The sequence below is a fragment of the Legionella yabuuchiae genome, assembly GCF_900640115.1.
GTDB classification, from domain to species: Bacteria; Pseudomonadota; Gammaproteobacteria; order Legionellales; family Legionellaceae; genus Legionella_A; species Legionella_A yabuuchiae.
Map to the genome: position 1 here is coordinate 1 of NZ_CAAAIW010000011.1, position 57671 is coordinate 57671.

Here is a 57671-nt window from a genome sequence, read left to right on the forward strand (position 1 = left end):
GGTTTATTATGAAATTCATTCTGATGTCTACGAAGCAATAACCAGAGAAAAACGCATCAAGAAGTGGAACCGACAATGGAAAATAAACCTTATCGAGCAAAACAACTCCCAGTGGCTTGATTTGGGCATCGGATTATTTTGATGGATGGTTGCCCGCCTGCGCGGGCATGACAGGTTTTTTGTCATGTACAGAGAAGCCTAATGCAAATAAACTCTTGCCCGTAATCGGCAACATCATTATACTTGATTTATGTTACTTAATTCATCCGTCTAATTTCATGAATAAACACGGTGGAGTCCGACCTGGTGCTGGTCGGCCTAAAGGACAGGGAAAATATGGCGAACCCACTAAATCAATGCGTGTGCCCATTTCACGAGTAGAGGAGGTGTTAGCTTTTTTAGATCAAGAAAGCGAAGCATTTGCATTGCCTTTATATGGCAGTACGGTAAGAGCAGGTTTCCCCTCCCCTGCGGATGACTATATTGAACGTAAGCTGGATTTAAATACCCATTTAATTAAACACCCCGCCGCTACCTTTTTTGTAAAAGCAGCAGGAGAGTCAATGATTAATGCCGGCATTCAATCTGGCGATATTTTAGTCGTTGATCGCAGCTTAGAAGCTAGCCATAACAAAATTGTGATCGCTGCCATCGATGGCGAGCTTACCGTTAAACGTCTTTCCCGTAAGGCGGGTAAAGTACGATTGGTGGCCGAAAATCCGGAGTTTGAACCCATTGACATTACTGAAGAGCAAGAGTTAGTGATTTGGGGTGTTGTAACCCACGTGATTCATCAAGTGATCTAAAGAACAGTAAATGTCTACTTTTCCAAACGCCACAAACAGTTGCCGGATTCTTTTGTAGAATTCTCCGAAAAGCCTTATTTGGTATATCTTTATAGCAAATAATTCTAAACAATGCTCACAAAAGAAACCATCTATGCTACGCTATTTTTTCTTAGATAATTCAACACATTGTTGATTAAAGGCGTGAGTAAATTGCTTTAACTCATCCGGCTGTAATTTGCCATTAAATTGTTTATGATACGTTTGTAACAACTTATCAAAGCAGCCTTGATATTTCGGGCCAAAGTTGCTTTCCCCATCATCCACATCTTGTTGAGCGTTCAGGTTAATATTTAACAACGTCTCTTTATCAAATTCAGGACCAATGCTTCGTTCATAAACTGCGGTTGCGACACAACAGGCAGCACAAGCGGATAGCTCATCGTACGCCTTAACTTGATGCGGGTTATCGTTCGCCAAAGTAAGGAAATCATAAGGTGTCAAATTAATGCTATACACTAAATGAGCACCAGTTTCATTTTCAACGCGCTTAACCTCATCAATTCCATTATTACACCGGTCACCACTGTGAAAAGGTGTGATTTTAAGTTGATTGCTATCGCGAGTGACAAGACTAATTGAAGAAAACGCTCCCGTTCCGCCACTATTATTTAACGTTTCTACAATGACAGACTGACCAAGCATTCCTAGGGGCTTGTAATAACTATACCCCTGACTCGTAAATGCTTGATTCATGTTCCAAGCATAATCATATCCGAAGTATCCTTTATCGGTTAAATGAGTATTCTTTCCGGTGATGCTGCGGCCTGGTTCAGAGTGTAATCCACAAGTCGCTAAATCGACCATTCCACCCGTATCTTCTGACTCATAAAAGCAAAGAGGATCAATGGGTTTTCCATTGAACAGTAATGCTTGTGAAAAACGAACCTCTGAGGCAAATGAAACAGAGGCTAGAAACAAGGAAATAAGCAGCATACTAACTTTAAAAATGTAATTCATAGCTTCCTCACATTATTATGACGGTTAGGGAAGCTCCCTAACCAGCTTTGAAACAAGGCCAGGGCCTTCATAAATCAACCCCGTATAAACCTGCAACAAATTGGCCCCAGCAGCTAGTTTTTCCTGTGCAGTATTAGAATTATCAATTCCACCGGAAGCAATTAAACAAACTTGATTTCCAACGACGCTTTTTATTAAACGTAAACAGTGAGTAGCGCGACTGGCTAATGGTTTCCCACTCAGACCACCGGCCTCTTTTCCATGAGAAAATTGCTCCACTTTTTCTCGCGCCGCGGTAGTATTCGTTGCGATAATACCGTCAATCCCTTGATTGACAATAATCTCAGCCATTCTTTTTAAATCATCATCTTCTTCATCTGGTGAAACTTTGACGACGAGAGGAACATAACGTTGGTGTTGGTCTGAAAGCTGTAGCTGTTCATCGCGCAATTCACTGATTAAATCAATAAAAAAGTCGCCCTGTTGTAGTTGCCGTAACCCTGGGGTATTTGGAGATGAGATGTTAATAGTGACATAAGAAGCGTAAGGATAAACCGCTTTAAAACAGGTTATATAATCTTCTGACGCTTCTTGCAAAGGAGTGTCTTTATTTTTTCCAATATTGATCCCTAAAATCCCTTGGTAACGAGCGTTTTGAACATTATTTATCAGCTCATTTACACCATGGTTATTAAAGCCCATACGGTTAATTAGCGCTTTGGCTTCAGGCAAACGAAATAAACGAGGCTTATTGTTTCCTAGTTGGGGACGAGGCGTTACTGTTCCGACTTCGATAAAGCCAAATCCAAGTTTAGATAACGCATCCAAATGCAAGGCATTTTTATCTAACCCTGCGGCCAGGCCAACTGGATTAGGAAATTCATACCCCATTGCTTTTACTGGCTTTTTCGCGGGTGAGGAAAAACAGAACTTAGGAACAACGTGCAATGCTTTAAGTGATAGATTATGGGCTTTTTCAGCGTCTAGTTTAAATAAAAGAGGACGAAGGAGTGAATACATAAATTATTCACTCACATCACATTGCTGGGCCCATACTCTGAGCATCGCATTACCTTGTTGTTGCAAAGCATATTGAACCTCTCTTACCTCAGTGCCATAATTTTCCTGTTGCAAGCCTAATAAAACCGGCCCTAGAAACGGGGAAGGTTGACCGTCGCGATCGATTAAAGGAAAAATACGAACTTCTTTAGCGACTCTGGCCAATTCTTTGATAACCTTTAGATGGAATGAAACATCCTGGTCATCAAGATCTGCAAAAAGATAATGCGAACTTAAAGCAACATCAAACGAAAAGTCAGCAAAGGGTAACGTAATGTCTTTCACTGGAACATAACGGCTTTCTACGCGCCCTTGTTCATAATCGGCAAAAAATTCCTGAATGCCTTGGCGACGCTTAGCAATAAGACTTTCCAAACCATTATACCGGCTAAAGTCAAATTTATCTTGATCCTGCTTAACGTTGGCCACCATGTCATCAAAAATTAACGAGACTTTGGTAAAGAGCGTGGATTTATCTAAAGTAAATAAAGGGTCGCAACTCACCACATGATTTGTTGATTCATTTAATTCTGAATTAATCGCACTGGGCCCACACCCATATTCTAGAATTCTTTTATCAAAATCAGACCAGGATAAATCAAACATCTCGCGATATTCTTCAACATGGTGGCCCCAAAGTACCAATTCACGCATGGCCTTACTCCTTCATACTTTATACCCATTCCATCTGAAAATCCCAATATCTTCAGGTGGAATGGGTATATAATAAATAACTCCGCAAGCTTCACAACTTGAATTATGAGAGGTATAGTCTATCGTATTTGAATTAGCAACAGGAAGTCTCTTATGCACCATGGTCTAAAACATCCTCTTGGCGAGACCTATGATCTTTTACGAGACAGCGTCCATCAATTCGCATCGCGCGAAATTGTTCCTATTGCCGCTGAAATTGATGCCAAAAATGCTTTTCCTAATCATCTTTGGCAAATGTTAGGAGATTTAGGCGTACTAGGTATCACCGTGAGTGAAGAGTACGGCGGGGCTAATATGGGTTATTTAGCTCATGCCATTGCCATGGAGGAAATTTCTCGCGCATCTGCCTCTGTTGGCTTAAGTTATGGCGCCCATTCAAATTTGTGCGTTAATCAAATTTATCTGAATGGCACAGAGCGCCAAAAACAAACCTATTTGCCCAAACTAGTCAGCGGTGAATACATTGGTGCTTTAGCGATGAGTGAATCCAACGCGGGTTCGGATGTGGTCAGCATGCAATTAAGCGCTCAAAACAAGGGCGACTATTATCAGCTAAATGGCACCAAAATGTGGATCACCAATGGTCCTGATGCGGATGTATTGGTGGTCTATGCTAAAACCAATAAGGAAGCTAAAAGTCGGGGCATCACCGCCTTTATTATCGAACAGGGGTTTAAAGGATTTAGGACAGCTCAAAAGCTCGATAAACTTGGTATGCGTGGCTCTAACACCTGCGAGCTCGTTTTTGAAGATTGCGAAGTACCTAAAGAAAATATTTTAGGCGAACTTAATGAAGGCGTGAACGTCTTAATGAGTGGGCTTGACTATGAACGAACCATATTAGCCGCAGGCCCTGTAGGAATTATGCAGGCTTGTCTGGATGTGGTTTTGCCCTATATCCATGAGCGTCAACAGTTCAATCAATCTATCGGAGAATTTCAATTTATTCAGGGTAAAGTTGCCGATATGTATACTGAACTGAATGCTTCTCGGGCTTATCTTTATGCCGTGGCAAATGCCTGTGACCAAGGTTTAGTTAGCCGGAAAGACGCAGCCAGTGTTATTCTATATACAGCTGAAAAAGCGACCCAAATGGCGCTACAAGCCATTCAGATTCTGGGAGGAAATGGGTATATTAATGAGTATCCCACAGGAAGACTGCTTCGAGACGCTAAGCTCTATGAAATTGGTGCCGGAACATCAGAGATTCGACGAATGCTGATTGGCCGAGAACTTTTTAAAGAAACAGGCGCTTAGGTCTCTAACCACCACTATCGATTAAAAAAGGAATGCATATGAACCAGGACGATATCGTCATTGTTGCCGCCAAACGCACCCCAACGGGCAACATGTTGGGAAATTTATCTTCACTATCAGCTCCAGAATTGGGTGCCGTTGCCCATAAAGCTGCAATAGCTCAAGCAGGTATTGATCCTTCCGATATTGATGAAGTCATTAGCGGTTGTGTGTTACAAGCCGGTATTGGCCAAGCCCCTGCTCGACAAGCGGCAAAATTTGCAGGACTACCAGATCATACCCCAGCCAGCACCGTCAATAAAATGTGTGGCTCAGGCATGAAAACCGTAATGCTTGGACATGACTTAATTAAATCGGGTTCCGCAAAGGTTGTATTAGCCAGCGGTATGGAAAGCATGAGTAATGCGCCCTATTTACTATCAAAAGCCAGAAGCGGTTATCGTTTAGGTCATGGTGAATTAAAAGATCACATGTTTTTAGATGGTCTCGAAGACGCTTATGATCGTGGGAAATTAATGGGTGTTTTTGCTGAAAAAACGGCCGAGCGTTATAATTTTAGCCGTGAAGAACAAGATGAATTTGCTAAACGATCCATGTCCCGAGCAATTAAAGCGGAGCAAGCTGGTCAATTTAAGCTAGAAATTGCACCCGTAACCGTTAAAACCAAATCCGAAGAGATTATCATTGACCGCGATGAAGGCCCTGATGAGAAAAAATTAGCCAAAATTTCCCAGCTACGACCAGCCTTTAAACCCGATGGCACCGTAACTGCTGCTAATTCCAGTTCGATATCCGATGGTGCTGCCAGTCTCATTTTAATGACGGCAGAAGAGGCTGAAAAGCGAGGAATCAAGCCCTTAGCAAGAATTGTCGCACACGCAGGTCACGCCCAAGCACCTGAGTGGTTTACAACAGCGCCAGTCACTGCAATAAAAAAAGTATTGGAAAAGGCTGGCTGGAAGCCAGATGATGTTGATTTGTATGAAATCAATGAAGCCTTTGCTGTAGTCACAATGGCCGCCATAAACGATCTTGAACTGGATATTGAGCAGGTCAATATCCATGGTGGCGCTTGTTCTCTAGGCCACCCCATTGGTGCATCAGGCGCTCGCATCATCGTCACCTTGCTTTATGCATTAAAAGAACAACATAAACAACGTGGCGTCGCAGCGTTATGTATTGGTGGAGGAGAAGCGACAGCCATCGCGCTTGAACTTCTATAATTTATCACTCAGCGGATGACATGATGGTACGAAATACAATATTAAAACAGGGATTCATTTATCTATTGCTGAGCATCATTATTGTGGTCTTTGCTGAGTACGCTCAGATGATCATTGTATATCTCGACATGCTCTATACGTTTGTAAATCTCAAACTCGCTCCGGTCTTTAGCCAGAGCGAGTTAGGAATTATGATAAGACGTGTCTTTTCTTTGGTAATCATTCCAATCCTCATTGCCGCCATACCTGCCTTAATTTATCGACTAATTAAAGGGAAAAACATGCCCTATTTTATTCAAATTACCTGGCTTTTGTGGTTGGTGATTGTCCTAAGTAAAATATTGATTGGATAAGGTTCAATGACAAAAATTATTAGCAAACTAAACCCAGCGAGCTCTGAATTCAAGGAAAACGAAGCCTCCATGCTGGCTCTAGTCGAGACGTTACAAAACACCGTGGCCGATATCGCGCTAGGTGGCGGTGAAACAGCACGAGAACGTCATCTAAAACATGGAAAATTATTACCACGGGAGCGATTACAACAATTAATCGATCCGGGCAGTCCTTTTTTGGAATTGTCCCAGTTAGCCGCTTATAACGTGTATGAAGATAAAGTCCCTGCCGCGGGTTTAATTACTGGCATTGGTCAAATTCATAGTCAAGAATGTGTCATTGTGGTTAATGACGCAACCGTTAAAGGCGGAACTTACTACCCACTTACGGTCAAAAAACATTTACGCGCGCAAGACATTGCCGAGGCGAATCATTTGCCCTGCGTTTATCTGGTTGATTCTGGCGGAGCTTTCTTGCCCTTGCAGGACGAAGTCTTCCCAGATCGTGATCATTTCGGTCGTATTTTTTTTAATCAAGCCAATCTTTCAGCCAAAAACATCCCTCAAATTGCAGTGGTGATGGGGTCGTGTACTGCTGGAGGGGCTTACGTACCAGCGATGGCTGATGAATCCATTATGGTTCAAAATCAAGCCACCATTTTTCTTGGTGGGCCGCCTTTAGTGAAAGCCGCCACAGGGGAAGTCATTAGTGCGGAAGAATTAGGTGGGGCAGAAGTACATTGTCGAGAATCAGGGGTCGCTGACCATTATGCTGAAAATGACGAACACGCGTTGCACCTTGCGCGTCGCTGCATTAAAAATCTGAATCGCATCAAGCCAATATCAACGGTAAGAATTGAATCGAAAGATCCAGCATACGCTGAATCGGAACTTAATGGCATCATCCCAACCGATCCGCGCAAACCCTTTGATATTCGCGAAATCATCGCCCGAATTGTCGATGGCTCAGAGTTCGATGAATTTAAAGCCTTATATGGGACGACCCTGGTTTGCGGCTTTGCCCATCTTTATGGCTATCCGGTTGGAATTGTAGCGAATAATGGTATTTTATTTGGCGAGAGCGCATTAAAAGGAACTCATTTTATTGAATTATGCTGCCAACGTAAAATTCCTTTGATATTTTTACAAAACATCACGGGGTTTATGGTTGGCAGTAAATATGAAGCAAGCGGGATTGCGAAGCATGGTGCCAAAATGGTGACGGCGGTCGCCAACGCAAATGTTCCCAAGTTCACTGTGATCGTAGGCGGCAGCTTTGGCGCTGGAAATTATGCCATGTGTGGTCGAGCCTATTCACCAAGGTTCTTATGGTCTTGGCCAAATTCACGTATTTCAGTTATGGGTGGAGAACAAGCAGCAAATGTTCTCGCTCAAATCAACCGCGAAAAACACAACAAGCAAGGCAGCACATGGCCTGAATCAGAGGAAGAGGCCTTCAAAGCGAAATTACGCGCGCAATATGAGGCCCAGGGAAATCCTTACTACGCCAGTGCTAGGCTTTGGGATGATGGCGTAATCGCTCCAAAAGATACTCGGCGAGTGTTGGGATTAAGTTTATCTGCGGCCATGAATGCCCCCATTGAAGACACTCCTTTTGGTGTTTTTAGAATGTAGGAAATCCAACGATTATGAGTGACGTCCTGTATGAATTGCACGATCAAGTGTTTAAGATCACTTTAAACCGCATCGATAAGAACAATGCATTTGATGATAAGCTTTTAGCTGAATTATTGCGTTTACTTGAACAAGCAGAAACCAATGAAACCATTCGTTGTGTGGTATTGAACGCCAATGGCAAGCACTTTTCAGCGGGCGCTGACTTAGCCTGGATGAAGCGCATGGCTGAATTCAGCGAGCAAGAAAATGTGGCTGACGCCACCGTATTGGCCAACGTGATGCACGCGCTTAACCGTAGTTCTAAACCGACCATTGCTGTAGTGCAAGGCTCAGCATATGGCGGAGGGGCAGGCTTAGCGGCGGCTTGTGATGTCGCCATTGCCTCAGAAAACGCTAAGTTTTGTTTTTCTGAAGTAAAATTAGGGTTAATACCTGCTGTAATCAGTCCCTATGTTGTCCATGCACTAGGAGCAAGAGTCGCTTCCTGGCTCTTTATGAGCGCCGAAGTCATTGATGCAAAGCGAGCCTATGAGCTTGGATTAGTTCATTACTGTGTACCTCAAGAGACCTTGCAATCGTTTTCGACGACATTTGCCGAAACTCTGACTAAAAACGCGCCAGAAGCGGTCAAAGAATCCAAAAAACTGGTTCAGTTCGTACAGAATAAACCTATAACCGCAGCATTAATTAATGAAACGGCGTTGCTCATTGCTAAAAAGCGTGTCTCTGAAGAAGGTCAACGTGGATTAAATGCTTTTTTGAATAAAGAAACTCCAGCTTGGGATTAGAAAATATCGCTTAGGTCTAGTGAGGCTATCATGTTTACAAAAATTTTAATTGCTAACCGCGGTGAAATTGCTTGCCGGATTATACGCACCGCTAAACGCTTAGGAGTAAAAACGGTAGCGGTCTACTCTTTTGCAGATAGCGATGCCCTTCATGTCAAAGCTGCAGACGAAGCCTTCTATATCGGCAATGCACCAAGCTCAGAAAGCTACCTAAATATTGAATCCATTATTCAAGCAGCGGTTGCTTCAGGAGCCGAAGCCATTCATCCTGGCTATGGATTTTTATCCGAAAATCCGACGTTCGCTAAAGCCTGTAAAGCCGCTCAACTGGTGTTTATTGGGCCTTCCGTCTCCGCTATGCAAGCTATGGCTTCTAAGCAATTAGCGAAACAGCTTTTGGACAATACCGACGTTCCCTTAACCCCTGGGTATCATGGAAAAGATCAATCCGATGACACTTTGCTTTGTGAAGCAAAGAAAATTGGTTTTCCGATTTTGTTAAAAGCCGCAGCAGGCGGTGGTGGCAAAGGCATGCGAGCCGTTCTTGCTGAAAAGGAATTTTCAGAATCACTTGCTGGCGCAAGAAGAGAAGCAAAATCAAGTTTTGGTGATGATACGATGATCATTGAGAAACTCATCGTCAATCCTCGCCATGTTGAACTCCAAATAATGGCCGATAATTTTGGCCATGTGGTGCATTTGTTTGATAGAGACTGTTCCATTCAACGCCGTCATCAAAAAATCATTGAGGAAGCCCCTGCTCCAAATTTATCTCAATCCTTACGGGAGAACATGGCGAAAGCTGCCATTACCGTGGCTCAAAAAATTGATTATCGAGGTGCAGGAACCATTGAATTCCTAGTTGGCCACGATGAACAGTTTTATTTTATGGAAATGAACACTCGTCTTCAGGTCGAGCATCCTATAACCGAATGCATCACTGGGATTGATTTGGTTGAATGGCAGCTTTGCATTGCTGCAAATGAACCGTTACCGTTAAGTCAAGACAACATAACCCACCAGGGGCATGCCATAGAATGTCGCGTATATGCAGAAGATCCCAGCCATGAATTTATGCCTTCCATCGGTCAATTGACATTTCTTAAAGAGCCCCAAGGAGAAGGCATTCGAATTGATTCAGGGGTAACCTTCGGCTCTAAGATTACTATGTATTATGACCCGATGATTGCAAAACTCATTACCTATGGAGAGTCCCGCTCTTTAGCGTTGAAACGTATGCAGCACGCATTGACGAATTATCATATCGGTGGCGTAAAAACCAATCTTTCTTTTTTACAAGCCATCGTCACTCACCCCAAATTTGCGGACGCCAAACTCAGTACGGACTTTTTAACGCGCGAAAAAATCCGCTTATCTGCCCCTGATGTTGAGCTAGCCATTGTTTTAGCAGCCGCCCTTGATTACTGGGATTTACAACCTGGATTAAACTCGGAATTAGTTAAAGACACGTTTGCTTGGCAAATGCATTTGTCCAGTCAATGGCGCAAACGTTATCTTATTGAACAAGAATCCTATGACGTTTTAATTCATCCCATCTCTTCTACAGAAGTCAAAATTGAACTAAAGGATAAATCCCTAACCTTATGCATTAACGTTGAAAATAATTTATTGCGTTATGATGATGGTCAACAAGCCCGAAGCGTGTGGGTTCAACATGATGCTGACAAATTCGTTATCTATCTAGACAATGGTCCGGTAACCGTTTCTCGTTTTAATTGGGAAAAAACAAGGGCTAGTGATGCTCTGGATGCACAATTAACCGCCCCGATGCCTTCAACCGTTGTTGCCATTCTTAAGAAAAAAGGCGAAAACGTTAACATGGGCGACACTTTAATGGTGCTTGAGGCGATGAAAATGGAGCATGCCATCGTTGCCCCCCAAAGCGGTCTGATAACCGATGTTTATTACGAGGTAGGGAGCCAAGTTAAAGAAGGTGTGCAGCTGGTAGAGTTAAAGAGTGCGGATGCTGAAGAACCTCAGCCGTCTTAGGCATAACATCTTTCTTTTTCATAACGTTAGCACCATAATAGAATCATTGGTGTGTATCCATACGTAAATGGAGATCTTAACTTAAACAGGACTGCAATGAATCTTCCTTCCCAAGTGACGATTATTGAAGTAGGCCCTCGTGATGGGTTACAGAATGAGCCGTCATTTGTTGATACCCAAGCTAAAATTGACTTTATCAATTCATTGACCGAAACGGGGCTCAAACACATCGAGGTCACCAGTTTTGTTTCTCCGAAAGCAATTCCGCAATTGGCCGATCACATTGAAGTTTACCAAGGCATTAAAAAAACCAAAGGCGTGTCTTATTCCGTTCTCATTCCTAATGAACAAGGCATGCAAAAAGCCGTTGAAACCGGAGTTCAAGAGATCGCCATTTTTACTGCAGCCAGTGACACCTTTAATCAACGAAATATTAACTGTTCGATTGCTGAAAGCATTGAGCGATTTAAGCCGGTTATGGAACTAGCAAACCAACATGACATCCCGGTTCGAGCTTATATATCCTGTGTGTTGGGATGCCCATACGAAGGGAAAATTCTTCCAGAACAAGTCATGCATGTGGCTGAACAATTATTAAATTTGAACGTGAATGAAATCAGTTTTGGCGACACTATAGGCGTTGGTACTCCCAAACAAACCCGTGCCTTGTTAGATGCGGTCACAGCGAGCATGGGATTTAATCAAATTGCGATGCATTTTCATGATACTTATGGACAAGCCGTAGCCAACATCTATGCTGCATTGGACTATGGCGTTAATCGCTTTGATAGTTCAGTGGCAGGATTAGGGGGCTGCCCCTATGCGCAAGGCGCAACGGGTAACGTCGCCACTGAAGACGTTCTGTACCTCATGCATGGGTTAGGCGTTGAAACAGGGGTTGATATTTACAAAGTGGTTGTGGCTGGAGACAAGATGTGCAACGTGCTTAAGCGGAAAAATCAATCAAAAGTTGCCAACGCGTTATTGGCCAATCCCTGCTGAGTAGAATGCATTTAATGTTGCAAATAGCGATGAGATAACATGACTCCTAAGCAAGCCGGTTTTCGTATGCCTGCCGAATGGCATCCTCATGAAGGATGCTGGATGGCTTGGCCTTGTCGAGAAGAGACCTGGGAAAAAATTGGTTTAGAGCGGGCTAGGATCGCCTACGCTAAGGTCGCCAACACTATCGCCGAATTTGAACCGGTCAATGTATTAGTCAATCCTTCTGAACGCGTCCAGGCCACGGCACTTTGCAATTCAACCATTCGCTTAATTCCTCATCCTATAAACGACTCTTGGACGAGGGACACTGGCCCCACGTTCTTATTAAATGCACAACGCGAATTAGGGGCAGTAGATTGGATTCACAACGCCTGGGGTAAAAATTATGAAGATTACGTCCTTGATAATCAAATCGCTAAGGCAGTGATCGAGCTAACCGAGGCGCACTATTTTCATGCGCCTCTAGTGATGGAAGGCGGATCATTTCACGTTGATGGTCAGGGCACCATCTTGACCACGCGTGAATGTTTGCTAAACCCAAACCGTAACCCTTATCTTTCACAAAAAGATATTGAAGATTACCTCTTAGACTATCTTGGAGGAGAAAAAATAATCTGGCTCAATAAAGGGTTATTGGGAGATGAAACGAACGGCCATATTGATGAGCTGGCTTGTTTTATTGCACCCGGAAAAGTCTTAGCATTGCATACGGAAGATAAACACGATCCTAATTATTACACGCTTCAAGAAAATTTGGAGCTCTTAAGGACTGCAACCGATGCCTCTGGGCGTAGACTTGACGTGTATCCCGTTGAACAACCACCAGCGACCTATTTAGGCGGTGAGCGCTTAACCTTATCCTATATTAATTTTTATTTTGCCAATAACGCCATCGTGATGCCCTCTTTTGAGTGTGAAAAACAGGATCAAGCCGCTTTAAACCTCTTTACCCAATTATTTCCGAATTTTGCCATCAAACAAATTAATGCATTGGACGTGTTTGCTGGCGGCGGTGGAATTCATTGTATTACCCAACAACAACCTAAAGCAACGCTACGGTCGATGACGAAAAGGATGTAAGAATGAGCAAGGCAATTTGGCACCCAAAACACCCTGAACAAACCCGCATGTGGCAATTTATGCACTATGTTTCAAAAGCCGAATCAGAATCGTTTAAGAGCTATCAGTCGTTACACGATTGGTCGGTACAAAACCCCTCGCTCTTTTGGCAGAGACTTTGTGAGTTTTTTACCATTGAATTCGACACGCCGCCTGTTCAAGTTTTAAGTGATTACGACCACATGATCAATGCGAAATGGTTTCAAGGCGCTCACTTTAACGTCGCAGAAAAACTCTTAAATGGAGCACCAGACAAACCTGCCATTATTGCTTTAAATGAACAAAACATACGTACCGTTTTAACCTATTCTGAATTGAAAAACACTGTGGCCCGTTGTGCAGCAGGTTTAAAAAGAGCTGGCATTCAATCGGGCGATCGTGTTGCGGCGTTTATGCCGAACGTTGCAGAAACCGTGATTGCTTTTTTAGCTTCCGCGTCAATTGGCGCCATTTGGTCCTCCTGTTCGCCAGATTTTGGAGTGCAAGCAGCCGTTGATCGCTTGGGTCAATTAGAACCTAAGCTATTATTTCTCAGCGACCAACATCAATACAATGGCAAAACTCATGAGGATTTAGTGAAGTTACAAGAATTTCTAAACTTAATGCCAAGCTTAGAGCAGGTGGTGGTTTGCCCAATGCTAAAGGATAAGCCGTTAAATTGCTCTTCATACCCTAAAACGGTGTTGTGGGAACAATTTTGTGATATTGAGGCCCCCCTCACCTTTGCTTCACTCCCCTTTTCTCATCCAATATATATTTTGTTTTCCTCAGGAACCACTGGAAAACCAAAATGCATTATTCATAGCGCAGGCGGGGCTCTATTGCAGCACATCAAAGAATTAGGGCTTCACACAGACATCGGCATTGAAGACCGTTTGTTCTTTTATACCACGTGTGGTTGGATGATGTGGAACTGGATGGTGTCGGTTCTAGCGCTTGGCGCAACGTTGGTTTTGTATGAAGGCTCCCCTAATTTTCCAGAAGCTTATCGTCTGTTTCAGTTGATTGATTCCGAAAAGATTACTGTGTTTGGCACAAGCGCTAAATTTCTCTCAATGGTCGAAAAATCCGAAGCCTTTCCCGCAAAGCATTATCCAATGAGCGCTTTGCGTTGCCTATTGTCCACAGGCTCCCCTCTTCTGCCGAAAAATTATGATTTTGTTTATGAACACATTAAGTCGGATCTTCAACTGTCGTCAATTTCAGGCGGAACTGATATTGTTTCATGCTTCGCGCTAGGCAACCCAATCTTGCCCGTTTATCGCGGCGAACTTCAGTGCCTTGGTTTAGGCATGAGTGTGAAGGTGTTTAATGAGAAGGGAAAGCCCATGGAAGAAAAACGAGGAGAGCTCGTCTGCACAAAGCCATTTCCTTCCATGCCCCTTGGATTTTGGCAAGACGAAGACAACACCAAATATAAAGAAGCGTACTTTGAGCGATTTCCTGGGGTTTGGGCCCACGGTGATTTTGCTGAGTTAACCAAACATCATGGTTTAATTATTTATGGCCGTTCCGATGCGGTTTTAAACCCTGGCGGCGTTCGAATAGGAACGGCCGAAATTTATCGCCAAGTCGAAAAAATCCCTGAGGTGGTCGATAGTGTGGTCATCGGTCAAGAGTGGCAAGAGGACGTTCGAGTGATTTTATTTGTAACCTTAAAAGGGGGATTAACCTTAACCGAAGAATTAAAAAACACCATTCGGCAAACCATTCGAACCAACGCCTCCCCTCGACATGTTCCGGCAAAAATTATTCAAGTTCCAGATATACCTCGCACCATTAACAATAAAATCGTTGAATTGGCGGTTCGAAAGATTATACATGGGCAACCTGTAAACAATACTCAATCGTTAGCCAATCCCGAAGCGCTGGAGTACTTTAAATCGCTCGCTGATTTGTATAATTAAATAAAAAATGTATAATCTCCTTAGCGCTGATTTGAACTCACAGCTTGCGGGCGCTCAAACGGTTGATAACGTCAACCCTTGAAAATACGGCTAAAGCGGGCAGAACCCTCCCCTCTTCTTCCGAACCCCGCAGTTGTCAAACCTTGGTATCACCATGATTAAACTGGCAGGATTAAAAAAATCCTTTGGCAAGCATGTCGCTTTAAATGATATTAACTTAACCATCCCGGCGGGTGAAATTTTTGGCATTATTGGAAAAAGTGGCGCCGGTAAATCGACGCTGTTACGTTGTCTTAATCTATTAGAGCCACCGGATGAAGGACGAGTGATGGTTGACGGCGAAGACTTGACTCAATTGAGCCCTAGTCAATTACGGCAAGCTCGATATAAAATGGGTATGATCTTTCAGCATTTTAATTTGCTTAATTCTAGAACGGTCTACGACAATATAGCCTTGCCAATGCGCATTCAAGGCCAGGATGAACAGGCCATCAACACTAAGATTAATGAGCTTTTACCTTTAGTTGGTCTTGAGGATAAAGCCCAAGCGTATCCACAGCAATTAAGCGGCGGCCAAAAACAACGCGTGGCTATTGCGCGAGCATTAAGCGCTTCTCCCCAACTCTTATTATGTGATGAAGCAACCTCTGCCTTAGATCCTGAAACCACCGATGCTATCTTGTCACTGTTAAAAAAGATAAATCAATTGTATGGGATTACGATTGTTTTAATCACCCATGAAATGGACGTGGTTAAACGAATATGCAATCGCTTATCCGTCATGGAAAAAGGCAAAATCATTGAAACCATCGAATTAGCCAATGTTTTCAAGGATAAAACAAGCGTTGCTCGAAACATGCTTTATGCACAATTAAGCCCTGAACTACCCGTATGTTTAAAACATCATATTAGTCAAGCGGTAAACGACAAGCCTCTGGTACGAATCTTGTTTGAAGGCAAAGGCGCAACGGTTCCTTTTATTAGTCAAACCAGTCGTGAACTTCATTTAGACATCAACATTTTACTGGCGAACATTGATCGCTTTGATCATCTCACCTGCGGTGTATTGGTGGCTGAATTATCCGCAGATCAAACCCAGTTACAACAATTTATTCAACGCTGTAATCAATTCAGTCTTAGTGTGGAGATTTTAGGTTATGTCACCGACGATGCTATATGATTTACTCATCGCAACAGGTGAAACGCTGTATATGGTTTTCGCCAGTACTTTATTTGCCGCAATGTTAGGATTGCCCTTAGGAACCCTATTATTTAGCAGTGGAAATATTAAGCCTCACCCCACGTTGCATCGATTGGTTGCAGGCCTCATAAACATTAGCCGTTCTATCCCCTTTATTATCCTTTTAGTCGCGTTAATCCCGTTTACGCGATTTATTGTGGGTACTTCTATTGGGATTCACGCGGCTATGGTTCCTTTAACCCTTGGAGCCGCACCTTTTTTTGCTCGCTTAGTTGATAATGCTTATCAAAGCCTTCCCGAAGGGTTAGTTGAAACCGGTTTTTCGATGGGAGCCAATACCTGGCAAATGATTCGCCTTCTGTTATTGCCAGAAGCCACACCCCAACTTATTCATGCGATTACGGTGACGGCAATCACCTTAGTGAATTATTCGGCTATGGCCGGCACGGTCGGCGGCGGTGGGCTAGGTGATTTGGCGATACGTTATGGTTATCAGCGATTTAATGTAACTATCATGTTGGCGACGGTATTAATTTTAATTATCATAGTTCAAGCGTTACAAATGGCTGGTGATTATTTGGTTCGAAAATATACTTAACGACCATCGAATTACCATCAAACCTGTATTGTAACTCCCCAGGTACCTGCAAATTTTGTTTTAGTTTAAAACAAATAGGTGCTTCGTCATCCTGAGCGTAGCGAAGGATCTCCAAAATCTGGCTTCGATTTAGTCATTTTGAGATCCTTCGCTACGCTCAGGATGACGTACCTGGGGAGTTACCCTGTATTTATATCGGAGAATTTAATGCGCTTTATCCTTGTTTTTATTCTTACACTCACTTTAATTGCCTGCAGCAAACCATCACCGAATACGATTGTTGTGGGCACTATTGCCGGGCCTGAAACAGAGTTAGTGGAAGTAGGGCAAAAAGTCGCTAAAGAAAAATATGACCTCAATGTTAAAATCATTGAGTTTAGCGATTACAACTTACCCAATGAAGCGCTCCAAGATGGCAGTTTAGATGCCAATATTTATCAACATCAGCCCTATTTAGAGGCATCGAAAAAAGCTCATGGTTATGAGTTGGAAGCCATTGGCAAAACGTTTATTTACCCAACGGCAATTTATTCTAAAAAATTTAAAACCTTAGACAATATACCCGTAAAAGCAACCGTTGCCATTCCAAATGATCCAAGCAACGAATCCAGAGCCTTACTACTATTGCAAAAAGCAGGATTAATTAGGTTATCTTCTAATCAAAATCCGGATGTTAAAGATATAGTCGCCAATCCAAAACAGCTTAAATTTAAAGAGCTTGATGCGGCTCAGTTACCCCGTGTGCTGGATGATGTCGATCTTGCCGTCATCAACACTAATTTTGCCATTCCCGCCGGGTTAAGCCCAAGCCGCGATGGGTTATTGCAAGAAAGCAAAGACTCGCCTTATGCCAATATTATTGTCATCAAAAGCAATAGTGAGAAAAAGCCGCAACTTGAGTTGTTTGTTAAAGCCATGCATTCAGAAGAAGTTAAACAAAAAGCCAAATTGCTCTTTGGCGACGGCGCCATTCCTGCCTGGGAATAAGTAGGGTAACCGCATCTAAATTTTAAACACTAAAAAGTTTGTTTTTGTCTACGTGCCGTGCTTTATGCACGGCATCCAGTTGATCTTGAACAATGTACGAGACTAGATTCCGCGCATAAAGCGCGGAACGTAGGCATTTTGATTTCATAGTATCCGTTTAGATGCGGTTGCCCTGTGGGAATAAGTGTACTTAAGTTTAAGCTAAGATTTTAATGATATACTTATTATAAGATTTTTTAAATTTTTCGGGTGAATTATGTTACTTGAACTTCTAGCAGCACATCAGGCATATAAAAGTATTTATAGACCAGGTAAGTATTCTACCCTAAAAACGCCTGAAGAGCAGCAAGCCATTATTGCAGAATTTTCAAAGAGCATGGGGTTTGGAAAAGGCATGGAAGGCGCTGAGCTATTTACTCAATATCTGGAAAAACGTCAAAGTAGCATTCAGGACATTCGTGATAAAACCCTCAAAGAATTATCAAAGGATATTAAAGAGGATAATTCTAACCAAAACGCTCTTCGTAAAGAAATTGAGTCAATTACAAAGCCAGATCCTTCGTTTCTTAAGGAACAACAAGCCTATGAAACACAAATTGCGGCGTTAAATCGCAAAATTAATGCGGCTGATGGCTCATTAAACATCTACGAACTACAACAAACGGTGAAACGTTTAGAACAAGAAGCATCAAATGCACTAGCCGCGCAAAATAAGAAGGATCTCGAAAAACTTACTAAGCTATTTAAAGATCCTGATAATAGAAATCAGTTGGCTAAATTATTAAACATCGCATCTACGGATAACCAGAGCGATAAAAAAATAGATGCTGCAATTGAAAAAATTACTGATTCATTCAAAAGCTCACAATCAACCTATACCAAGGCAGCAATTGAGCCGCTTGCAAACAGCCACCGCGAAATACTTAATCAGATTGAGTCTGAAAACAGCCGAATCTTTGCTCTGGCTGGCCTCTACAATAAAAATGAAGCGATAAAAGCCTATATCGATCAACTCTATGAAAAGAATCGTAAATCTCCTGGTGCAGGTGTTACCATTCAAATTGGAGATGAAGATGGTAGTTCTGCTTTATTTAAAGGCATAAAAATTGAAGATTTGCCTGTATTAGAGACTCAAACTGGTCTTAATATTAATAAACATGGGAACGGTGAATTCTCAATTCAAATGCCAAGGCCATTATTTAGCACCGCTTATCATCGCGGTTGGAACAGTAAAATGAAAGAGGATCTCCAAAGCCTTGCCTTAATGGTGAGAGCGAGTGGTTATGACACTATTACCATGGATATTGATCATCCCGATCCTGAGCGTTGTATGAAACTTGCTGCAGAAGCGTATGAAGCTTGTCGAAAAAGTGGCTTTGAAAGCAAAAATATTACCCTCAAAATAAATGGCGTAGAGAAAAAAATAGATGAGGTATTTAAAGGCCGAAACGATCGCTATAAAGCCATCGAAGAAAGAGCTCAATTCCTTAAGACCCAAAAAGAAACACTTACGCCTAAAGTTTCTGCTCAACGCACAAACCAAATTAAAGAGGATCTAATGGGAATGAAAAAAGAATCCTCTACGGAACAACCATCTGCAGAAACACCACCCATACACCAAGCAGCACCATAAGCTATGTTTATTGGCGATAAAAGGCGTTTACGCCTTTTATCGCCTTAATCGTTCAAAATGCATTTTTGAACCATCCCAATCCTTTGATTCGGTCTTTTATAGCGATACATGCACCAACCCGTTGACTCATTGAAACAAATTTTTCTGTTCCTTAAGCAAGAAATCTGGTATTTTTTCTTATGAAGGGCAAGAACTATACGCAATCAAATCCAAAAGCGATATAGATTACAGAAGCCCTGGCCATGGACTTAAAGGCAGTAAAGGAGATTAGCAATGAGCGCTAAGAAGTTTGAGGATTTTGAAGTAGGAATTGATGATTTGTTTGATGCCGCGGATGCAGGATGCCTCACCACAAAATTAGAGAGACGAAGACGAATCGAAGAGTTAGAGGAAGAAAAACGGCTTCGTGAAGAATTGTGTGAATTTGCTTAAAGAGTTTTTTGAAGTCGCTGTGTTCGTTATTCCCGGTTCTGAGCAACCGGGCTACGTTTTGTAGACATCGAAACGAATCGTTTTGCCTGGATAGCTTATCTGGGAGGGCTTTAAGGGTGGTTGGCGTTGTGGCCATTTTACGACGACCCTATTTTTGGCTCTTTTAAGTGAACTCTCCAATAGCTCTAGAGCATCCTCATCGGCTCCTAACAGTTGTTGCAGAAGCTGCATTTCCTTTTTGACTAACGCTGATTTTTGTCGGGTGGGATGCATTGGATCCATATAGATGACCTCAGGGTAATCAGGTTCTGACAAGGCAGTTAAATACGATTTTGCATCTTCATGGTGTAAAGACAATAACGGCTTAAGAGACGAAGATTCATCAAGTCGCTTTAACCCATCTTTAAGTAAGGCGGCCATAATTGGGTTGCGCTCAATCATGATAACATTAGCACCAAATCCTGCTAGAATCGCCGCATCTCTTCCCCACCCAGCAGTAACATCAAGGATGGTTACGCCTGAATCTGGTTTGCAAGCTTGAATTAATCCTTGTTTTTTGCCCTCAAGTCGTCGTTTGCGAGATACGTCTTCGAAATCAACCGCCATAGGTAAAAACCTAGTCGTTCTTAATTCCAAACGCTCAGAAGTCAACGTCAACTGTGGGAATTTATCGTGATTGATTTCTAAATGAAGTTGGGCTGCAAGCGCTTTGGCATTTTCTCGCAAAGATTCCTCTGTATAACCAACAACAACGGGCTTAAGCATCGTGCGTTAATAAATAGGTTTCTACACATTCCAACAGGCTGTTGAATACCGGAACATGGGGATAAGCTTTAAGCCCAACACGGTCAGTCATCGTTGAGAATACTAGCAACGGCTTGGCGCCAACCGCTTCGGCGGCTTGAATATCAGAGACTCGATCGCCGACATAAGGAACCCCTGTGATCGTTTGATTAAAATACTCAGCGATCGCTAACAACATGCCCGGATTTGGCTTACGGCATGGGCAGCCATAATCAGGCATATGAGGGCAATACTCAATCACATCGATAGCGCCACCCGCCTCACGAACGCGAGTGAGTAGCGTTTCATGAATCTTCTCTAGCTTCGCCTCATCATAATACCCGCGCGAAATCCCTGATTGATTTGTGGCGACACCAATGCGATACCCTGCTTTAGTCAACATCGCAATCGCCTGAAGGCTTCCAGGTAAGAGCTTAAATTCATCAACCGATTTAATGTAGTGCATGGAGTCTTTATTAATCACTCCATCACGGTCCAATATAATAAGTTTCGTCATTTCTCTATCGTTAATAAGGAGATATCAGCCACCCCTTGTAATAAGATTTGAAGGCGCGTTAAAAGACTGAGTCGATTTCGTTTAAGGGCTTCATCATCTGCCATGACCATCACGTTATCAAAAAATGCATCCACAGGTTGGCGAAGCGTCGCTAAGTGGCTCAGTATTTCTTCATAGTTACCAATCAAATACAGCGGTTTAACAAACTGCTCCATTTGCTGAATTTTCTCGAACAAGACCTTTTCTTCTACCTCTTGTAATAACTCCGATTTAACCTCTTGAAGCCCATTGGTTAAATTTGCTTTTTGCACAATGTTGTTGACCCGTTTACATGCGGCAGAAAGACTAACGGCTTCTGGTAAGTGCACAAAATCCATCAGTGCTTTTATACGCATATCCGTATCATAAAGCCAATCCTCCTGGCGCGCTCGAACGGCTAACACAAGATCTTGAGATACCTCTTGAGTTTGATAATAGGACTGCATTCGTTCCAAAATAAATGGGATTAATTCCTCGACCGCTTGGTGATTAAGTTTTGGGGTTGTCCTATAGCTATGTAATGCTTGCTGCACTAAGGTCGATAAATTAATTGCAGCGGGGGTTGCAATCAGCAGACGAACCACTGCCAACGCATGCCGTCGTAGTTTGAACGGATCTTTAACCCCTGTTGGCTTTTGGCCAATAGCAAAAATACCCACCAACGTATCCAGCCTATCGGCCAAAGATAACGCTGTACCAAGAGTGGTCGAAGGCAACTCATCACCAGAAAAACGAGGCCAATATTGTTCTTTTATCGCAATGGCCACCGCTTCAGGCTCATGATCATTCATTGCATAATAATAGCCCATAACCCCTTGTAGTTCAGGAAACTCACCCACCATGCCAGTCATTAAGTCACACTTACACAGTTCTGCGCTTCGTAAAGCATGAGTTTGGTTCAGATTCAATGGTTGAATCAAGGCTTCCATTAAAGTCTTAATGCGCGTTGTTTTATCTGCAAGACTCCCGAGCCTGGCTTGAAACACCACGGCCTCTGTGGCTTTTGCATAATCAGATAAGGATTTCTTTTTATCTTGCTTATAAAAGAAGGACGCGTCACTTAACCGTGCGCGCATCACTTTCTCATTACCTGCCACGACTTGTTCAGGAGCTTCGCTAATAATATTAGAGACCGTTATAAAATAAGGCTGCAATTGCCCTGTTGCATCTTGTAAAGCAAAGCATTTCTGATGAGCCTGCATGGAGGCAATTAACGCTTCTGCAGGGACTTCTAAAAACTCTGACTCAAACTGCGCCAGCAAAGGGTGTGGCCATTCAACAATTGAGGTCACTTCATCCACTAGCGGCTCTGGCATAATCGCAGTAAACTGATGCTCACGAGCCAACTTAACAACCTGCTCAATTATGCGTTGCTTACGTTGAAAGAAATCTGGCTCAACAAATGCCTCTCTTAGTGCACGTTCATAATCCGAAGGCGAATCAATTTTAACGGGTTTAGGATAATGAAAGCGATGACCAACACTATCACGGCCCGTCGTGACGCCTAAAAGCGTGGTCTCTATAACTTCATCCCCAAATAATAAAACAGCCCAGTGAACCGGACGCGCAAATTCGTTTTCACTACTTCCCCAACGCATGGGCTTAGGAACCGGCAAACCAGCTATTGCTTCAGCAATCAACTCTGGCAAAAGCTTTTTTGTATCAGCGCCAGGTTTTATAGCTTCATAAATCCACCAGGAACCTTTATCTGTGTGCGTCTGACTTAATTGATCCACCGAAACGCCGCATGATCGAGCAAAGCCTTGCAAAGCCTGGGAAGATTTTTGTTGCGAATCAGAGCCTGCGGTCACCGCTGGCCCTTTACGAATAATAGTTTGATCTGGCTGAGTCTCTTGAACCTCTTTTATGAATACCGCTATACGTCGGGGCGTAGCATAGGATTTCACTAGACCAAACTGTAACTCAGCGTTCTTTAATCCAGCCATTAGATTATTGGCTAACCCTTCAGCCAAAGGCCAAACGGAACCTGAGGGTAATTCTTCGGTACCCAACTCAAATAATAAATCACTCGCCATCGCACACCTTTAGCATTGGGAAACCAAGCGCTTCGCGCGCTTGGTAGTAAGCAAGCGCTACCGCTCTCGATAACTGCCGAACCCGTAATATATAACGCTGACGCTCGGTAACCGACACCGCATGACGAGCATCGAGCAAATTAAACACATGGGAAGCTTTCATGACCATTTCATAAGCAGGCAAAGGCAACTGCAGTTTTACTAGCTGTTCGGCTTCTTGCTCATAATAATCAAACTGATTAAACAGCGCATCCACATTCGCATGCTCAAAGTTATAAGCCGACATCTCAACTTCGTTTTGATGAAACACATCGCCATAGGTAACCGTTCCATGTTCAGTATCACTCCAAGGCATATCAAACAAGCTGTCATACCCTAAAATAAACATTGCCAATCGTTCCAGGCCATAGGTTAACTCACCGGTGACGGGTTTACAGACTAAGCCGCCTACTTGCTGGAAATACGTAAATTGGGACACTTCCATGCCATTTTGCCACACTTCCCAACCAAGCCCCCAAGCGCCCAACGTTGGAGACTCCCAATTATCTTCAACAAAACGAATATCATCTTTTAAAGGATCAATTCCTAGGGCACGCAAAGAATTGAGATATTTTTCTTGAATATCGAGTGGTGAGGGTTTTAACACCACTTGGAACTGATAATAATGTTGAACACGATTCGGATTTTCGCCATAACGCCCATCCGTAGGCCGTCTAGAAGGTTGAACATAAGCAGCCGACCACGGTTCTGGGCCAATTGCGCGCAAAAAGGTCGCAGGATGAAAGGTTCCTGCGCCCACTTCCATATCCAGCGGCTGCAAAATCACGCATCCTTGTGACGCCCAATAATGTTGGAGCGTTAAAATAATGTCCTGGAAGGTTTTTGGCTTTGTCATGTAAATCTCAAACAGAAGGGAAAAACTAAATGAATCCCGAACTACGCAGAAAAGGCATCATCAGACTGAACTAAATGACCACGTATCTTAGATGCCCTATAACCCCAAATACCTATGCCTCTCTTGTAGACCAGCCTATGCCTCGGGTTTACCCAGGAGTCTAATGCTTGCTTTATTCTAGACTCCAGGGACAAGCCAAGGCGCGTTAGAGCGGCAAAGAATTGCCTGAAGTATACAATAGTTTGTAATTATTTTCCTGCTTGCTCAATCAGGTTTTGCAACACTTCTTCACTGGCAGCACCTGGAATAAAGGCAGGATCACTGTTTTTCTTAAATTGCCCTTTGGGTGTTGCAGCAACGATAAAGGCAGGTGTACCCATGAGGTTCATTTTTTCAGCCAGCTCGCGATTTGCTTCTAACGCGGCAGTTACTGTTTTACTGTCCATATCTTTCTTGAGCTTAGAAATATCCAGCCCAGCTGATTTAGCTGCATCCATAATCACCGTTTCATCAAGGCGTTTATTTTCAGACAGCAGCGCATCATGCATGGCTTTATATTTTCCTTGCATCGCAGCCGCAAGAGCCGCCTTTGAGGCTAACTCAGAGCTTTTACCAAAGATAGGGAATTCCTTATAAATCACACGAAGATTATCATGTTTCTTAATAAGCTCACTGATCACAGGCATCATCTTTTTACAGTGAATGCACTGATAATCAAAAAACTCAACCAGCGTTACATTTCCATTCGGATTCCCAGCAACCGCTAAATTTTCAGTAAACAACTGCTTTGCATTCTCAGAAATCGCGCTTTTTGCTTTTTCTTGCATGCTTTGTTGTTGTTTCTGCTGCAACGCTTGTGACACTTCCACGAGTACTTCTGGATTTTTAACCAGATACTCGTGAATAATTTGCTCAACTTCCTTTTTCTGAGCCGGAGTTAACGCATCTGCGGCAAGAACCGGGCCTGTTGCAACGCTTGCGAGCAAACCAATGGTCATCAGTGATTTTAATTTCACGCCTATCCCCTTTATAGTTTTTATTAGTACATGAACGTTAGCACCAGCGAACTTTAAATTCAAGAAACTCAAGCTAACCTAAACCATTAAACTTAAGTTAAATTCGCATAGGCCACAACCAACCATTTACTCCCATGGCAATCAAAGTTCACTTGAACACGAGTGTGAGCGCCACTTCCTTCAACTGCAAGGACAACGCCATGTCCGAATTTAGCATGATGCACCGATTGTCCCAGTTGAAAACCTGAATCATTATCCGCTGATGGGAAAGACGAAGGTTTAGAAACCGGCTGATAACTGGCTTTGGGACGTAACTCATCCAGATATTTTGCAGGCAATTCACGTAAAAAGCGTGAAGGCCGATGATACTCCTCTCGACCATATTGTCTTCGAATTTCAGCGTAAGTCAAAACTAGCTTTTCCATGGCTCGGGTCATGCCGACATAACAAAGACGGCGCTCTTCTTCCAGTCGACCGGGTTCTTCGACTGATTGTTTCCCAGGAAAAAGCCCTTCTTCCATTCCCACCATAAAAACAATAGGGAACTCTAATCCTTTAGCGGCGTGAATCGTCATCAAATGAACACAACACTCATGATCCCCTCCTTGCATTTCCCCAGCTTCCAAAGATGCGTAGGCTAAAAACGCCGTTAACAGTGGCATCGTTTCCTCGTCATCGTATTCGTAACGAAACTGTTTAGCAGCGTTGACCAACTCATGCATATTTTCCAGACGTGACTCCGCTTTTTCACCTTTTTCTTTACTGTAATGAGCATACAACCCACTGCTTTGGATCACCAGCCGAATTTGCTCATCTAAGGATTGCTCTAATCCTTGTTGTTGCAATGACTCAATAATACCCACAAACGTTGCGAGCGCCGTGGCTGCTCGCTGGTTTAACTGATTTTGGTGCAACAATGTATTGGTAGCAGTCCATAAAGAACATGACGAATCGCGAGCTAAGGCACGAATTTCATCCAATGTTTTTTCACCGATTCCACGGGTCGGGAAATTAATAATGCGCTCAAATGAAGCATCATCATGCGGATTCGCTATCAAGCGTAAATAGGCCAAACTATCTTTAATCTCAGCGCGCTCAAAAAATCGCACGCCGCCATAAATGCGATAAGCAATACCCGCGCGCAACAGCGATTCCTCAATCACCCGCGATTGAGCATTGGAACGGTATAAAATGGCTATCTCGTCTAAAGGACGTCCTCGGCTTAGTTCTAAATCAATACGTTCTGCGACAAACCGGGCTTCTTCCAATTCATTGAACGCGCTAAACACCAGGATTGATTCACCGGTAAGTCCTGCCGTCCACAGTTCTTTACCCATACGTGAACGATTATGATTAATCAGAGCATTCGCCGCGTTTAAAATGGTTGCGGTTGAACGATAATTTTGTTCCAATCGGATCACTTTCGTCGCGAGAAAGTCTTTTGTAAATCGTTGAATGTTCTCAACTTTAGCTCCTCTCCAGCCATAGATAGATTGATCATCATCCCCAACCGCCATCACTGCGGCCTGCTCACCTGCTAACAGCTTAATCCAGGCGTATTGGATCGTGTTGGTGTCTTGAAATTCATCCACTAAAATCGCCTGAAACCGTTGCTGATAATGAGCTAAAAGTTCCGGATTATCACGTAAAAGCTCATGACAACGCAGTAAGAGTTCTGCAAAATCAATCACGCCTGCGGTTTGGCAGGCTTGTTCATACGCATGATAGATACGCACGAGGGTACGAGAAGGGCCATAATCTGGGGCTTGGATATGATGTGGTCGTAAGCCTTCGTCCTTTTTTCCATTGATAAACGATTGAGCTTGTTTCACCGGCCATTGATCGACATCAAGATTTAATGAAGTGATCACGCGCTTTAGAAGTCTTGCTTGATCGTCACTATCAAGAATATGAAACTGTTCGGGTAATTTAGCGTCTTTAAAATGTCTGCGAAGCATGCGATGGCATAAGCCATGGAACGTGCCTACCCACAAGCCTTGCACAGGACAAGCAAGAAGCTCTGTAAGTCGAGCTTTCATTTCTCCGGCCGCTTTATTAGTAAACGTCACCGCAAGTATTGAATGAGGAGAAAGCCCTTCGTGCTCAATCAACCAGGCAATTCGGCTCACCAACACCCGAGTTTTCCCGCTTCCAGCCCCCGCCAACACTAGCATATTACCCATTGGGGCGGTTACAGCAAGCTGTTGTGGTTCATTTAATCCATGCACAAAGGAAGACATACAAAGTTCCAACTAAAAAACAATGGCGACATTATTATAAATTTAGCAGCTAATTGCCAGAAACCTGTATTAATGAGACGACCCAGACTATATACCCGTAATCTTTCAAAATGCGTGATTTATGCTTTTTCTTTTTCGCCCTGCCGCATTTTGAAAGATTACGGGTATATTATTGTTTGAAACCCTGTGTTAGAGTTTCAAGCTTGTTAATATAATTTATGCCCGATGCTCATTGTGATTCAAAGAGTCAAGCACGCGTCCGTAACCGTTGCTGAAGAAATCATTGGCCAAATTAAACAAGGGTTAGTGATCTTATGTGGATTCGAAAAAGAAGATTCGAACGACACTGTAAGCTCTATGTTAGAGCGATGTCTCAAATATCGTATTATGGAAGACCACCAGGGTAAAATGAATTTAAGCCTTCAAGAGGTTAAAGGCGGCTTATTGTTAGTACCACAATTTACCTTGTTGGCTGATACAAGCCGCGGTTTACGACCCAGTTTTACCAAGGGAGCGCCACCAGAGCAAGGGCGGCAATTATTTGATGATCTCGTTCAATTGGCCAAACAACGATACGACATGGTTGAAACCGGCCGCTTTGGCGCAGAAATGCAAGTCAATTTATGCAACGATGGGCCGGTCACGTTTGTGATGTCGTTTTAATTTGCTAGAATAACTATACTTCGGATAATAACTTGTTGAACCCAATTCTTTTTCAAGGAACAGAAAACTCATGCGCTTGATCGTTAAATTCACGGCCTTATTGGGCTCTATTTTTTTATCAGCCTGCGTGAACAAAGGCTCGAATCCTGCTGATCCTTACGAGCCGATTAACCGTGAAATACATAAATTTAACATGGCGTTTGATGCTACAATGCTGCGTCCTCCGGCTCGTTTATATAAAGCCGCTGTCCCTCCTCCTATTCGTTCGGGAATCAATAACGCATATAACAATGTGAATATGTTACCCACGATAGCAAACGATCTGCTGCAAGCCGAATGGAAGTATGCCATTAAAGACACTTGGCGATTTCTAATTAACTCCACCTTCGGGATTGCTGGGGTCTTTGACGTGGCGGCAGGTCCATTTGGTTTGCCACCCCGTAGTAATGATTTAGGGTTAACCTTTGCGAAGTGGGGCGATAAACAATCCCCCTATGTTGTTATTCCCTTTCTTGGGCCAAGTACGATTCGCGATGGATTTGGTATGATGTTTGATTTTACCTTGTTCACCCCCTACCCGTACATTCCTTCCGATGCCGTTGTCTATTCTTTAATTGGATTGAGGTATATTGATCTGCGTTCTCAAATGCTAGAAACCGACCCTTTAATCGCGGAGGCTATTGATTCCTATACATTTATTCGCGACGCTTACCTTCAACGCCGCAATTTCCTCATTACCGGCGAGCAGGAACAATCGCTTGGTTCATTATACGTGGATGCTGAAGGAGAAGACGATTCATTAACCACCGAAACGCCAGCAGACGGGACACCTTCTGAGTTTCCGATTACGACCGCAGAACATGCTACACATCGCACTCCATCAACCTGAAATTCCGCCGAATACCGGTAACATTATCCGTTTGTGCGCTAACAGTGGCGCACAATTGCATCTGATCCATCCTTTAGGATTTACGTTAGAGGACAAGCGCTTAAGGCGAGCCGGTTTGGATTATCATGAATGGGCTAGGGTCATTCATTATGAGAATGACGCGGCATTTATTGAGCAACATAAAGATCGCCGTATTTTCGCCTGCACCACAAAAGCGACCACCTTATATAGCGATGTCGCCTATCAAGATGAAGATCTGTTGCTTTTTGGTGCAGAAACGCGTGGACTACCGGTTGACCTTCGTACCCAGTTTGAAGGGATCCGTATCCCCATGCAAAAAGAAAGTCGCAGTTTAAATTTATCGAATGCGGTTGCTATCATTCTCTTTGAAGCTTGGCGCCAATTAGACTTTTTTAGTTAAATCCGCTAAGCATCGTATGAAATCTCCGGCAATATCCAACCCAGTTTCATGTGCAATTTCTTGAATGCAGGTTGGGCTAGTCACATTGATTTCGGTTAAATAATCACCAATCACATCGATGCCTACAAAATATAAGCCTTTGGCTTTTAACGTGGGAGAAAGCTGCTCACATATCCATCGATCGCGTTTGGTGATTTCAACAACGTTACCAGTCGCTCCAACCGCCAAATTCCCTCTTAACTCCCCTTTTGCAGGGATTCTAGCTAAGGCGTAAGGAACGGGCTCACCATTTATCAACAAAATACGCTTATCCCCATGCGTTTTAATTTCGGGAATGTATTTTTGAGCCATGGCACTGACCGTTTCACCATGAGTTAACATCTCCAAAATTACCCCAAGATTATGGCCATCCTCGCCAACGTGAAAGACCGAACGTCCTCCCATGCCTTCTAAAGGCTTGAAAATCACATTGCGGTGCGTTTGCCAAAATGCTTTTAAAGTCGCCATGTTTCGACTCACAAGTGTTTCAGGGCAGCATTGGGCAAAATTTAAGGTATAGAATTTTTCATTCGCATCGCGAAGGCTTTGTGGGTTATTAGCGACGAGCACCCCCTCCTTTTCAGCAAGCTCAAGAGCATACGTTGCGTAAATATATTCCATGTCAAACGGAGGATCTTTACGCATTAAAATAACATCGAATTCGCTTAATGCTGTTTCACCAAGCGTTGTTGTTTCCACCCAATTTGGTTTATGAATATCTTTTATGTGGATGGAAGACATGGCAGCAAAGGCACGACCATCTCGACAGACTAAGTCACTTTGAGTAAAAAACTCACAAGACCAGCCTTGTTCTTGTGCGCTTTTAATCATGGCCACCGTCGAATCTTTGTAAGCCTTGATTGTTTCAATAGGATCCATTAACACGGCGAGCTTCATAGTTTCCTCATTAAAAAAGGTTTTATACGCTTTCTCTTGCGGCTGCAAGCGCGGCTAGTCTTGCAATCACACCATACGCGTAAAAGCGATTTGTACTGTCTACCACGTCCAACTCCGTACTCGGGGTATTACAGGCTGTTGCAAACGCCAAGGGCTCAAAATGCATGCCTGGAGCATTTAAATTTTCCGACTGCCCTCGCCCTTGATGCACGCGATAAAAGCCACCCACTACAAATTGGCCAATCATATACACCACAGGTTCCGCTACCGCTCCATTAGGCATCGTTTCATAGGTATATACTCCTTCTTGAATAATAACGCGATCTACTTTGCGCCCGCCTTTACTGGCCGCCATTTTGGTGCGTTGTTTACGATTCAGTTCAAGCACTTCTTGTCCATCTCGAACCATCATCACACTCATCCCATAAGTGCCATTATCGGCCTTAATGGCCACAAAAGGTTTCTGCTCCACCCCATAGGTTTCGTATTTTTCCTGAATTTGAGTTAATAATTTATCCGTTGCTCTCGCCATGGCTTCTAATCCTTCTTTGGCCATAAAATCAATACCATCGACCGAGGTAAATAAAGGAGAGATAAGCCAGGGATCTAAATTGATATGCTTGCCAAATTCTTCCGCTACTTCAGAGAAAAAATGAAAATGGTCCGATTTTAACCGCATGGACCAACCCATTTTGAGACTAGGATAAATCGGTTGTTCAATGCCTAGTAATAACTCAGGCACGGCACTGGATAGGTCATTATTTAAAAGAATTAAGCAAGGATTAAAATCGTCGATATATAAACGATTTTTATTCCGTTGGATGGGTTCTATTACAACCGTTTCACCATCTATGGTTTTAACGTCGGTTTTTGTCGTGATTTCAGGATTTAAGCTTCCAATCCGCACCACAAATCCTGCTTTTAGAAAGATATCGCGTAAAATTACCAAACTTTTCAGATAGAATTTATTGCGGGTATGACTTTCAGGAATAATTAAAATTTTGGTGCAGCCTGGCATTTTATCCATTAACACCGATTGCACTGCCTGAATACATAGGGGTAAAAAATCAAGATTTAAATTATTAAATCCTGCTGGAAATAGATTTGTATCAACGGGGGCCAATTTAAACCCACCATGCCTTAAATCTACAGACGACGTCACCGGCGGTGGAGTAATTTGCCATTGCTTACGAAACCAAGCCTCGATCGCCGCTACGTGGTTTAAAATAACTTCTTCAACATGATGCAAAGGGCCTGATTGAATAGTGGTAAGATTGGGTACAGGAATCACAAGCGCTCTCTCGGTTAATGAACCCTTCGGGTAAATAAGGATGTTAGCTTAGATTTAATCCAGGTTCTAGGGCTCAAGGATCAAGCTTAAACTGATCCTGAAACCTAATACCGGAACCCTAAATTTTCTGTTATGATAAAATTTTTTTCGTTCATAAGGACCAACCATGTTGCCAGGGATTTTTGATCAATACGCGAATCAAATCCAAACGTTATCGATTCTATTATTGCTTATCAATGCTATTTTACATGTCATCTTTGCGGGTGCTGTGGCAAAAGATGCTGGCATTTTATATAAAATTGGCCAACGTCCAGCGTTAGTGTCTGCCTTTACTTGGGCGTTTGCAACTCTGCTTGGAGGCGTTTTTGTAGCCGCCATATATTGGTTCATTCATCACTCTAATTTAACCAGACCGATACCCAGTGAGACCGATCATGAACGTTCCTAATATTCCAACAATTAATGTCCATCAGCTTAAAGATTTGATGGATAGTAATCCGACATTGTGTTTGATTGATGTCCGTGAAAATCATGAGTGGCAGGAAATTCGAATTCCTGGCGCAATTCATTTGCCCAAAGACAATATTACACTAAAAATACCCACCCTCGTATCCGACCCTAACCAACCTATTTATCTGCATTGCCGCAGTGGGGTGCGCTCTCTTTTTGCAGCCGGTTGCTTACTCGAACTTGGATATCAACAAGTGTATTCCGTCGAGGGAGGAATTATGCATTGGGAATTAAGTGGCTATCCCGTTGTAAAAGCCGATATAACAATCAATTCATGTCAATAGATTCTAGACGTTGGTTCATCATTTGCATGGCAATGACTCATTAGATCAGACAATTCTGCTGCTGCGAGCCTTGCTTTAGGCGCAGAATCAAGCGCATCAACATTAAGATCAAATTGACGAGCCATCAGTGATGATACCTTTGTTTTAATACGGTCATTGTCAATTGATGATAATAATAGACTTGCGTCAGTCAGATCCAAGCTTCCGGAAGGAGAGAGTGCATTTAAGCAGTGCATTGGATTGATGCCGCGTGATAAAATCTCTGCTGCTTCAGTAAAATGTCGTCCTTCGCTATACCCTTGCAGCACATAAGCCAGCGCGTCTTGTGTTGCTTCGCTAAATGATACTGTAGAAGCAGGCTCATCAAGATTAATGTTCAGTCTTGCAAGCAGCACTTTAACGAGATCATGATGTCTCGATTTTGCTGCAGCTTTTAGCGCAGTATTATAATAATGAGTACCGGTAATTAACTCACATAAAAGTTCTTTATGTCCTGTAGATGCTAACCCTTCAAGCACAATGGGTAAGTATTGTGTGCCATTACGTGCATTTAAGGCGGCACGCACTTGAGATTCATCTCCCGCTTGAGCGAACCCAAAAACAAGGCTTGCCTTAAGTGCCTCATTACTACGTAGCTTGGTGATTTGAGCAATATTTTGAGCACGAGCATAGCCTTTTGCGGCCGCCTGAATTAATTTGAGATGATCTTCCAATACTTTTTCCACAAGCTCTTCATGGCCGCCTAAAGCATAGCCATAGACTGCATCGGTTAATTTTCCTCCTTGGCTAACAAGCTCGTCAACTGCTTTCTCATTACCCTCCACGCCTTTTTTAATCAATAGATTGCATCCATTTTGATGATAATTTAACTCATAAGAGGTGATAGGCATGGCAAAAAATCCTTCATTAGAGATTATTTTGTAAATATAACTTATAATATGATCAAAATAAAGCCTAGAAAGTCATAATAAAATCAGTTAAGCTGTTAATGTAGTCTTAAGTTTAAGCCGTTAAACTTAAATAAACTAAACTTAGAATGTACGCAAGCACTTTTGCAAAACGGGGTATAGTCTCATGATCACGCAAAAACAATTAGAACAGTTACTACAAGACTATGCCATTAAATTACATGAAGATCTGCCTGAACCTCGCCCTGAGATCGCTACTATCATCAATAACTATCGTGCTTCATTTAAAGAGGCGATAGCGTTTATTGAGCAAAATGTTCGCGAGGATGTCTTTAATCTGGCTGCCATGGGGGCAAGCGATGCAAACACAACCAAGGAGCAAGAAGCTCATCTTATTTTGTTGCATCGTTTTTTGGACGCCGTCATTCAATCACACGATGAAAAGGTAACATTTCATTCAGACGTAGCTCCCGGCATAAAGGCGATGGTTATCGATCCTGCTTTGCCGGCTTCTGATCATGTATTTATCTATGATGGACCACAAAATTTAAGTTTACGTGAAAAATATATTCGCGGTATTTTAACGGCGAACCATTGGCTCACTGATCTTGATTTGCAGCGTATGGTGCAAGCGTGTGGGGCTCAGGCAAAAATTAAGATCATGCCGTTTACCAAAGAAAGCATTGGTGCCGCATTGCATTTGGTGAAACGTGATAATGCCACAGCAACTGAGCCATACTCCATTCCTTTATTATTGAACAAAGGCGGTGCTGGAGAACACCAAGGGGTGCATTGGTTGGCAGCAACAATCACCGTCGATCCAGTTGGTCACACTATTCAATATCAAATTGATGACAGCTTACGACTCAGTGAATCCGAGAGGGAAGCTTATCTGAAAAGCATTGAAGACGCCATACATTTGGATGATGGCTTTCATAAGGCTTTCCCAATTAGCGATGGTTGGAGTATTGATGCGGACAATTCTTCAGTCGTTGGGAATCAGAGCCAACGCGATGGCTATTCTTGCGGGTATCGGGCGTTGCATACATTGCTTCTCAATCCTGATATTCGCGGCAATAATGAAGCAGCAGTTAAGTACGCGGGTATTGATGCCACGTCCAGTGATGCATTGGTAAGCGCGTTTTATGAAGAGCAGCTGCAAGATTTACGGATTGAGCGTGAGATTTATGAGGCATTAGGCGTGAAAGCGTCTGCTCGCTTTAAACATCCTTTAGTCCATAAAGCCACGTCTGTAGCAATAAACGAGGAGGCATTATCTGATTTTTTAGGAACGCTGCCCGCACAGCCGATGACTCTTGCTGATGAAAGCATCGAAAATCCTACCGTGGGTGATTTTGTTCGATCCTATACTCCAGAACATCCTTTAATGCGTTTTCCAACTGGCGTCAAAGATGTCTCTCTGGGTGCAATTCAATACGAGCGATTGTTTAAACAACTGTCGCAAGTCGAAGGGCTAGCTGCCAGACCTTTGCCACGCATGGTTTTATCTCATGTTGACAACGCTGCACTGGATGGCATCAATGCATTTTTCGATAATAATCAAATAAAATTATTTAACGAATTACAAATAGACCTTGATCTGGCTGCAACGGATGATGTTGATGCGTTTGTTTCTAAATTGAAATTTGCTTTAAATAATTTATCGCGTTCCGATTTAAGTCGTTTAGTTATTGCCGACGAGAAAGGCGTTTTAACGTCTGATCATGTCCGTGAGTTGCGATCTTTTATTGAGGCGAAAACAGTTGCTGTTGCCATTGATTTACCCGCATCGTTTCGAGAAACAACGGCTCAACGTCAGTTAGACCAAGTCATCGAGATAAATAGGCGTCTAAAAAATAATGAATTATTAGCTGGAAAAATTGCAGCACAACCGACAGAAAGCCAGAGAGAAGCAAGCGCTCCTGTAAGAAGGCGAGCACGCATTGATTTGCGCCATGCAAGAAAAATTGACATTGAGTTACAAGAAGGCGTGGAAGAGGACGTTGTTGTTGAATCGTTTGCGCCCAAAAAGCGTGGTGGTCCAGAGCATAAAGCGCTGAATGTTTTAAGATTAGAGCAATTAAAAGAAGCAGTAACAACCAATAATTTCCAAGCGTTTAATGGCACGGCGTATGGCCTCAGTAAAACAGCATTGGTTGCCCACTGGCATACGGTATTTGGCAATATTGTACACGGAACTCTCGCTTTAGGTCTTCCTGAACAAAAGAAATTGAGAAGAACATTAGGTAACAATATAGAAACCGTAGGACAGCAATGGATTTTGGTCAATCAAGAGCTCAGTGGCATCAGTACTGCCGCTTTTGCCAAAACGAACGAGTTTTCTGATCATTTTGCGGATGGCATTAATATTCATCAGCTCCCACCAGGATTTGTGCTGGTCAGCGATCCTGAAAATCCAGACGCTCAAGTGTTGCATTATGATGCAAGTGTTGAGGCTCAAAGCACATTATTCCCTAAACTGACAGCCAAAGCGGCAAGGCAGCCATTAAGCATGGATTTGGTGAAACAGTTGCTTACAGGAGAGTGGGCTAAAACATCATTGGATAGTATTTGGCAGAGCTTAAACGCATCCCAATCTTATTCTCGTAAAGACAATGAATGCTTCCGGCAATATCTGCCAGAATTAATGCGTTTAAACGAAGAACAGTTAGCGAATGTCATGGCGCTTTGTGGGAGCGCTGAAGCCTTTGATGTAGGCAAGCTTAAATTTATTTTTGAGCATCTTAATGAAGCCAGAGCATCTCACGTAGACCCTTACGATGAAACAGTTCTGGCTGATATTCGTTGGATGGAAACTATTTTTCCATCGCCAGAAGCTAGAGAACGCTTTGTTACTCTGGCGCATTCGATTCAGCCAAAAGAAGTTGCAAAGCACCCACTGTTTACTTTGTTGGAAACAGCTCATGCAGACGCCTTACTCGTTCAATTAAGAAAGGCAAACACATCCTATCCGTTAACCGACGTCGAGCTCAATGGCCTTTTAACCGTCTATGATCAGTATGGCCCTGCCGGTGTTGAAAAAATATTAAACACATGGCAAGACATTAATGCGTTGCCAAACCTTAATATCACGCAACTGCCCTCTGTTTTAAAGAATGTGGCAAGTTATGAGTCCATGTTATTTCGTGATGATGTTCTCAATGCGGCCAAAACCATCAATGGCTTATCCTCTGTACAACGCCAATGGTGGGATACGCTTTATCAGGCACATCAGCCAAAAGATGATAATTTGATCGATTTAGTGAGAAGCTTTACTGGGTTTGTCCGGGCGGTTGAATCAAAGGACCTGGAGTTTTATTCACTCGATGGGGTAGCAACACCATTTTCTGGTGCCGGGAATATGCCTATGGCGTTGGGCAGAATGCTCAGCATTCTCGACTTAAGTGACTCACGTGATCAATTCTGGCAATGGCGTGCTATGGCACACATTAATTTGTCAGCACAAGGTGCTTTGCGCGCGTTGACGGATGGACTTAAAGGCTCAAGACCGTGCAGTTTCGTGATTCCAGAAATGGCTCTTGACCCAGAAACGACGATTCAGGAAGAAGTTTATGATACGTCTATTTATGATACGTCTAGGAACTACAAAGCAATTGTTAAGACGACAGAGGATGAGCGCTTAAAACAATTCTATCGATTTATCGCCCATCAAAAATATCGCATGCCCTTATCCTTTTATCAGGAAGCGGTTGGTGAGCTTGAGCGAATACGTAGAAGCAAAGAACTTCCGGCACCATCAGTAAATCAGCTGTATGCGCTGCTGTCGGAGGCAACCACCGGTGATAATTGTCGTTATTTTATTAAAAGCGTTGATGAGGCGCGCGCCCAATGGCAAAGCATCGTTGATAATATTAAACACATCCAACTGCCAGTAAAGACTGAAGTAGCAAAAGGAGTAGCGACTGACCTATTAATGGGTTTAGAGAGGCTACCTGCTTTGCCGGTGTTGGCGACCCTGGTGCAATTAATTACTAAGTCGCTGCAAAATGTAGGGGTCTTCGACCTCCCTGGTCTTCCAGCAAAAATGAATCGTTTTGGACCATCAAATGACTTACTAAACAAATTTGTTGCAGCCCTTGGCTCTAAAATTTATTTGGGCATGAAATTTTATTCTGAAGCGGATTTTACCAGAAGATATCCTGTGTCTACTGAAGAAGAGAGCGCATATCCGGGGGGTAGGGACTTATTTGAAGAACATCTTGCCGTCAGTGTTGCTTTGGACAAAAAAGCCGTAGCCCATGAACTGTTGTCATTGATTAGCACCTTTAAAATTAATACCGCCAATGCAGTTGAGGTAGCTCATGCAGTTCAAGCCGTGAAATCTAATGATGAGTTTAACGATATTTTGTTAAATTATGCCCTTGAACTTTTCCAGGATGTGGAAACAGTAGAAAGATTGGATTATAAGGCACTGGTTGATTTTTTAAACCAATTGACTCCTGTTATCACAGAACAACGAGAGCGATTCACCAAACACTATCGTGAATTGGAACAAAAAGTTCGCTCTCATGAGGCAACCAACGCGGAAATAAAAGAATTTGGTAAGCTTGGACTCGTAAATCTTCTCACGGAGCACAATATACCTGAACTTAAAAAAGATGCACAACCGATATTAGTTAACTTTTCTAAAGATGCGCTACAAAAAGCGGTTGAAGCTCAATTCAAGGGTGTTTTCCCACCAACTTACTTTGCGACATTAAGAGCGGGCACAGCAACGGGTGATGTTGCTCAGCGAATCAATGATGTGTTTAAAAATACTGAGCTGCGAGACGCTTTTGAGCGTATCCGCGTTCGTTATCATGCAGAGAACTCTGATGAGATGATGTCGTTGGTTGATTCGTTTGAAGTCATTTTAAATCAGTTGGATTCACAGCATAAAAGAATCCAATTACTTGAGAAACTAACCGATGAGCGCTTACTGGCCGTGCCCGTCAGTCAATACAATCAATTGCTGACTGCCATCGCAGAACATGGCAGTTCCGGGTTTATCTATTTTATGGAAGCGGATGACAATTTTCCTAAAAAACCCGTTGAAGGGTTGGCATTAAAGGCTGGGTATTTTATCTCAGAAGCGCTGCCGCGATTACGTGAAGATTTAAAGCCATCAAGGCAACTTGGCGAAATGGATGTGATTGGTCTGGTTGCAGATCTGGTGCTCGCGGGTAAAGGCGATGAAATTAATGCTACTTTGGATATTAATCAAGAGTTAACAAAAGCTTGTCAGCGTGTTCAAAAGACACTCTCATCCTCTCCAGCCATTCCAGAAGACATTGAGCGTGTGTTGAATGAAACGCAAACCGCGCATCCGGCTTTGCGTTCTTTGGAGGCCATTGTTGACCTTAAAGCACATCTTGCATGGCTAACAGTACCTGAGACTGAAACAGTAAAAATTCCAAAAATAAAATTTGTAGAAGTAGAAATTACAAGAGAAGTAACTGGCATAGCTAAAACCGCAAGAAATTTTTTAAGTAGCTGGACTTGGGGAGTTGTTGAGAAAGCGCCTGAAACTGAAGTGGTAAAAGAGCTGCGTGAAGAAACGTATGAAGAAGAGGAAATAAGACCGGTTGATAAAAAACTGGATGATAAATTAGTAGAAGCAGCTCTAAGTGAAATCAATGAGATTACCCGGCAAAGCACCACGTATACCTTCGCACTGTCACAAACCTTTGGATTAATTAAAGACTTAGTGGATCATTATCCTGCCGCCAAATCGCTGCTTTTGCCGCTCACACGCCAATATTTAAGCTTTAGACCAACACAAGCCGATGCTGAGGAACGTCACATCGGTATTGCCCATCGACACCTGGCTTTATTGCATCAGGAGTTTTTAGCACTTGATGATCAGGATTTGGTCATCAGCTTATGCGAGCACTTTGGCGGTAAAGACAGCACTTATAATTTTGAAACGCTACTGCATATTCTGAAAGGCGAGACAATCACAATTTCGCAAGAAGGTGAGGCTCTGGCGCTTGATTTTAAACCGTATCCCACCTTGGCGCCTCGCGCTAAAAAACAAGTCTTGCTCGTGGTCTCCTCACTGTTAAATAATGACAAACCTTGCTCATTAAAAGACATCCAAGATTTAATCAATCACTGCCATGATGAGACACATGGCCATGAGTATGTGACCGTTTTGGAAACGGTATTTAGAGCCGCTCCTTTCCCAACCCTTGATAAAGTTGACCAATGGAATGCAGCGGCTAAAGGACAGAGCGAACAGTCCTTCAAGGATTATATTACAGAGCAGTATAAAACATGGAGTAAGGCGCCTGTTGCTCGTGAAGAAAGCGTCAATGGCTTTGATTTAACGAACGCCAAAGATCAATGTGCTCGCATGCAGGGAATGACCTACTCTCAGAAAGAGCTCGAAGCCATTGATAGGGAAGTTAAAGCCGCACAACAATTAGATACTGAAGCACTGCTGCAACAAATACAGGATATAAAAGATAAAGAGAAAGAGAATTCAACAAAACTTGTAGCGTTGATGGCGGAACTGTTATATCGCACCAAAGGGCTGCCACAGAAAGGGATTGGAGAAAGCCGTGAATATGGCCGTTCCTTTGAAATCAATACCACCCAATACCTTGCCATTCATTCGATGCTCAAAGCCGGCGGTCATGTCACCAGCCAAATTGGCACCGGAGAAGGCAAGTCGCGCATCATGATGATATCCATTGCTTGTCAATATGCGTTAGGGAGAACGGTTGATTTTGTTACCGCTGATGTTTCCTTAGCAACCCGTGATTATCTTGAATATCAGGCATTTTTTAAAGCACTGGGTGCCCAAACCAATTTAATTATGGCCAATACCCCGGCCAGTGAATATCGTATTGGCGGCATTAATTTTTCTGATGCCTCAAATCTAAGTCTCTTTCGTAACAAGGCACGCAGCGAAGGCAAGGGTGAGCTTGTTATTGCTGAAGATCCTAACGATCGCGCCTTGATGCTAGATGAAGCCGATAAAACTTACTTTGATGCCGCCGACACACGATTTAATTATTCCGCGCACGCCGATCCAGCCATACGTGATATGCCATGGGTTTATGAACTTATGGTTGAGTTTTTTAGTGACCCTAAAAACAGAGACTTGTATGATGGCCCCGCGAGTGATGCGGATCGATGCAATCAGGCATTTAAAGATTTTGCTCGAGGTAAACTTGATGAAGCACAGATGAAGCGGCTGGAGGCTATTTCTGTGAAACAGCTCGAAGCCTGGGAAAGTTCTGCTTTAACGGCTTTGAGTCTCGAATTTCAGGAAGATTTTACCCTTCGCTCTGATGTTACCATTTTAACCAAACATGGTCCGAAACAAGTCAGTCAGGCACAGCTGATTAGTGGGGGTCGAGCCAGCGAAAATGCCAAATTTTCATTTGGTGTGCATCAATGTCTGCATGCAAGACTCAATCAGGAAAGGAAACGTGCCAAGGCAACGCTTCTTGCTGCTGGAGCGTCATTAACGCCACTTCAACAGCAGTTAATCGATGATAAGTTTAAGTATCCTTTTTCCATTGATTCTGAAAACCAGATTATTTATTCCTCAACGAGTAAATCGCTCTTGGATGATTATTCAGAAGGCGAATTATTAGCAGTTACAGGAACAGCAGGCTCTATTCAGGAACAAGAAGAGGCAAAGGCAGTCTATGGATCAAACGCCAGCGAGATGACTTTTATCGATATGCCAAGACATCGCGGCCAAAAGCGAATAGACTTACCCGTTGCTCTGGCCAACAATGAAGTGGCCCATCATCAGAAAATTTTATCAGCGGTGCGAGAGGCAATCCGACGCAAACAGCCGGTTTTGCTGGTTTGCGAAAACGATGAAGAAAGTCAAACGCTTCATCTTTTTCTAAAAAAGAATTTAAGTACTGCCGAAGAGTCTCAATTAAAACGCATCAGCGCTGATACAAAACTGGCTGAAGAAGCGTCCCATGTCAAAGAGACTGCAGGCCAACCAGGTGCAATTACGGTCACTACCGCCATGTTGGGTCGTGGTACGGATATTAAGCTCCATGGTGTAGCCGATCATCATGGGTTAAGTGTGATTGCCACCTACCTGCCTCGTGAGAGAGATTATTTCCAAATTGTCGGTCGCAGTGGTCGTTTTGGTGCGAAAGGCGATTCACGATTAATCTTGGATAAAGAAAGACTCAAAGTTCGTTTTGGCGTCGACGTATTACCTACGGAGTTTTATACAGCGACCGAGAGTTACCTCAGACACCAGCAAGCACGGATGGATGAATTTGCCCAGAAACAACGGGTGATAAAAGATGTGGTGGGAGATTTTAGATTAGCGTTAACCAAGCAGTTTTTTAATCAATTTTACGCGCCTGTTTATAAAGAAGGCAATGATAAGGATACATTGCTGCAATCTTGGCGAGGTTTTTTTGATAAAACAGATAAAGCATGGAATGATGTGTGGCCAAAAATCAGTGAACAACTGTCGAAAGAACCCGTCAATAGAGGCGAGATCGATACGCTTCTCAGCCAATATCAAGCATCGGTTCAGGAAGAATGGAAGGCAATGCGCGAGTATTTGCAAGCTCAAATCAGAGATGGAAAAATTACCTCTGAAGCAGGGGAAAGCAAGGTCGATGCCTGTTTGAACAAAGAAGTTGGTCAAATTAAGCTTGAGGGAAAAACGAATGCTTTGATTGGTGGTACCCTTTCTATACCTCCATACAGAACCGTGGTGGCAAAGCGTTATGATGAAGCGTTCGTTGGCCGCGCGGTTATCTACAGAAATTTTGGCGACCGAGTTAAATCTTTTTTCAGCAATATTACTGCAGCATGGCGTGGCGATGGTCCCTGGTTTCCTAATTATAAAGCCGCTAGGAATGGTCATATGAGTTGGTCGCAGTTTTTCTTTGGCGCTCGTGGGAAGCCGCTTACCGTGCCTGAGCCGCCTGAGCCACCACGTGTTGCCGAGCCTACAGCGTCGCCAACTGACGGTGATTACGACGAACCTATTGCACCATCCTCTTATAGCATGGTTACTCAAAAACTGCCCGACCATTCACCAGAGCAACCTAAAGAAGAGGCTTCAGTGTTGAATGGTTCTCAAGAAAATATTAAAGAAGTTGTGCGTAGCTTGCGTCGTTCTGCTGATTCCGAAAGTGACTCAAACAGCTTATCAGAAGATGATACAGCGGAACCCCAAAGCAATAGGAAATAAATTTAAAGCCAGGTGTTTTCATATTGCTCTTCCATTTAAGGGCTCTATCGCATTTGAAAACTTTTGCGAGAGAGCCCAATTTTTTACCTCCCAATTAAGGTTTGGCTTGCGTTGACAAGACATTATTAGGATAATCGCCCCAATACGATCAAAACATCAGGTAAACCATGGAACAACTTGGACTATTCATTATTAATCATTGGGCTTTATGGTCTGCTTTAGTCATTATTTTGATCTTGATTTTTATTAATGAATTGATTAGTCAAAAAAGTCGCGCTAAAGAACTAACGCCTGCAGGAGCGGTGGATCTCATTAACCATCAAGATGCCGTTGTGGTGGATACACGTGATGCTGAATCGTTTAAAGCGGGGCATATTATTAATGCTCTCCGTGCTAATCCCGAGGATTTTGATAAAGAACGATTTAAAAAGTTCAAACAAAAGCCCATCATTTTAGTTTGCGCTCGAGGTTTGCAATCTCCGGCTTTAGCCACTAAATTACGGGAACAAGGCTATGAGCACGTTACGGTTTTATCGGGCGGAATGTCTGCCTGGGTTGCCGCTAATTTGCCTGTGGTTAAAGGCAAATAACTCCTCAAGAAAATAAAACAAGGATAATAATACTATGAACGACCAACAAGCGAACAATCAACAACAAAACCAAGAAGCGCAATTCATGATTCAACGTATTTACGTTAAAGACTTGTCGTTTGAAACCACCAATACTCCTCAGATTTTCCAACAAAAATGGCAGCCTGAGCTTTCATTAGATTTAAACACTCAGCACATCAAGTTAGAAGACAACGCGTATGAAGTCACCTTAACCGTTACCGCCACCGTTAAAAATCAGGATACCACCGCGTTCTTAGTTGAAGTGACCCAAGCCGGTATTTTTACCATTCAAGGCGCTCCAGCGGAACAACTGGATCACTTACTAGGGAGCTTCTGTCCTAATATTCTGTTCCCTTATGCACGTGAAGCCATCACGGCTGAAGTGATTCGTGGCAGTTTCCCTCAATTAGTTCTCGCGCCAATTAATTTTGATGCGTTGTACATGCAACAACAAGAAGAGAAACAAAAAGCAGCTCAAGAAAAATCGGAAGAAAAAACACATTAATGGTGAGAAATGTCTTCAAGGGAATCGAAGAGCATGAAACAAACAACGGTCGCCATATTGGGGGCAGGATCTTGGGGAACCGCTGTAGCAATTCACTTAGCGCACAGCGGCCATCGCGTTCTGCTTTGGGGTCATAATCCTAATACCATTGCAGAGATAGAACAGCATCGTTGCAATGTTCGCTATCTTCCAGGGATTATCTTTCCTGAATCGTTGAGGGTTACCGCAAACCTTGAAGAGGCCGTTCAAAGCTGTGATGAACTCATAGTTGCGGTACCCTCACATGCGTTCGCTGACTTACTGGCAACACTTCCTAAACCCACATCCGGACTGGCATGGTTAACAAAAGGCGTTGATCCCAAGACACATGAGTTATTAAGCGAACTGGTTCGCAAGAAATGGGACGATTGCCCAATAGCCGCTATATCGGGCCCTTCATTTGCGAAAGAGGTGGCTAAATTACTACCTACGGCGCTTGTTGTAGCAGGAAATCATAGCGCTTATGTTAAACGCATGTGCAACTTGCTTCACCATCGTAACATTCGAGTTTACCAAAGCGAAGACATGGTTGGCGTTCAAGTTTGTGGCGCGGTTAAAAATGTCTTAGCCATTGCCTGTGGCATCAGCGATGGCTTAAATTATGGCGCTAATGCCAAAGCCGCACTCATCACACGCGGGTTGGCAGAAATGAGTCGCTTGGGGATAAGCCTTGGCGCAAATCCAGAAACCTTTATGGGGCTTGCGGGCGTAGGCGATCTTGTGCTGACGTGTACGGATGATCAATCTCGTAATCGCCGCTTTGGCTTGCAATTAGGCCAAGGAGCCGATTTAAAAGAGGCTGAAGCCGCCATTGGTCAAGTGGTTGAAGGAAAGCACAATGCCGCGCAAGTCATTGAGCTGGCAAAAGCGCATCACATTGAAATGCCCATTTGTCATGAGGTCAATGACATTATCCAAGGTCGCACCAGCGCTGAAAACGCCGTACAACAGTTAATGAACCGACCACCCAAAGCTGAATAATTTTTAGGGTTACGTATGAACATCGACTAAAATCACGTCGCTTTTGGTGATGGTCTGGTTTAAAAACAATTCGCCGACTTGTTGAAAGCGTTTAATGGAGTCCGTGACCAAATACTGGGTTAAGCCTGCTTTATCGCTAGAATTTAAGAGATTTTTTTCTGCCAGTAATTGGGTTAAGGCTTCTGCTGTTGATTCGGCCGAATCAACGATCTCAACTTGTGGAGGGAGCATCGCTCGTAATAAGGGCTTAAACACCGGAAAATGAGTGCATCCCAATAAGATCGTATCTTCGTCCTTAAAACCATCGAGGTAGTGATTTAACACCGACTGAGCAATTGCGTTATCCACCATGCCTTCTTCCGCTAAAGCCACAAGTAGACTACAAGCGCGACTTTGAATTAAGGCCTGAGGGAGCTGTTCGACAATCAAGTTATGATAAGCCTTGGCTGCAATGGTTGTTTCAGTAGCAAGCACCCCAATGCGATGATTTTTAGTGGCGCGAATTGCCGCCGCAGCACCTGGCGATACCACCCCAAGCACGGGCATATCAGGCAAAATACTCTGCAAATGGGTTAACGCGGCCGTAGTCGCCGTATTGCAAGCGATCACCAACGCTTTAATCCCCTGCTCTACCAGGACCTTTGCCATCTGCACGGCGTATTGCTGCACGGTGGCAGGGCTTTTGGTTCCATAAGGTAACCGCGCGGTATCACCTAAGTAAATAAAGGATTCTTGCGGTAACGTTTGTCGTAACGCACGAAGAACGGTTAGGCCTCCCATACCGGAGTCAAATACCCCGATTGCCGATTGTTTTTGTTCCATAATGGCCTTTATTATTAGTTATTTTATAAACCTTCCACTGGGAGTATAAGAAACATTTACTTCTTCTTCATTTTCGATGCCTAAACCAGCTTCTTGTTCTGCTTTACTCGGCTTTAATTCCTGCATTTTTGCTTTAAATTTATCATGTGCAGACGCTAATTTTTGAAATTCAGAATCAATCTCAGTAGCTTGCAAGTGTTTGACAAGATTTTTCTGGATAAATTCCTCTCTTTCTTTAGAGTTAGTCACAGGTTTTACTCCAGGAACACGGAGATTAATTAAATCAGTTCTGTCACCAAATACTATGAGAAGCGCAGCATATACCTTTTTGACCATCTTAGGATCTTTCCCACTAATGGTAACAGGAATCTTTTTTCCTGTTTCACGGTTCGCTAATAACATACTAACTTGTTTGAGTGCGACCCTGGCTTGATGAGCATTGGATAAACCGGGGTCAGAATAATCCGAAACATAACCATGACCTTGTTTTAACACGCCATATTTAGGAACTTCCTTTCGCATCCATCCACTAGTTTCTTTGAATATTATCATAGAGCGAATCACTTCATTAGACTCTAAGCGCTTACCACGAAAGGTAGCCTGCTTCGCGCCAAATGTTACAGACGAGACTGGATCTCTATAAAGTTGATCCTCCGAAACTCGTTTAGGATAAAAATTAATAAATTCTTTTTCTTTTACCACTTCATTCATAAAACCCAGCGCATCTTTTCCGTCAGTATTTCCTGCTTCCATAATAATGTTGGCCCAGCGCTTTGTGTCTGCCGCACCCTGTGTCTCATCATCCGCATACATGTCTACCGCCGGAGCTTTACTTTGTTTTTTTTGTAGCGCCTCTACAACATTTTTTTGAATTAATGGTAAAAGTATACCCGTTTTGAAGTAGCCTTTCTTTTTTAAGCTCAAAGTATTTTTCAAGATTTCTTCGAGATTCATGTTCGCATCTTTTAACTTCTGAGATAATGGCTGAAAAGCCAACGTTGCTTGTAGCTCCTTGTTACTATCGGAAGGAATGATAAAATCAAGACGGTCTTTGAGTGATTGAAGACTTTCGGTAGTTAATTGTCCTAAAGCTGTTTTGAGTTCGATTTCAACTACAATTTCTTTAGCCTCTTTTTCTAAAAAGAGGGCGTCTATACCGATTTGGTTTTTTTGATAATGACTGATTACTTTAGCACCAAATTTTTCTTGATGCGCAATAAGCCAATTTAACATGCCATCAGACGTTAGTTGAGAAAATTCATATACTTCTCCTGGTTTTAATTCTTGCAGCCCTAGTCTAAAGCGTCTTCGAACACAATCACCTCGAAAACGAGCCAAATCTTCATCATCAAGCATGCCTTTTAATGTGGGATCAATATCATCAATATGTTGTTGAACAATAGTTTTGAAGGCTTGTAGATCTGTTGTCTCCAAACCGTTCTCTGCAGCGATTATAGCATCCAAAGCTTCTTTGTACTTGCGTCGCGCCTCATCCGAGGAAAACACTTTAATTAAAGGTTCGCCTTTACGATATGATTTATATTGATCTGACATATGAATACTCAACTGAAATAATTTAAATTAATTATAGTTAAAAAAGATTAACAAATTATTAAATTCATGTGGCCTTAATGAAACGCAGTGTAATCGAGTGTTCAACGCTTCATAAGAGCTACGACTTTACACCAAAAGAAAACGGAAGTTTTTTTGGATTTCGTTTAAGTCGAATTTGTTTAAATATAATGAAAAGCTCATCCAGGCGCTTAGAGCGGCTAAGTCTCGAAATTGTGGTGGGAGGTATAACGGATCCTCCAATAACCCATGATCTTTTAATTCGCTAAGCAGCGGTAAATCATCGAGCACAAGCTTTCCTAGGAACAATAACGGAATGGTTTCAATGCGATGTTGGCTGATGGCAAAGCGGATAAAGTTATAGATGAGCACAAACCCTTTCGCATAGGATAAATCCTTGGTGAATGGGCCGCCTGTGGGTGTGCTGCCACGGAAAATTCTGACCGTTTGGTTGTAACTGTCGTCTTCTTCAAAGCCGCATTCTAGAAAATAATGATATATATCTAAAAAATTAGCGCCATGAGTGACTTTATCTAGAGCGATGACACGATTTGTAATTTTCCTTAACCGTCCAGGATAAGAAGAAAAGGTAATAATCTCCGTCAACACCGCCAAACCCTCTTGAATCACACTGCAAGAAGGAGAACCTTTAGAAAGAAAAAAACAAAAAGGCTGCGTAGCGCCGTTTAAAGTAGTTCCTACATGCACCCAACCCTCATGGACTTCTAAATATTTTAAATCTCGTTCGCTGAACATGACTTGCTGGTTCAACTTAATATTATCGGCTCCTGCGGAAGCATCAGCCACCATGTCATCGCTGACCGTGACGGTCATTTTATCGCCGTGTTCACTAAAAAAAGCGCTGAGTCGTGGTTGTAGAATGGCTTGTGCTTCCACGGCTGTATATCGTTTTTCATCGGCTTCGGATTGTAATTTCACATCCAGTGTGGTTAAAACGTCAAACAGCAAAGAACCTAGCTCAGAAAGCCGTGGCCCATCGACGTAAAACGCATCCGCGGGACTGCCGTATAATTCCATAGCCACTTCGCAAAACGTGGGGGTTCCTCGCGCTTGCAGCATTTGTATGGCGCGAATGTACTCATCGCATTGACGTTTAATTAAACGCGTGACTGGAGAATATTGGCCAAGTTGATTTTGCGCATCTCGTAAGATTCCGCGAAATTCATCTTGTTTTTCGTCTGGATTATAAGGAAGTGCGTGTTTTTGATAATACGTTTCATCTACAGCGGGAAGTTTTTTGCCCTTGTGCTTAAAAAAATCGCGCCGGATGGTTTCATCCCACTTAATGGCATCAAGAATGCGAATGTTGCTTTGCGCTTCTACAATGCGTCGCGAAAGTTCTTGGATCACGGCATATTCAGTTTCAAGCTCTGCCATCTTCTCCCTCATCATTGTGGCGGCTGAATGGTAACCCTAGGATCCTGAGGCTTCGGCGGCAAAACATAAAAACCGCTGATGTTAGACCCCGTTAATGGTGGGGGGATAACCAGATCAGGTCCATTATGGCTTTGTAAATATTGTTGATTGCCATTACTGTTATAATAGGACGCGCAGGAAGAAATTAACAGCAACGTTAAAAGTAAGATTATAATTTTTCGCACAAATTACCTCGATAATTCTATGATTGCAAGCGTTGGCGATCTGCCCTCACCTTAGCCCTATCCAGCAATGGGAGATAGGATTTTCTGGCATTTATGCCAGTTGTAATGCTTTTAAGGTCGTTTCCAATGTTTGATGATGTTCTTTGGATAATTGGGTTAAAGGAAGGCGAATCTCATCCCTTATCAAATCCATTTTATTTAAAGCCCATTTCGTGGGAATTGGATTTGACTCTAAAAATAATTGCTCATGCAAGGGCATTAATTGTTCGTTAATTCGTAAACATTCGGCCTGATTACCATCTAGTGCGGCGTCACACAATTTCGCCATTAACTTGGGGGCAACGTTTGCCGTGACCGAAATCACGCCTTTTGCGCCGGAAAGTAACCATTGAGCCGCGGTGGGATCGTCCCCACTATAGACGTCTAGTCGACCTTCACATCCGGCTAAAATTTCTTTTAAACGCTCTAGCGTGCCTGTGGCTTCTTTAATGCCGATAATGTTTGAAATCTCTGATAATCGCACCACTGTTTCTGGCAAAAGATCACAACTCGTTCGTCCCGGTACATTGTATAAAATAATCGGTAATGCGGCTTGCTCGGCGATGTGCTGATAATGTTGATAAAGCCCTTCTTGCGTAGGTTTGATGTAAGCAGGAGTCATAATTAATGCCGCATCTACTCCAAGCTCCATCGCATCAATCGTCAACTCGAGGCAAGCTTTTGTGGCATTCATCGCAGTGCCTGCAATAACCGGGATACGTTCCTTAGCTTGCTCGACCACGGTTCTTATAACAAGGAGTTTTTCATCATGATTAAGTGTTCCAGACTCTCCTGTGGTTCCTGCAGCGACTATAGCGTGAGTGCCAGCATCAATGTGAAACTCGACCAGTTCACGCAAGGTATCCACATCCACTTGATCGTCCTTAAACGGTGTAACGAGCGCCACCATGCTGCCTTTAAACATAAGCTCCTCATGTCTTTGAAGATTATTTGTGACAATACTAATCCCAGATTAGGCGTTTAACAAGTCAAATAAGCTAGATAACAGCGATTCCCGGTGATTTTTGTACAACACATCAAAAACCCCTCTCCCCACACTGCTTGCGGGGAGAGGGGATTTTTGGGTGTTCAAAAATCACCGGGAATCGCTGGCTAAATAAAAAGATTGCTTTTTTATTTCAAAAAAACCTTAGTGATCATATTTTCTTCTAGTTTTCCATTTTTTGTACTAGTATGTGTTATGAAAGGATTAAATTTAACTCAAGAGGATTGAGCTATGAAAAAAATAATTTTATCAACAACGTTATGTGGATGTCTATTAGGACTAGGGGCGTGTACCCCAACTCAAGTAGGAACAACGACCGGTGCTGCAGCAGGGGCTGGTATTGGCTATGCTGTTTCAGATGGTAGTGCCTTAGGAACGGTCGTTGGGGCTGGTGCCGGTGCTCTTATCGGACAACAAATTGGTCAATCTCAAGAGCGTCGATACTACTATTACAACGGCCGATATTATTATCGCTAGTCATTACGGGCGCCACCTGCGCCCGATTTAAAACTTATCAAATTCATCTTTCTCAATGGTTAAATCCGTATCGGTATCCCCCCCACCTTCTTCAGATAGGCGAATTTTAAGTCGCACGTTATTTTTGGAATCGGCGTAGCGAATCGCATTTTCCTGAGAAATTTTACCCGCTTTATACAAGTCAAATAACGCTTGATCGAAGGTCTGCATCCCCTGTTCACGTCCTTTTTCCATGGCTTCTTTGATTTCTTCAATTTTTCCTTTTTCGATTAAATCTGAAATATAAGGCGAATTCAGCAAGATTTCGACGGCAGGTACACGTTTCTCATCGATCCCAGGGATTAAACGAAGTGAAATAATCGCGCGCAAATTTAATGCCAAATCCAATAAAAGCTGTTTTTTAGCGTCTTCAGGGAAAAAGTTGATGATGCGATCCATGGTTTGATTCGCATTATTCGCGTGTAAGGTGGATAGGCAAAGATGCCCAGTTTCTGAATAAGCAATGGCATGCTTCATGGTATCGCGGTCGCGAATTTCTCCGATTAATATTGCATCGGGAGCTTCGCGCATGGCGTTTTTTAACGCATTGTCGTAACTGTGCGTATCAATACCGACTTCACGCTGGTCGACTACGGATTGCTTATGATCATGAATGTATTCGATTGGGTCTTCAATCGTCAGAATATGTCCGCATTGATTCTCATTGCGGTAATCAATCATCGCCGCCAAGGTTGTGGATTTACCTGAGCCCGTTGCACCTACCACCAAAACTAAACCGCGTTGTTCCATAACGATCGAGCTTAAGATCGGGGGTAGATTGAGTTCTTCAAGTGAAGGGATCGTCCCTTTTAAATATCGAATCACTATCCCAACATCGCCTTTTTGTCGAAAAAGATTGACGCGATAACGCCCAACATTCTCAACCGAAAGTGCAATGTTTAACTCCATCTCAGCGCTAAATTCTTTTTCTTGCGCATCGGTTAGCATCGATTGTGCGATTTCTGTTAGTTGCTCAGATTTTAAGGGGGCTTTACCGACGGCTGAAGTTACTCCCTCAATTTTAATATGTGGGGGCGTGCCCACACTAAAATACAAATCAGAAGCGCCGCGATCGGCCATAAGTTTTAAAAACGGAATAATATCCATTGTGTTTATCCATTTATTTTTTCTTACGTTTAAGTGTAGATAATTCAAAACGCTACAGCAATTTTTCGACTTTTTTACAAAAAAAATACTTAGAATAGACACAAAACAAGCACTAATGGTCTAAAATAATACATTATGGAACAACAACAGGTGATTGAACGTGTACGTTGTCTCTTAATTTAATCACGGATGCTTACGGATGATGCTGTAAGACACAAGGAGGTGTCGTAAATTAGGAGACAGCTACACGCTCAATCACCTGTTGTGCACTAACGCGATAAGAAGAACATAAGGACTAACTATGACGGAACAAAAAGATGAAGCGTTAACCATCAACCATCCTCGACTTCTCTCTGCAATCTATTTTGCCCTTTTGGCTGTGATTGCCAATATTGTCGTTGATTCCATTCTATACTCCGTCGGGGTACAACAATTATTACACTTTTTCCAGGCTCTTATCCTAGCTGCGGTGATTGCCGCAGTATTCGGAGCGCTATTCGGAAAACGGATTATTCATTGCCCTAAACCCTATAAGAAAAAAGTATTTCTATATGGATTTTTAATGGTGGTGTCCGCCCTTCCCGTTCATACCCTTGGATTTTTATACTTCTTTTCAGGGACTCAGCCCCATTTGTTCGATGATGCAAGTTTGATAAATTTAATTGAAATGTATTTTTTGGTACTCTTTTATAGTTTTATCCTGATTGGTTTTTGGCTAGCATTATTAGGGGGAGCGGCTGCCATTTATTTAAGAGGACGATTGGCTTATCATATGTTAGATGCGCTTTACGTCACCCGAAAGCCAACGCACGATAAAGAAAAAGTGGTTAAACCCAAAACGGCTAAATACGGTCAAGCGACAATAACAACCAACCACCATAATTCGAATCATCCTAGAAAAAGCAGTTGAGCTCATAGCGAGCAAGTTAAGAGTGCTGAAGATGTTGGATTTTTTTAATATTTTTTGTGAATGCAGTAGTCTCCACTAAGATGGGCAAAAAATATTAAAAAAATCCAACAGGCTCAGCGCTATACCCGTGATCGTTCAAAAATGCTAATTTTTGGGCGATAGAACAAATTAGTATTTTGAAAGATTAACTTGTGTAGTAGAGCTTAACTGCTATTTCTAGGATCATACATGACCATAAGAAAACTATCAGAACAACCCTTGCTGCATGATCTTATGCGGCAAGGTGCAGTCATTATTACTCCGAATAACCGCTTAAGTAATCAATTGCTTGGCGACTATAGTGCACAAACCGGTCATACGGTTACGGATAAGCCTCTATGTCTTCCTTATCAATCGTTTTTACACCATCTCTATAAGCAGATTATTCACGCCAGGCCCTTTATAGAACATCCGATTGTCTTAAATGCGATTCAAGAATATTACTTATGGTATGGGTTATTGAAACAAGAGATTGATCCTTTGCCAGAAGGCTTATTGCAAGAAGTTCAAAGCGCCTGGACGACCTGTCGTCAATGGCAAATCGAACTTGACCATCCCGATTTTTTACAAACACCGCAAACACAGCAGTTTCAACGCTGGCAACACCATTATCAAGACCAATTAACGACACACCACGCCATCACCCAAGATCAACTGGTCGATTATATATTGCGCTATTTAGAAGCCATTCAAGACATAATACTGGTTTGGGTCTGTTTCAATGATTACACTCCGCAGCAAGAAGCGTTACAACAAGGGTTTAGTGCAAGATCTTGTGCACAATATCAATTTGAACGTCCCAATGAGTCAGAACATTCCTATTATTATTCCGCCATAGATGAACAAGATGAATACCAGCAGATGTTGGCTTGGTTAACCTCCAGGGTATGCGCAGGCGACCAGCGCATTGGTGTCGTCGTTCCCGAACTGCAAACCAAATCCAAGCGTCTTAAACGTCTAATTCAACGTCAGATTCCCGATGTGCCCTTTAATATTTCCTTAGGCGAGCCATTAACGCAGCATCCTTTAATTTCGCATGCTTTGCTTTGGATTCATCTAGACCAAACCTTTATTAACAACGAAACCGCGCGATTAGTGCTGCTTTCACCTTACTTGGGCGGATCCAAACGTGAGTTTTTAAAACGTTCTGAATGCGTCCAAAACAATAAATTTCTGAAAGAAAGCGTCCTTTCTTTTGATGTTTTTATAAAAGCATTGCAAAACGATTTACCCCTATTAACGGAAATTTTAACTAATCTGAAGCCCTATCCCAGCATTGCTGCTCCAAGCGAATGGGTGGGTTATTTTAAACAACGGCTAATAGGACTTGGCTTTCCTGGAGAATATTCGCTTAATTCCGCCTGTTATCAATACTTACAGAGGCTAGAAGGAGTATTTGAAGAATTTTTGCAGTTAACCACGGTGGCAGAGAATTTATCAAAAGCCGAAGCCTTAGGCTGTTTGACGCGCTTGGCCAAAACCACCATTTTTCAAATTAAACAACCTTCTTCTTCCGTTCAAGTGCTGGGCTTATTAGAAGCCACGGGTTGTCGCTTTGATAGCGTGTGGGTCTGTGGAATGAACGACCAAACCTTGCCGCAAAAAACATCATTATCGGCGTTTATCCCCATTGAAATGCAACGTCGTGTTATGATGCCAAAATCACTTCCTGAAAAAGAATTAAAGCTCGCACACTCAACTATGACACAATTACAAAACGCTTCTAAACAGAGCGTTTTTAGTTACGCGTGTTTGTTGGGCGATACACCCGCTCTACCTAGCCCTTTAATTAGCGAACTTCCATTGTATGCTTCTTTGCCAATCGTTCATGAGATAACTTCAAAACTCATAAGACGAGAAGAGACTTATTCTATTCCCCTGCTACCAAACGAACCCTTTTCGGGGGGCACTTCTTTATTAGGCAACCAAGCCAAATGCCCTTTTAAAGCGTTTGCAACGCATCGATTGCATGCCAAAGCTCTGCAAAGCATCACTGCAGGACCCGATGCCAGTGAACGAGGTCAAATGCTTCATAAAATTATGGAAAAAATTTGGCAGCAATTAGGCGATCAAAAAACGCTCTTAACCCTATCGGCTGAAGATCTTAATCATAAAATAGAACAAATCATTCAAGAAACGGTGGGACGCTACACCGATTTTCGCATGCTTTCATTTCCTTCTTTAATGAAACAAATTGAGTATAGCCGCTTAAAGACATTAGTGCAGACGTGTTTAGAGTGGGAAAAACAACGCTGCGCTTTTTCTGTATTAGCCATCGAACAAACCCATACCATTGAGCTTGCTGGCATCCCTTTAACGTTACGCGTGGACCGCTTAGACCAGGTTGGTCCTCATACGTGGGTCATTGACTATAAAACGACTCTCCCTGCGAATAAGCCTTGGAATTCCTCGCGCCCAGAAGAGCCGCAAATGCTGTTGTATGCGCTTTTAGATGAAACCATTAATGCATTGCTGTTTTTACAATTAAAAGCTGGTAAATTAGCCCTCAGCGGCCTTAGCGCTGAAGATACGGACCTAAATGGAATCAAATCACTAAAAAAAGAAGAAGATTGGAGTGAATTGCGACACACCTGGCGTGAACAGCTTAGTCTCTTAGCGGAAGAATTCCGCCAAGGCTATTGTCCACCAAAGCCAAATCGGATAAGCCTATGCCAGCAATGTGATTTTCCAAACTTATGCAGAATGGAATTAAACCTATGAATATCTTAATCTCTGGTGGTACAGGGTTAATCGGAACAGAACTCGTCAACTCGTTATTACCTACTCATTCGATCACGGTGTTAAGTCGTGAAACAGATCACGTAACCGAAACGTTCGGACAACGGGTGACTCCTTGCACTTGGGATAAACTTGCCACGTTAGATGCGCTTTCCTTTGATGCCGTCATTAACCTGGCGGGGCATAATATCGCCGACTCGCGTTGGACTGAAAAAACGAAACAATTGATTATTGACTCACGAGTCAACACCAATACCTTATTAATCAACTGGCTTATTGAATCTCAAGCAAAACCCCACTTTTACTCTGCCAACGCCGTTGGCATCTATGGGACTCAAAAAAATGACGACCCCAAAGCTTTTGATGAAGATTCACCAATTTCCTTCGATGAACCAATCGATTTTTTAAGTGAAGTGGGAATTTTATGGCAACAATCCCTTGAGCCTGCGATCCAATACGGCATGCCAGTCACCATTACTCGCTTTGGAGTCGTTCTAAAACGAGGCGATGGTATGCTCGGAAAACTAGCGCCCACCTTTAAATTAGGCTTAGGAAGCGTCATTGGAGATGGTAGACAAGTCCTCTCCTGGGTGCATATTGATGATGTCATTCGGGGGTATCATTTTTTATTAAATAGCCCAAATCTATTAGGCGCGTTTAATTTAACGTCTCCTAATCCTATTTCTCAAAAAGAATTTGCTAAAACCTTTGCAGACGTTTTACATCGTCCGTTGTTTTTAAAAACCCCAAGCTTTGTCATTCGAATGCTGTTTGGGGAAATGGGTGAATATTTAATTAACCGCGGGCAGCGCGTCCTGCCCAAACGCTTGTTGGATGCTGGATTTGAGTTTAAATACCCGACGATACAGCGCGCATTAGAAGAGGAATACGCTCGCTAGAAGATTCCTTCTACAGATCTGATTTCTCTTACCTGGCCCGAGACTATAAATCGGTCAAGTAGATAGGCTACCTACCGAATAAAAAACCACTAAACTATTACGTGCCCGTGCTCGATACTAATGGTGCCCTTGTGCCCCCTGCCCTTGCCCATTTTTAATGGCAGAACCTCAGTACTTTATTCATCCAAGGTCTGTTGTTTTTTTTGTTAGTCTGGTATGATGCTTATTTTTGCACAAAGATTTAATTATGCCCAACCTATCTCTTGTTGAGTTGTTTCAAGACTCTGGCGATGCTCCAAAAATAATTCGCACCGAACCAGGCTCTAGACCACTTCGCAAAGACGCGCGCCTAACAATATATCCGATGGCACAACTTCATCTGTTACTTGCAGAACTTAAGGAAAAACCATTAAGTGATTTTGAGGATGAGGATGATTATAAAATTCGATATTTGCTCGATGAAGAGTATGCGTTATGGTTTGGCCTTGAAGGCTTTCCTGGAGCGCGTATCCCGGCGCATTATCAACTGACGGGTAAAACACGCGACGAAGCCACCTGCCTTGCTGCGGGAAACATTCAGTTTTCCAGTGATTTTAAAACCATTGTCGCAATTAATAATAAAAGCGGCGATTTTCGCCCAAGCTTTGAATCCATTAAATGGGGCTTGGCCGTTTTGATTCACAATCGTGAACAGATATCCGATGTGGTTCAATTTTCAGATACGCTCTGCATTGAGTCTTCCGTGCCGTTTCGCCAAAATCGCTATACCATGTCTGAGCTGGTTGAATGGGTAAGCACTTCATTTTCTTCTAAAGAACTCGAAGCGTTTTCAGCACAACCGACTGCGGAAAAAGAATGCGTCTATGGAGCCCCTCATCGTCCCCAACGCGAAGAGGAACATGATAGACCACGTAAAACTATAAAACTGGATTTATTCACCCGAGATCCAAGTTTAGCTAGACCTTCCAGTGTTGGAATGTTTACGTTACCACCACTTAGACAGCCAGAAGGAGATAATCCTTCCCTATCTTTACCTCCCTCCCCCATGAGTAGTTTAAAATAATAAACTATGCGGTAACTGCTCTCTCCCTGCCAACTTCCTGCGGCTTGTGACTGGGGAAGTCGGGGAGATGAGGTAGACGAGCAGTTACACTATGCGCTTGAAATATCAAACGTCATAACCTTTGATATTGAAGATTCCTTAAGCAATAACGCCAATAATCTGTCTATCCCTAACGCCACACCACTGCAGGCTGGCAGGCCAGATTCTAACGCATCTAAAAGGCAAGGATCAGGGGTTGGCATGGCTAGTCCTAGTGCTTTTCGCTTGATTCTGTCTTCCTCAAAGCGTAATCGCTGCGACTCAGGATCCACAAGTTCATGAAACCCATTGGCAAGCTCCACCCCTTTAAAATAAATTTCAAAACGCTCGGCAACGCCCTGATTGACTTTTGCTAATGCCGCTTGAGACGCAGGGAAATCATAGAGCGCAATAGGACTGTTAAACTGAGCAAGATAAGGTTCAACGCGATGGCTCATGAGTAAAAATAAAAATTGATCGCGTTCCATTTCATCAGAGTCTAAAACCGTATCTAAGTCTTGTTGAATTAAATAATTTCGAAAGTCGCAAATACTAGATTCGAAGGGATCTAAGCCACACGCATGCTGAAAGGCATCGCGATAAGTCATTTTTTGCAACGGTTCTGCATGTAAGAGTGTTTGTAAAAACGCATCCATTTCGTCCATAAGACCGTGGTGATCAACGCCAAGCTGATACCATTCCAGTAAGGTAAACTCTGGATTATGCCAACGTCCGAGTTCATCATCACGAAACACACGAGCCAATTGAAAAATTGGACCACTTCCAGCAGCAAGCAATCGCTTCATATGATATTCAGGGGACGTCTGAAAAAAATAAGGCGTTCCACGAAAATG

At 42.9% G+C, this 57671-nt stretch carries 47 protein-coding genes (1 of these 47 running past the window's edge); 29 read left to right on the forward strand and 18 right to left on the reverse strand.

All coding sequences use genetic code 11. The annotated features are described in order from the left end of the window. Nucleotides 1–278: 278 nt before the first annotated feature. Nucleotides 279–806: a LexA family protein gene (locus tag E1O47_RS05575; RefSeq protein ID WP_133130353.1), complete on the forward strand. Its 528-nt coding sequence runs from the start codon at nt 279–281 to the stop codon at nt 804–806. A 141-nt stretch (nt 807–947) separates the two neighbouring features. Here the strand turns inward: E1O47_RS05575 and E1O47_RS05580 are convergent, their stop codons facing one another. The 3 genes from E1O47_RS05580 to E1O47_RS05590 are packed head-to-tail and all read right to left on the reverse strand — an operon-like array spanning nt 948 to nt 3518. Beyond that, nucleotides 948–1805, reverse strand: a complete 858-nt coding sequence (locus E1O47_RS05580) for a hypothetical protein (protein WP_133130283.1) — start codon at nt 1803–1805, stop codon at nt 948–950. A 24-nt stretch (nt 1806–1829) separates the two neighbouring features. After that, nucleotides 1830–2825, reverse strand: coding sequence for a quinone-dependent dihydroorotate dehydrogenase (locus tag E1O47_RS05585; protein ID WP_133130284.1), 996 nt, complete (start codon nt 2823–2825; stop codon nt 1830–1832). Between the two features lie 3 nt (nt 2826–2828). Then, a complete protein-coding gene (locus E1O47_RS05590) occupies nt 2829–3518 on the reverse strand; it encodes a class I SAM-dependent methyltransferase (protein ID WP_133130285.1) in 690 nt (229 codons plus the stop codon). Nucleotides 3519–3671: 153 nt separating this feature from the next. On the opposite strand from E1O47_RS05590, the gene E1O47_RS05595 reads away from it, so the two are divergent. The 14 genes from E1O47_RS05595 (at nt 3672) to E1O47_RS12245 (ending at nt 19708) form a co-directional block, all read left to right on the forward strand. Continuing rightward, nucleotides 3672–4835, forward strand: a complete 1164-nt coding sequence (locus tag E1O47_RS05595) for an isovaleryl-CoA dehydrogenase (RefSeq protein ID WP_133130286.1) — start codon at nt 3672–3674, stop codon at nt 4833–4835. Nucleotides 4836–4873: 38 nt separating this feature from the next. Next, nucleotides 4874–6058, forward strand: coding sequence for a thiolase family protein (locus E1O47_RS05600; RefSeq protein ID WP_133130287.1), 1185 nt, complete (start codon nt 4874–4876; stop codon nt 6056–6058). A 38-nt stretch (nt 6059–6096) separates the two neighbouring features. Next, nucleotides 6097–6411: a hypothetical protein gene (locus E1O47_RS05605; protein ID WP_133130354.1), complete on the forward strand. Its 315-nt coding sequence runs from the start codon at nt 6097–6099 to the stop codon at nt 6409–6411. A gap of 6 nt (nt 6412–6417) precedes the next feature. Next, nucleotides 6418–8025, forward strand: a complete 1608-nt coding sequence (locus tag E1O47_RS05610) for a carboxyl transferase domain-containing protein (RefSeq protein ID WP_133130288.1) — start codon at nt 6418–6420, stop codon at nt 8023–8025. Nucleotides 8026–8039: 14 nt separating this feature from the next. After that, nucleotides 8040–8816 carry an enoyl-CoA hydratase-related protein gene (locus E1O47_RS05615; RefSeq protein WP_133130289.1) on the forward strand — a complete coding sequence of 259 codons (777 nt, stop codon included), beginning with the start codon at nt 8040–8042 and terminating at the stop codon, nt 8814–8816. A 30-nt stretch (nt 8817–8846) separates the two neighbouring features. Then, on the forward strand, nt 8847–10826 hold the full coding sequence (locus E1O47_RS05620; protein WP_133130290.1) for an acetyl/propionyl/methylcrotonyl-CoA carboxylase subunit alpha: 1980 nt from the start codon (nt 8847–8849) through the stop codon (nt 10824–10826). A gap of 96 nt (nt 10827–10922) precedes the next feature. After that, a complete protein-coding gene (locus E1O47_RS05625; RefSeq protein WP_133130291.1) occupies nt 10923–11828 on the forward strand; it encodes a hydroxymethylglutaryl-CoA lyase in 906 nt (301 codons plus the stop codon). A 39-nt stretch (nt 11829–11867) separates the two neighbouring features. Further along, nucleotides 11868–12911, forward strand: a complete 1044-nt coding sequence (locus E1O47_RS05630; RefSeq protein WP_133130292.1) for an agmatine deiminase family protein — start codon at nt 11868–11870, stop codon at nt 12909–12911. A 2-nt stretch (nt 12912–12913) separates the two neighbouring features. After that, nucleotides 12914–14857 (forward strand): acetoacetate--CoA ligase, encoded by a 1944-nt coding sequence (locus E1O47_RS05635; protein ID WP_133130293.1) that lies wholly within the window; start codon nt 12914–12916, stop codon nt 14855–14857. A 154-nt stretch (nt 14858–15011) separates the two neighbouring features. Continuing rightward, the gene (locus tag E1O47_RS05640) at nt 15012–16037 is read left to right on the forward strand and encodes a methionine ABC transporter ATP-binding protein (RefSeq protein WP_133130294.1); all 1026 of its coding nucleotides are present in this window, start codon (nt 15012–15014) and stop codon (nt 16035–16037) included. Continuing rightward, complete coding sequence (locus E1O47_RS05645; protein WP_133130295.1) at nt 16015–16656, forward strand: methionine ABC transporter permease; 642 nt, start codon at nt 16015–16017, stop codon at nt 16654–16656. Before E1O47_RS05640 ends, E1O47_RS05645 begins: the two co-directional genes overlap by 23 nt. 207 nt (nt 16657–16863) lie before the next feature. After that, nucleotides 16864–17643 (forward strand): MetQ/NlpA family ABC transporter substrate-binding protein, encoded by a 780-nt coding sequence (locus E1O47_RS05650; protein ID WP_133130296.1) that lies wholly within the window; start codon nt 16864–16866, stop codon nt 17641–17643. Nucleotides 17644–17899: 256 nt separating this feature from the next. Further along, nucleotides 17900–19276 (forward strand): hypothetical protein, encoded by a 1377-nt coding sequence (locus E1O47_RS05655; RefSeq protein ID WP_133130297.1) that lies wholly within the window; start codon nt 17900–17902, stop codon nt 19274–19276. A 273-nt stretch (nt 19277–19549) separates the two neighbouring features. Continuing rightward, nucleotides 19550–19708 carry a PA3496 family putative envelope integrity protein gene (locus tag E1O47_RS12245; RefSeq protein ID WP_165475044.1) on the forward strand — a complete coding sequence of 53 codons (159 nt, stop codon included), beginning with the start codon at nt 19550–19552 and terminating at the stop codon, nt 19706–19708. Nucleotides 19709–19759: 51 nt separating this feature from the next. Here E1O47_RS12245 and E1O47_RS05660 read toward each other — a convergent pair whose 3' ends face one another. The 6 genes from E1O47_RS05660 to uvrD all read right to left on the reverse strand — a co-directional run bounded on the left by E1O47_RS05660 (nt 19760) and on the right by uvrD (nt 27234). Beyond that, a complete protein-coding gene (locus E1O47_RS05660) occupies nt 19760–20473 on the reverse strand; it encodes a class I SAM-dependent methyltransferase (RefSeq protein ID WP_133130298.1) in 714 nt (237 codons plus the stop codon). Continuing rightward, nucleotides 20466–21008 (reverse strand): D-glycero-beta-D-manno-heptose 1,7-bisphosphate 7-phosphatase, encoded by a 543-nt coding sequence (gmhB, locus tag E1O47_RS05665; RefSeq protein ID WP_133130299.1) that lies wholly within the window; start codon nt 21006–21008, stop codon nt 20466–20468. Before gmhB ends, E1O47_RS05660 begins: the two co-directional genes overlap by 8 nt. After that, complete coding sequence (gene glyS / locus E1O47_RS05670) at nt 21005–23083, reverse strand: glycine--tRNA ligase subunit beta (RefSeq protein WP_133130300.1); 2079 nt, start codon at nt 23081–23083, stop codon at nt 21005–21007. The genes gmhB and glyS overlap by 4 nt, the downstream gene beginning before the upstream one ends. Then, on the reverse strand, nt 23073–23978 hold the full coding sequence (glyQ, locus tag E1O47_RS05675) for a glycine--tRNA ligase subunit alpha (RefSeq protein ID WP_133130301.1): 906 nt from the start codon (nt 23976–23978) through the stop codon (nt 23073–23075). The genes glyS and glyQ overlap by 11 nt, the downstream gene beginning before the upstream one ends. A 248-nt stretch (nt 23979–24226) precedes the next feature. Next, nucleotides 24227–24994 carry a DsbA family protein gene (locus E1O47_RS05680; protein ID WP_133130302.1) on the reverse strand — a complete coding sequence of 256 codons (768 nt, stop codon included), beginning with the start codon at nt 24992–24994 and terminating at the stop codon, nt 24227–24229. A gap of 92 nt (nt 24995–25086) precedes the next feature. Beyond that, nucleotides 25087–27234 (reverse strand): DNA helicase II, encoded by a 2148-nt coding sequence (gene uvrD, locus E1O47_RS05685; RefSeq protein ID WP_133130303.1) that lies wholly within the window; start codon nt 27232–27234, stop codon nt 25087–25089. 225 nt (nt 27235–27459) lie between these two features. Here uvrD and dtd point away from each other — a divergent pair, with 225 nt between their 5' ends. The 3 genes from dtd (at nt 27460) to trmL (ending at nt 29207) form a co-directional block, all read left to right on the forward strand. Further along, nucleotides 27460–27897: a D-aminoacyl-tRNA deacylase gene (gene dtd, locus E1O47_RS05690; RefSeq protein WP_133130304.1), complete on the forward strand. Its 438-nt coding sequence runs from the start codon at nt 27460–27462 to the stop codon at nt 27895–27897. Between the two features lie 70 nt (nt 27898–27967). After that, the gene (locus E1O47_RS05695; protein ID WP_133130305.1) at nt 27968–28786 is read left to right on the forward strand and encodes an MlaA family lipoprotein; all 819 of its coding nucleotides are present in this window, start codon (nt 27968–27970) and stop codon (nt 28784–28786) included. Continuing rightward, nucleotides 28758–29207, forward strand: a complete 450-nt coding sequence (gene trmL, locus E1O47_RS05700; protein WP_133130306.1) for a tRNA (uridine(34)/cytosine(34)/5-carboxymethylaminomethyluridine(34)-2'-O)-methyltransferase TrmL — start codon at nt 28758–28760, stop codon at nt 29205–29207. Before E1O47_RS05695 ends, trmL begins: the two co-directional genes overlap by 29 nt. Here trmL and gshB read toward each other — a convergent pair. Beyond that, on the reverse strand, nt 29190–30143 hold the full coding sequence (gene gshB, locus E1O47_RS05705; RefSeq protein ID WP_133130307.1) for a glutathione synthase: 954 nt from the start codon (nt 30141–30143) through the stop codon (nt 29190–29192). The genes trmL and gshB overlap by 18 nt on opposite strands. A 22-nt stretch (nt 30144–30165) precedes the next feature. Continuing rightward, nucleotides 30166–31434 (reverse strand): glutamate--cysteine ligase, encoded by a 1269-nt coding sequence (gene gshA, locus E1O47_RS05710; RefSeq protein WP_133130308.1) that lies wholly within the window; start codon nt 31432–31434, stop codon nt 30166–30168. 166 nt (nt 31435–31600) lie between these two features. Between gshA and E1O47_RS05715 the strand changes: the two genes are divergently transcribed. Continuing rightward, complete coding sequence (locus E1O47_RS05715) at nt 31601–31882, forward strand: hypothetical protein (protein WP_133130309.1); 282 nt, start codon at nt 31601–31603, stop codon at nt 31880–31882. Then, nucleotides 31869–32228, forward strand: a complete 360-nt coding sequence (locus tag E1O47_RS05720; protein WP_133130310.1) for a rhodanese-like domain-containing protein — start codon at nt 31869–31871, stop codon at nt 32226–32228. Before E1O47_RS05715 ends, E1O47_RS05720 begins: the two co-directional genes overlap by 14 nt. Here the strand turns inward: E1O47_RS05720 and E1O47_RS05725 are convergent. Next, nucleotides 32222–33118 carry a hypothetical protein gene (locus E1O47_RS05725; protein WP_133130311.1) on the reverse strand — a complete coding sequence of 299 codons (897 nt, stop codon included), beginning with the start codon at nt 33116–33118 and terminating at the stop codon, nt 32222–32224. The genes E1O47_RS05720 and E1O47_RS05725 overlap by 7 nt on opposite strands. Before the next feature lie 184 nt (nt 33119–33302). On the opposite strand from E1O47_RS05725, the gene E1O47_RS05730 reads away from it, so the two are divergent. The 4 genes from E1O47_RS05730 to E1O47_RS05745 all read left to right on the forward strand — a co-directional run bounded on the left by E1O47_RS05730 (nt 33303) and on the right by E1O47_RS05745 (nt 44465). Next, nucleotides 33303–42329 carry a preprotein translocase subunit SecA gene (locus tag E1O47_RS05730; protein WP_133130312.1) on the forward strand — a complete coding sequence of 3009 codons (9027 nt, stop codon included), beginning with the start codon at nt 33303–33305 and terminating at the stop codon, nt 42327–42329. A gap of 167 nt (nt 42330–42496) precedes the next feature. Next, the gene (locus E1O47_RS05735) at nt 42497–42919 is read left to right on the forward strand and encodes a rhodanese-like domain-containing protein (protein WP_133130313.1); all 423 of its coding nucleotides are present in this window, start codon (nt 42497–42499) and stop codon (nt 42917–42919) included. Between the two features lie 34 nt (nt 42920–42953). Then, nucleotides 42954–43445 carry a protein-export chaperone SecB gene (gene secB, locus E1O47_RS05740; RefSeq protein WP_133130314.1) on the forward strand — a complete coding sequence of 164 codons (492 nt, stop codon included), beginning with the start codon at nt 42954–42956 and terminating at the stop codon, nt 43443–43445. 33 nt (nt 43446–43478) lie between these two features. Then, the gene (locus tag E1O47_RS05745) at nt 43479–44465 is read left to right on the forward strand and encodes an NAD(P)H-dependent glycerol-3-phosphate dehydrogenase (RefSeq protein ID WP_133130315.1); all 987 of its coding nucleotides are present in this window, start codon (nt 43479–43481) and stop codon (nt 44463–44465) included. 9 nt (nt 44466–44474) lie between these two features. On the opposite strand, the gene murI is transcribed toward E1O47_RS05745, so the two are convergent. From murI to dapA, 4 genes are all read right to left on the reverse strand, one after another. After that, entirely contained in the window at nt 44475–45287 is an 813-nt protein-coding gene (gene murI, locus E1O47_RS05750) for a glutamate racemase (protein WP_133130316.1), read from the reverse strand. 18 nt (nt 45288–45305) lie between these two features. Then, the gene (locus E1O47_RS05755) at nt 45306–46841 is read right to left on the reverse strand and encodes a hypothetical protein (RefSeq protein ID WP_133130317.1); all 1536 of its coding nucleotides are present in this window, start codon (nt 46839–46841) and stop codon (nt 45306–45308) included. A 126-nt stretch (nt 46842–46967) separates the two neighbouring features. Beyond that, on the reverse strand, nt 46968–48257 hold the full coding sequence (locus tag E1O47_RS05760) for a flavohemoglobin expression-modulating QEGLA motif protein (RefSeq protein WP_133130318.1): 1290 nt from the start codon (nt 48255–48257) through the stop codon (nt 46968–46970). 315 nt (nt 48258–48572) lie between these two features. After that, nucleotides 48573–49445 (reverse strand): 4-hydroxy-tetrahydrodipicolinate synthase, encoded by an 873-nt coding sequence (gene dapA / locus E1O47_RS05770; protein WP_133130320.1) that lies wholly within the window; start codon nt 49443–49445, stop codon nt 48573–48575. Nucleotides 49446–49757: 312 nt separating this feature from the next. Here dapA and E1O47_RS05775 point away from each other — a divergent pair, with 312 nt between their 5' ends. Further along, nucleotides 49758–50003 carry a glycine zipper domain-containing protein gene (locus tag E1O47_RS05775; RefSeq protein ID WP_133130321.1) on the forward strand — a complete coding sequence of 82 codons (246 nt, stop codon included), beginning with the start codon at nt 49758–49760 and terminating at the stop codon, nt 50001–50003. A 27-nt stretch (nt 50004–50030) separates the two neighbouring features. On the opposite strand, the gene E1O47_RS05780 is transcribed toward E1O47_RS05775, so the two are convergent. Further along, entirely contained in the window at nt 50031–51149 is a 1119-nt protein-coding gene (locus E1O47_RS05780; RefSeq protein ID WP_133130322.1) for a PilT/PilU family type 4a pilus ATPase, read from the reverse strand. 301 nt (nt 51150–51450) lie between these two features. Between E1O47_RS05780 and E1O47_RS05785 the strand changes: the two genes are divergently transcribed. From E1O47_RS05785 to E1O47_RS05800, 4 genes are all read left to right on the forward strand, one after another. Further along, nucleotides 51451–52059, forward strand: coding sequence for a hypothetical protein (locus E1O47_RS05785; RefSeq protein WP_133130323.1), 609 nt, complete (start codon nt 51451–51453; stop codon nt 52057–52059). Nucleotides 52060–52287: 228 nt separating this feature from the next. Further along, complete coding sequence (locus tag E1O47_RS05790) at nt 52288–54819, forward strand: PD-(D/E)XK nuclease family protein (protein ID WP_133130324.1); 2532 nt, start codon at nt 52288–52290, stop codon at nt 54817–54819. Further along, the gene (locus tag E1O47_RS05795; RefSeq protein WP_133130325.1) at nt 54816–55736 is read left to right on the forward strand and encodes a TIGR01777 family oxidoreductase; all 921 of its coding nucleotides are present in this window, start codon (nt 54816–54818) and stop codon (nt 55734–55736) included. Before E1O47_RS05790 ends, E1O47_RS05795 begins: the two co-directional genes overlap by 4 nt. A gap of 247 nt (nt 55737–55983) precedes the next feature. Beyond that, the gene (locus tag E1O47_RS05800; RefSeq protein WP_133130326.1) at nt 55984–56799 is read left to right on the forward strand and encodes a hypothetical protein; all 816 of its coding nucleotides are present in this window, start codon (nt 55984–55986) and stop codon (nt 56797–56799) included. A gap of 89 nt (nt 56800–56888) precedes the next feature. Here E1O47_RS05800 and epmA read toward each other — a convergent pair whose 3' ends face one another. Next, nucleotides 56889–57671, reverse strand: the 3' portion of a protein-coding gene (gene epmA / locus E1O47_RS05805; RefSeq protein ID WP_133130327.1) for an elongation factor P--(R)-beta-lysine ligase. 177 nt of this gene lie beyond the right edge of the window; the window shows 783 of its 960 coding nt (coding positions 178–960); its start codon lies beyond the right edge, outside the window; its stop codon occupies nt 56889–56891.

Coding starts and splice junctions, on each gene's coding strand:
- E1O47_RS05575 (WP_133130353.1), top strand. CDS start 279: ATGAATAAACACGGTGGAGTCCGACCTGGTGCTGGTCGGCCTAAAGGA.
- E1O47_RS05580 (WP_133130283.1), bottom strand. CDS start 1,805: ATGAATTACATTTTTAAAGTTAGTATGCTGCTTATTTCCTTGTTTCTA.
- E1O47_RS05585 (WP_133130284.1), bottom strand. CDS start 2,825: ATGTATTCACTCCTTCGTCCTCTTTTATTTAAACTAGACGCTGAAAAA.
- E1O47_RS05590 (WP_133130285.1), bottom strand. CDS start 3,518: ATGCGTGAATTGGTACTTTGGGGCCACCATGTTGAAGAATATCGCGAG.
- E1O47_RS05595 (WP_133130286.1), top strand. CDS start 3,672: ATGCACCATGGTCTAAAACATCCTCTTGGCGAGACCTATGATCTTTTA.
- E1O47_RS05600 (WP_133130287.1), top strand. CDS start 4,874: ATGAACCAGGACGATATCGTCATTGTTGCCGCCAAACGCACCCCAACG.
- E1O47_RS05610 (WP_133130288.1), top strand. CDS start 6,418: ATGACAAAAATTATTAGCAAACTAAACCCAGCGAGCTCTGAATTCAAG.
- E1O47_RS05615 (WP_133130289.1), top strand. CDS start 8,040: ATGAGTGACGTCCTGTATGAATTGCACGATCAAGTGTTTAAGATCACT.
- E1O47_RS05620 (WP_133130290.1), top strand. CDS start 8,847: ATGTTTACAAAAATTTTAATTGCTAACCGCGGTGAAATTGCTTGCCGG.
- E1O47_RS05625 (WP_133130291.1), top strand. CDS start 10,923: ATGAATCTTCCTTCCCAAGTGACGATTATTGAAGTAGGCCCTCGTGAT.
- E1O47_RS05630 (WP_133130292.1), top strand. CDS start 11,868: ATGACTCCTAAGCAAGCCGGTTTTCGTATGCCTGCCGAATGGCATCCT.
- E1O47_RS05635 (WP_133130293.1), top strand. CDS start 12,914: ATGAGCAAGGCAATTTGGCACCCAAAACACCCTGAACAAACCCGCATG.
- E1O47_RS05640 (WP_133130294.1), top strand. CDS start 15,012: ATGATTAAACTGGCAGGATTAAAAAAATCCTTTGGCAAGCATGTCGCT.
- E1O47_RS05645 (WP_133130295.1), top strand. CDS start 16,015: ATGTCACCGACGATGCTATATGATTTACTCATCGCAACAGGTGAAACG.
- E1O47_RS05650 (WP_133130296.1), top strand. CDS start 16,864: ATGCGCTTTATCCTTGTTTTTATTCTTACACTCACTTTAATTGCCTGC.
- E1O47_RS05655 (WP_133130297.1), top strand. CDS start 17,900: ATGTTACTTGAACTTCTAGCAGCACATCAGGCATATAAAAGTATTTAT.
- E1O47_RS12245 (WP_165475044.1), top strand. CDS start 19,550: ATGAGCGCTAAGAAGTTTGAGGATTTTGAAGTAGGAATTGATGATTTG.
- E1O47_RS05660 (WP_133130298.1), bottom strand. CDS start 20,473: ATGCTTAAGCCCGTTGTTGTTGGTTATACAGAGGAATCTTTGCGAGAA.
- gmhB (WP_133130299.1), bottom strand. CDS start 21,008: ATGACGAAACTTATTATATTGGACCGTGATGGAGTGATTAATAAAGAC.
- glyS (WP_133130300.1), bottom strand. CDS start 23,083: ATGGCGAGTGATTTATTATTTGAGTTGGGTACCGAAGAATTACCCTCA.
- glyQ (WP_133130301.1), bottom strand. CDS start 23,978: ATGACAAAGCCAAAAACCTTCCAGGACATTATTTTAACGCTCCAACAT.
- uvrD (WP_133130303.1), bottom strand. CDS start 27,234: ATGTCTTCCTTTGTGCATGGATTAAATGAACCACAACAGCTTGCTGTA.
- dtd (WP_133130304.1), top strand. CDS start 27,460: ATGCTCATTGTGATTCAAAGAGTCAAGCACGCGTCCGTAACCGTTGCT.
- E1O47_RS05695 (WP_133130305.1), top strand. CDS start 27,968: ATGCGCTTGATCGTTAAATTCACGGCCTTATTGGGCTCTATTTTTTTA.
- trmL (WP_133130306.1), top strand. CDS start 28,758: ATGCTACACATCGCACTCCATCAACCTGAAATTCCGCCGAATACCGGT.
- gshB (WP_133130307.1), bottom strand. CDS start 30,143: ATGAAGCTCGCCGTGTTAATGGATCCTATTGAAACAATCAAGGCTTAC.
- E1O47_RS05715 (WP_133130309.1), top strand. CDS start 31,601: ATGTTGCCAGGGATTTTTGATCAATACGCGAATCAAATCCAAACGTTA.
- E1O47_RS05720 (WP_133130310.1), top strand. CDS start 31,869: ATGAACGTTCCTAATATTCCAACAATTAATGTCCATCAGCTTAAAGAT.
- E1O47_RS05725 (WP_133130311.1), bottom strand. CDS start 33,118: ATGCCTATCACCTCTTATGAGTTAAATTATCATCAAAATGGATGCAAT.
- E1O47_RS05730 (WP_133130312.1), top strand. CDS start 33,303: ATGATCACGCAAAAACAATTAGAACAGTTACTACAAGACTATGCCATT.
- E1O47_RS05735 (WP_133130313.1), top strand. CDS start 42,497: ATGGAACAACTTGGACTATTCATTATTAATCATTGGGCTTTATGGTCT.
- secB (WP_133130314.1), top strand. CDS start 42,954: ATGAACGACCAACAAGCGAACAATCAACAACAAAACCAAGAAGCGCAA.
- E1O47_RS05745 (WP_133130315.1), top strand. CDS start 43,479: ATGAAACAAACAACGGTCGCCATATTGGGGGCAGGATCTTGGGGAACC.
- murI (WP_133130316.1), bottom strand. CDS start 45,287: ATGGAACAAAAACAATCGGCAATCGGGGTATTTGACTCCGGTATGGGA.
- E1O47_RS05755 (WP_133130317.1), bottom strand. CDS start 46,841: ATGTCAGATCAATATAAATCATATCGTAAAGGCGAACCTTTAATTAAA.
- E1O47_RS05760 (WP_133130318.1), bottom strand. CDS start 48,257: ATGGCAGAGCTTGAAACTGAATATGCCGTGATCCAAGAACTTTCGCGA.
- dapA (WP_133130320.1), bottom strand. CDS start 49,445: ATGTTTAAAGGCAGCATGGTGGCGCTCGTTACACCGTTTAAGGACGAT.
- E1O47_RS05775 (WP_133130321.1), top strand. CDS start 49,758: ATGAAAAAAATAATTTTATCAACAACGTTATGTGGATGTCTATTAGGA.
- E1O47_RS05780 (WP_133130322.1), bottom strand. CDS start 51,149: ATGGATATTATTCCGTTTTTAAAACTTATGGCCGATCGCGGCGCTTCT.
- E1O47_RS05785 (WP_133130323.1), top strand. CDS start 51,451: ATGACGGAACAAAAAGATGAAGCGTTAACCATCAACCATCCTCGACTT.
- E1O47_RS05790 (WP_133130324.1), top strand. CDS start 52,288: ATGACCATAAGAAAACTATCAGAACAACCCTTGCTGCATGATCTTATG.
- E1O47_RS05795 (WP_133130325.1), top strand. CDS start 54,816: ATGAATATCTTAATCTCTGGTGGTACAGGGTTAATCGGAACAGAACTC.
- E1O47_RS05800 (WP_133130326.1), top strand. CDS start 55,984: ATGCCCAACCTATCTCTTGTTGAGTTGTTTCAAGACTCTGGCGATGCT.